This window comes from Mesotoga sp. Brook.08.105.5.1 (assembly GCF_002752635.1).
Lineage (GTDB): Bacteria > Thermotogota > Thermotogae > Petrotogales > Kosmotogaceae > Mesotoga.
In genome coordinates this window covers 1-57,671 of the sequence record NZ_AYTW01000035.1, presented here as the reverse complement: position 1 = coordinate 57,671, position 57,671 = coordinate 1, and the positions used below count along the sequence as shown (strand labels likewise).

The 57,671-nt window shown below is 47.4% G+C and carries 56 protein-coding genes (1 of these 56 running past the window's edge); 25 read left to right on the top strand and 31 right to left on the bottom strand.

Annotated features, from left to right (window positions below):
- Positions 1-36: the 5' end (the start) of a nucleoside phosphorylase gene (locus tag V512_RS11040; RefSeq protein ID WP_099830512.1), read on the bottom strand. The gene continues 732 nt to the left of window position 1, outside the view; only the first 36 of its 768 coding nucleotides appear in the window; its start codon is at positions 34-36; its stop codon lies beyond the left edge, outside the window.
- Between the two features lie 117 nt (positions 37-153).
- On the opposite strand from V512_RS11040, the gene V512_RS11035 reads away from it, so the two are divergent.
- The 8 genes from V512_RS11035 to V512_RS11000 all read left to right on the top strand — a co-directional run bounded on the left by V512_RS11035 (position 154) and on the right by V512_RS11000 (position 7,279).
- Entirely contained in the window at positions 154-975 is an 822-nt protein-coding gene (locus tag V512_RS11035; RefSeq protein ID WP_099830511.1) for a hypothetical protein, read from the top strand.
- A 215-nt stretch (positions 976-1,190) separates the two neighbouring features.
- Positions 1,191-1,997, top strand: a complete 807-nt coding sequence (locus V512_RS11030; protein ID WP_133117344.1) for an IclR family transcriptional regulator — start codon at positions 1,191-1,193, stop codon at positions 1,995-1,997.
- 275 nt (positions 1,998-2,272) lie between these two features.
- Entirely contained in the window at positions 2,273-3,058 is a 786-nt protein-coding gene (locus V512_RS11025; protein WP_099830509.1) for an ABC transporter substrate-binding protein, read from the top strand.
- Positions 3,059-3,134: 76 nt separating this feature from the next.
- Positions 3,135-3,866: an amino acid ABC transporter ATP-binding protein gene (locus V512_RS11020; RefSeq protein ID WP_146739751.1), complete on the top strand. Its 732-nt coding sequence runs from the start codon at positions 3,135-3,137 to the stop codon at positions 3,864-3,866.
- 8 nt (positions 3,867-3,874) lie between these two features.
- A complete protein-coding gene (locus tag V512_RS11015) occupies positions 3,875-4,567 on the top strand; it encodes an amino acid ABC transporter permease (RefSeq protein WP_099830508.1) in 693 nt (230 codons plus the stop codon).
- Positions 4,567-5,211 carry an amino acid ABC transporter permease gene (locus tag V512_RS11010; protein WP_099830507.1) on the top strand — a complete coding sequence of 215 codons (645 nt, stop codon included), beginning with the start codon at positions 4,567-4,569 and terminating at the stop codon, positions 5,209-5,211. Before V512_RS11015 ends, V512_RS11010 begins: the two co-directional genes overlap by 1 nt.
- Entirely contained in the window at positions 5,208-6,374 is a 1,167-nt protein-coding gene (locus V512_RS11005) for a pyridoxal phosphate-dependent aminotransferase (protein ID WP_099830506.1), read from the top strand. The genes V512_RS11010 and V512_RS11005 overlap by 4 nt, the downstream gene beginning before the upstream one ends.
- Entirely contained in the window at positions 6,371-7,279 is a 909-nt protein-coding gene (locus V512_RS11000) for a dihydrodipicolinate synthase family protein (RefSeq protein ID WP_165775394.1), read from the top strand. The genes V512_RS11005 and V512_RS11000 overlap by 4 nt, the downstream gene beginning before the upstream one ends.
- A 53-nt stretch (positions 7,280-7,332) precedes the next feature.
- Here V512_RS11000 and V512_RS10995 read toward each other — a convergent pair whose 3' ends face one another.
- The 11 genes from V512_RS10995 to V512_RS10945 all read right to left on the bottom strand — a co-directional run bounded on the left by V512_RS10995 (position 7,333) and on the right by V512_RS10945 (position 16,484).
- Complete coding sequence (locus V512_RS10995) at positions 7,333-7,989, bottom strand: class II glutamine amidotransferase (protein ID WP_243392392.1); 657 nt, start codon at positions 7,987-7,989, stop codon at positions 7,333-7,335.
- 11 nt (positions 7,990-8,000) lie between these two features.
- Complete coding sequence (gene pdxT, locus V512_RS10990) at positions 8,001-8,579, bottom strand: pyridoxal 5'-phosphate synthase glutaminase subunit PdxT (RefSeq protein WP_099830504.1); 579 nt, start codon at positions 8,577-8,579, stop codon at positions 8,001-8,003.
- A 3-nt stretch (positions 8,580-8,582) separates the two neighbouring features.
- Positions 8,583-9,461 (bottom strand): pyridoxal 5'-phosphate synthase lyase subunit PdxS, encoded by an 879-nt coding sequence (gene pdxS, locus V512_RS10985; protein WP_099830503.1) that lies wholly within the window; start codon positions 9,459-9,461, stop codon positions 8,583-8,585.
- A gap of 2 nt (positions 9,462-9,463) precedes the next feature.
- Positions 9,464-10,729, bottom strand: coding sequence for a nicotinate phosphoribosyltransferase (locus tag V512_RS10980; protein WP_165775396.1), 1,266 nt, complete (start codon positions 10,727-10,729; stop codon positions 9,464-9,466).
- Positions 10,730-10,956: 227 nt separating this feature from the next.
- Positions 10,957-11,922, bottom strand: coding sequence for a hypothetical protein (locus tag V512_RS10975; protein ID WP_099830501.1), 966 nt, complete (start codon positions 11,920-11,922; stop codon positions 10,957-10,959).
- A gap of 23 nt (positions 11,923-11,945) precedes the next feature.
- Positions 11,946-13,016 (bottom strand): DUF4097 family beta strand repeat-containing protein, encoded by a 1,071-nt coding sequence (locus V512_RS10970; RefSeq protein ID WP_099830500.1) that lies wholly within the window; start codon positions 13,014-13,016, stop codon positions 11,946-11,948.
- Between the two features lie 6 nt (positions 13,017-13,022).
- Entirely contained in the window at positions 13,023-13,385 is a 363-nt protein-coding gene (locus V512_RS10965) for a hypothetical protein (RefSeq protein WP_099830499.1), read from the bottom strand.
- A 9-nt stretch (positions 13,386-13,394) separates the two neighbouring features.
- Entirely contained in the window at positions 13,395-13,769 is a 375-nt protein-coding gene (locus V512_RS10960; protein WP_006489399.1) for a DUF2089 domain-containing protein, read from the bottom strand.
- Between the two features lie 323 nt (positions 13,770-14,092).
- Positions 14,093-14,785 (bottom strand): hemolysin III family protein, encoded by a 693-nt coding sequence (locus V512_RS10955; protein WP_099830517.1) that lies wholly within the window; start codon positions 14,783-14,785, stop codon positions 14,093-14,095.
- A 321-nt stretch (positions 14,786-15,106) separates the two neighbouring features.
- Positions 15,107-16,141 (bottom strand): 4-hydroxythreonine-4-phosphate dehydrogenase PdxA, encoded by a 1,035-nt coding sequence (gene pdxA / locus V512_RS10950; RefSeq protein ID WP_099830498.1) that lies wholly within the window; start codon positions 16,139-16,141, stop codon positions 15,107-15,109.
- A gap of 34 nt (positions 16,142-16,175) precedes the next feature.
- Positions 16,176-16,484, bottom strand: coding sequence for a cytoplasmic protein (locus V512_RS10945; protein ID WP_099830497.1), 309 nt, complete (start codon positions 16,482-16,484; stop codon positions 16,176-16,178).
- Between the two features lie 509 nt (positions 16,485-16,993).
- Here V512_RS10945 and V512_RS10940 point away from each other — a divergent pair.
- The 4 genes from V512_RS10940 (at position 16,994) to V512_RS10925 (ending at position 21,213) form a co-directional block, all read left to right on the top strand.
- Positions 16,994-18,232 (top strand): extracellular solute-binding protein, encoded by a 1,239-nt coding sequence (locus V512_RS10940; RefSeq protein ID WP_099830496.1) that lies wholly within the window; start codon positions 16,994-16,996, stop codon positions 18,230-18,232.
- A 61-nt stretch (positions 18,233-18,293) separates the two neighbouring features.
- On the top strand, positions 18,294-19,196 hold the full coding sequence (locus V512_RS10935) for a sugar ABC transporter permease (RefSeq protein ID WP_099830495.1): 903 nt from the start codon (positions 18,294-18,296) through the stop codon (positions 19,194-19,196).
- 3 nt (positions 19,197-19,199) lie between these two features.
- Complete coding sequence (locus V512_RS10930; RefSeq protein WP_099830494.1) at positions 19,200-20,027, top strand: carbohydrate ABC transporter permease; 828 nt, start codon at positions 19,200-19,202, stop codon at positions 20,025-20,027.
- A 10-nt stretch (positions 20,028-20,037) separates the two neighbouring features.
- The gene (locus V512_RS10925) at positions 20,038-21,213 is read left to right on the top strand and encodes a DUF1343 domain-containing protein (RefSeq protein WP_099830493.1); all 1,176 of its coding nucleotides are present in this window, start codon (positions 20,038-20,040) and stop codon (positions 21,211-21,213) included.
- Here the strand turns inward: V512_RS10925 and V512_RS10920 are convergent.
- From V512_RS10920 to nagZ, 4 genes are read right to left on the bottom strand one after another with little or no spacing between them, the layout of a single operon-like run.
- Positions 21,200-22,066, bottom strand: coding sequence for a BadF/BadG/BcrA/BcrD ATPase family protein (locus tag V512_RS10920; RefSeq protein ID WP_099830492.1), 867 nt, complete (start codon positions 22,064-22,066; stop codon positions 21,200-21,202). The genes V512_RS10925 and V512_RS10920 overlap by 14 nt on opposite strands.
- Positions 22,063-22,788: a GntR family transcriptional regulator gene (locus tag V512_RS10915; RefSeq protein WP_099830491.1), complete on the bottom strand. Its 726-nt coding sequence runs from the start codon at positions 22,786-22,788 to the stop codon at positions 22,063-22,065. Before V512_RS10915 ends, V512_RS10920 begins: the two co-directional genes overlap by 4 nt.
- The gene (gene murQ / locus V512_RS10910; protein ID WP_099830490.1) at positions 22,785-23,693 is read right to left on the bottom strand and encodes an N-acetylmuramic acid 6-phosphate etherase; all 909 of its coding nucleotides are present in this window, start codon (positions 23,691-23,693) and stop codon (positions 22,785-22,787) included. The genes V512_RS10915 and murQ overlap by 4 nt, the downstream gene beginning before the upstream one ends.
- Position 23,694: 1 nt before the next feature.
- Positions 23,695-25,233 carry a beta-N-acetylhexosaminidase gene (nagZ, locus tag V512_RS10905; protein WP_099830489.1) on the bottom strand — a complete coding sequence of 513 codons (1,539 nt, stop codon included), beginning with the start codon at positions 25,231-25,233 and terminating at the stop codon, positions 23,695-23,697.
- Between the two features lie 230 nt (positions 25,234-25,463).
- On the opposite strand from nagZ, the gene V512_RS10900 reads away from it, so the two are divergent.
- From V512_RS10900 to V512_RS10860, 8 genes are all read left to right on the top strand, one after another.
- Entirely contained in the window at positions 25,464-25,616 is a 153-nt protein-coding gene (locus tag V512_RS10900) for a hydrolase-like protein (protein ID WP_243392391.1), read from the top strand.
- A 771-nt stretch (positions 25,617-26,387) separates the two neighbouring features.
- Positions 26,388-27,407: a serine hydrolase domain-containing protein gene (locus tag V512_RS10890; protein ID WP_099830488.1), complete on the top strand. Its 1,020-nt coding sequence runs from the start codon at positions 26,388-26,390 to the stop codon at positions 27,405-27,407.
- Positions 27,404-28,519, top strand: coding sequence for an anhydro-N-acetylmuramic acid kinase (locus tag V512_RS10885; RefSeq protein ID WP_099830487.1), 1,116 nt, complete (start codon positions 27,404-27,406; stop codon positions 28,517-28,519). The genes V512_RS10890 and V512_RS10885 overlap by 4 nt, the downstream gene beginning before the upstream one ends.
- 40 nt (positions 28,520-28,559) lie before the next feature.
- Entirely contained in the window at positions 28,560-30,305 is a 1,746-nt protein-coding gene (locus V512_RS10880; protein WP_099830486.1) for an ABC transporter substrate-binding protein, read from the top strand.
- Positions 30,306-30,360: 55 nt separating this feature from the next.
- Entirely contained in the window at positions 30,361-31,329 is a 969-nt protein-coding gene (locus V512_RS10875) for an ABC transporter permease (protein ID WP_099830485.1), read from the top strand.
- Between the two features lies 1 nt (position 31,330).
- Positions 31,331-32,422, top strand: coding sequence for an ABC transporter permease (locus V512_RS10870; protein ID WP_099830484.1), 1,092 nt, complete (start codon positions 31,331-31,333; stop codon positions 32,420-32,422).
- On the top strand, positions 32,419-33,396 hold the full coding sequence (locus V512_RS10865; protein WP_099830483.1) for an ABC transporter ATP-binding protein: 978 nt from the start codon (positions 32,419-32,421) through the stop codon (positions 33,394-33,396). The genes V512_RS10870 and V512_RS10865 overlap by 4 nt, the downstream gene beginning before the upstream one ends.
- Positions 33,393-34,433 (top strand): oligopeptide/dipeptide ABC transporter ATP-binding protein, encoded by a 1,041-nt coding sequence (locus V512_RS10860; protein WP_099830482.1) that lies wholly within the window; start codon positions 33,393-33,395, stop codon positions 34,431-34,433. The genes V512_RS10865 and V512_RS10860 overlap by 4 nt, the downstream gene beginning before the upstream one ends.
- Before the next feature lie 806 nt (positions 34,434-35,239).
- On the opposite strand, the gene V512_RS10855 is transcribed toward V512_RS10860, so the two are convergent.
- The 14 genes from V512_RS10855 to V512_RS10790 form a co-directional block, all read right to left on the bottom strand.
- Positions 35,240-36,268 (bottom strand): alcohol dehydrogenase catalytic domain-containing protein, encoded by a 1,029-nt coding sequence (locus tag V512_RS10855; RefSeq protein WP_099830481.1) that lies wholly within the window; start codon positions 36,266-36,268, stop codon positions 35,240-35,242.
- Positions 36,269-36,279: 11 nt separating this feature from the next.
- Complete coding sequence (locus tag V512_RS10850; RefSeq protein WP_099830480.1) at positions 36,280-37,266, bottom strand: aldo/keto reductase; 987 nt, start codon at positions 37,264-37,266, stop codon at positions 36,280-36,282.
- Positions 37,267-37,280: 14 nt separating this feature from the next.
- On the bottom strand, positions 37,281-37,841 hold the full coding sequence (hxlB, locus tag V512_RS10845) for a 6-phospho-3-hexuloisomerase (RefSeq protein WP_099830479.1): 561 nt from the start codon (positions 37,839-37,841) through the stop codon (positions 37,281-37,283).
- Complete coding sequence (locus V512_RS10840; protein ID WP_243392394.1) at positions 37,838-38,491, bottom strand: orotidine 5'-phosphate decarboxylase / HUMPS family protein; 654 nt, start codon at positions 38,489-38,491, stop codon at positions 37,838-37,840. Before V512_RS10840 ends, hxlB begins: the two co-directional genes overlap by 4 nt.
- Positions 38,491-38,892, bottom strand: a complete 402-nt coding sequence (gene rbsD, locus V512_RS10835) for a D-ribose pyranase (RefSeq protein WP_099830515.1) — start codon at positions 38,890-38,892, stop codon at positions 38,491-38,493. The genes V512_RS10840 and rbsD overlap by 1 nt, the downstream gene beginning before the upstream one ends.
- 14 nt (positions 38,893-38,906) lie before the next feature.
- Positions 38,907-39,656, bottom strand: coding sequence for a GntR family transcriptional regulator (locus tag V512_RS10830; protein WP_099830477.1), 750 nt, complete (start codon positions 39,654-39,656; stop codon positions 38,907-38,909).
- A gap of 44 nt (positions 39,657-39,700) precedes the next feature.
- Complete coding sequence (xylB, locus tag V512_RS10825) at positions 39,701-41,230, bottom strand: xylulokinase (RefSeq protein ID WP_099830476.1); 1,530 nt, start codon at positions 41,228-41,230, stop codon at positions 39,701-39,703.
- The gene (locus V512_RS10820) at positions 41,227-42,159 is read right to left on the bottom strand and encodes a ribokinase (protein WP_099830475.1); all 933 of its coding nucleotides are present in this window, start codon (positions 42,157-42,159) and stop codon (positions 41,227-41,229) included. The genes xylB and V512_RS10820 overlap by 4 nt, the downstream gene beginning before the upstream one ends.
- Positions 42,160-42,186: 27 nt before the next feature.
- Positions 42,187-42,591: a VOC family protein gene (locus V512_RS10815; RefSeq protein ID WP_099830474.1), complete on the bottom strand. Its 405-nt coding sequence runs from the start codon at positions 42,589-42,591 to the stop codon at positions 42,187-42,189.
- A 6-nt stretch (positions 42,592-42,597) separates the two neighbouring features.
- Positions 42,598-43,590, bottom strand: a complete 993-nt coding sequence (locus tag V512_RS10810; protein WP_099830473.1) for an ABC transporter permease — start codon at positions 43,588-43,590, stop codon at positions 42,598-42,600.
- Between the two features lies 1 nt (position 43,591).
- Positions 43,592-45,115, bottom strand: coding sequence for a sugar ABC transporter ATP-binding protein (locus tag V512_RS10805; RefSeq protein ID WP_099830472.1), 1,524 nt, complete (start codon positions 45,113-45,115; stop codon positions 43,592-43,594).
- A 14-nt stretch (positions 45,116-45,129) separates the two neighbouring features.
- Positions 45,130-45,825 carry a deoxyribose-phosphate aldolase gene (deoC, locus tag V512_RS10800; RefSeq protein WP_099830471.1) on the bottom strand — a complete coding sequence of 232 codons (696 nt, stop codon included), beginning with the start codon at positions 45,823-45,825 and terminating at the stop codon, positions 45,130-45,132.
- Between the two features lie 83 nt (positions 45,826-45,908).
- Entirely contained in the window at positions 45,909-46,877 is a 969-nt protein-coding gene (locus V512_RS10795) for an ABC transporter substrate-binding protein (RefSeq protein WP_099830470.1), read from the bottom strand.
- Positions 46,878-47,042: 165 nt separating this feature from the next.
- A complete protein-coding gene (locus tag V512_RS10790) occupies positions 47,043-48,902 on the bottom strand; it encodes a transporter substrate-binding domain-containing protein (protein ID WP_099830469.1) in 1,860 nt (619 codons plus the stop codon).
- 393 nt (positions 48,903-49,295) lie between these two features.
- Between V512_RS10790 and V512_RS10785 the strand changes: the two genes are divergently transcribed.
- The 5 genes from V512_RS10785 (at position 49,296) to V512_RS10750 (ending at position 54,637) form a co-directional block, all read left to right on the top strand.
- The gene (locus V512_RS10785) at positions 49,296-50,093 is read left to right on the top strand and encodes an electron transfer flavoprotein subunit beta/FixA family protein (protein WP_099830468.1); all 798 of its coding nucleotides are present in this window, start codon (positions 49,296-49,298) and stop codon (positions 50,091-50,093) included.
- A complete protein-coding gene (locus V512_RS10780; RefSeq protein ID WP_099830467.1) occupies positions 50,086-51,084 on the top strand; it encodes an electron transfer flavoprotein subunit alpha/FixB family protein in 999 nt (332 codons plus the stop codon). Before V512_RS10785 ends, V512_RS10780 begins: the two co-directional genes overlap by 8 nt.
- On the top strand, positions 51,081-52,487 hold the full coding sequence (locus V512_RS10775; RefSeq protein ID WP_099830466.1) for an FAD-linked oxidase C-terminal domain-containing protein: 1,407 nt from the start codon (positions 51,081-51,083) through the stop codon (positions 52,485-52,487). The genes V512_RS10780 and V512_RS10775 overlap by 4 nt, the downstream gene beginning before the upstream one ends.
- A 161-nt stretch (positions 52,488-52,648) precedes the next feature.
- Positions 52,649-53,008, top strand: coding sequence for a hypothetical protein (locus tag V512_RS15145; protein ID WP_243392390.1), 360 nt, complete (start codon positions 52,649-52,651; stop codon positions 53,006-53,008).
- A 1,005-nt stretch (positions 53,009-54,013) separates the two neighbouring features.
- Positions 54,014-54,637: a class II aldolase/adducin family protein gene (locus V512_RS10750; RefSeq protein WP_099830463.1), complete on the top strand. Its 624-nt coding sequence runs from the start codon at positions 54,014-54,016 to the stop codon at positions 54,635-54,637.
- A gap of 433 nt (positions 54,638-55,070) precedes the next feature.
- Here the strand turns inward: V512_RS10750 and V512_RS10745 are convergent, their stop codons facing one another.
- Positions 55,071-57,572: an ABC transporter substrate-binding protein gene (locus V512_RS10745; RefSeq protein ID WP_243392389.1), complete on the bottom strand. Its 2,502-nt coding sequence runs from the start codon at positions 57,570-57,572 to the stop codon at positions 55,071-55,073.
- Positions 57,573-57,671: the final 99 nt, after the last annotated feature.

Sequence of the window (57,671 nt, the reverse complement as noted above, 5' to 3'; positions counted from 1 at the left end):
ATAATCATGTTCCAGAATAGGTAAACGCTTCTCCATATACGCCCCCTCTGCGACTATTCTAGCAGCGAAGAAGAGATCGACAGTCGCCGAATGACCTGACACTTTTGTAACCGGAAGCTTTATAATTGTAATCAGTATAAACGAGGTGAAATCGTGAAGACTAGGTCCGCACTGATAGTGGTTCTTCTTATCGCAGTTATTTCATCGGCAGGATTACTGAACAACCCCGAGAACAGGTTCAAACTCGAGCTTGATTACGAGATCGGCTTCACGGGAGTGATCTTCCACACCATTCAGTTCGGTCAGACTGGAACAGTTCTGAACTATGTGAAGGACTGCGGGCAGGACGTTCTATTTCCGTATCAAAGGTACACCGCCGGACTGAGTATCGGCAAACACACGGTTCACTTTCTGTACCAGCCGCTCACCGTTCAGTCCAAGGTTCAGCTTAAGAACAACCTCGTTGTTGACGGTGTCACCTTTCCTGCAGGAAGCGGTGTTCTTCTGAATTACGGTTTTCCCTCCTACAGAGTGAGTTACACCTATGACGTGTTGAGGAAGGGCAACAGCTATCTGGCTCTCGGTCTGTCTCTTCAGTTGAGAAATGCCGACATCTACTTCGAATCACTGAACGGACCTCAGTTAATCGCGAACAAGAACGTCGGTCCAGTACCGATTATCAAAATTAAAGGCGAACTTTGGCTAGGCGAAAAGGCTTACTTCGCAACAGATATCGACGGGTTCTACGCATCCAGCAGGTTCATTAACGGGGCGGATTTCGACTTCGAAGGATTGGTCCTTGACGCTTCATTGAGGGTAGGGCTGCTTCTCACAGATTATCTCGAGACCCATTTCAACATCCGTTTCATAGGAGGAACTGCGAAAGGCACCTCCGAAAACGCGAGCAGCCCCGACGGTTTCACAGACAACAAGCTGGCTACCATAAACTTCAGCATAGGCTTTCAGCTGAAATGACACTGTCTTCATGATTTCCTTGACGGCCACGCTGCGGCCGTCAAGTGATTCCTCGGCCGATTCTTGCTAAAGTGTGGCCCTCCAATAATGGATAGTCGAGTTTTGCCAGGATGCATATCACTTTCCGTTTCTGTCTATCGCTACCCTGCCGTGAAAGTCATCGCGGCCGCGAAGCCTATTAATTCCTTTGCTCCCCGGAGATCGAAGATTTGCTATTGAAAGCATTTTCTGATATTCTATTATCAACATCATTGATCGGAGTCAACACTATGGAACACTTCAAAGCATTCAGAAAAGTGGACGAGATATTCGAGCTGTTCTTTGAGCAAAGCAAATGGAGGCTTACCGACATAGTGGCCAAGCTAGGTTATCCCAAAGCAACTGTGCATCATATTTTGTCTGCAATGACTGAACTTGACTACCTTACAAAAGACAAGAGCTTCTACATGCTCGGAAACAGGATCCTTCAACTGAGTGGTCTCATGCGGAGGAACCTCGAATTCAGAGAAGTGGCTTTGCCGTACCTTGAGGAACTAAGGAACGAAATAAATGAGACGATTCATCTCACATCTCTGTTCAGAGATCAAGTAATTTATCTCGAATGTCTGCACCCAACGCACGCTCTGCGCCCCCATTCGACCGTAGGAGTTACTGCATCTATGTATTGTACAGGCGTGGGGAAGGCCCTGCTCGCATTTCAGCCGGATTCTTACATAGACGGATATCTCGAGAGAGTGACTCTTGCGAGAAGAACGAAGAACACCATAACAGATAAGGAACAGCTCAGAAAGGAAATACAATGGATAAGAGAGCACGGATATGCGTACGACAGAATAGAACAGGAAGAAAGCATAAAGTGCATTGCCGCACCCATACTGGACAATCACGGAGTCGCGAAGTATGCCGTCAGTATTGCCGGGCCTTCTAATAGAATGACCGACGAAGCAATTGAAAGATATAAGGAACCCTTTTTGAAGACAATAGAAAAGCTGAACAAGCTGTTTATCGATTTCGAGACGTGAAGACTCGAAGAAGTTTGATTCTGCATTACTTCTAGGAATAACTCCCTTCTTTCAAGATCACCCCGCAGGAGAGAGATTGCTTCTGTTTAACAGTCATAATCAACCCAGATACTTCCCAGACGTTCATAAATGGTTTTGGAGATAACTCAACCGATTTGGTAAATTTAGATGTAGTTACCACATTGTTGAATGTTGTTCCATATTATTGAACTATTCAAACCATTTCCAATGCGTACTTTTTTAAGACGCAATCCATTCGTGAAAGGGGAATTGAGATGAAAAAACTGTTTGTTTTGATCGTTGTAGCCTGTATGTTTGTTTCGTTTGGTCTTGCAGCTACAACACTGGAAAACGTAGTTAAGAGCGGAAAGTTAACCGTTGCAACTGATATGACTGCAGTACCGATGCAGTACAGGGACGCATCAGGGAAGCCGACTGGGTTTACCGTTGAGTTGATGGAACTTGCTGCAAGAGAAATGGGTGTTGAACTGGTCTGGCAAGACGTGGCATGGGAAAGTCTTATTCCGTCATTGCTCTCAGGAAAAGTAGATATGATAGCAGCAAACATGTCCATGACTCTAACAAGGATGAAGTCGATAAGATTCTCCGATCCTTTCTTCCTGACAGGAATTGTCGCGATTGCTAGAAAAGACTCTCCTCTGGAGAGCTGGAGAGATCTGGCCGATCCTTCAGTCAAAATGGGTGCGACAATGGGTTCTGTTCACGCAGACTTCATTGAAGATGAATGGGGCAAAAAGGCGTCTCTATACGACAATCTTGCCGAATGGATGACTGATATCAAGTTGGGTAGAATCGACTCGGTTATGGACGACGAAATGATCTGTATTGAGTTAGTTAACAAGAACCCAGATCTGAAGATCCTTGATGGGTATGTGAGACCCGACACTTATGGACTCGCTTTCAGGCAGGACAAGGATTCCGACTCACTGGTTGAATGGTTCAACTGGTTCCTCAAGTGGGAGAAGCTGACTGGCGAGTACGGAAAGATCTACGAGAAGTACGTAGGCAAAGCCTGGGAACCTTCTTTCATTATTGACTAAGCCTGGAGAGTAGTTAATTCAAGACGAGATGGGGGCTAGCCCCCATTTCATTTTAGGAGTCGAAAGGGGAATTCTAATGGAACCAATTGTTCGAATCCGGGGTCTCAACAAATCCTTCGGAAAACTGCACGTTCTAAAAGACATCGAGCTAGATGTATTCGAAAGCGATGTACTGGTTCTTTGTGGACCGAGCGGTGCTGGGAAGAGCACCCTTCTTCGCTGCATAAACATGCTTGAAAACTTTCATGAGGGATCGATCGAAGTTCTCGGAAAAGACATTAAGCAGGCGAGAGCCAATTTGAGTTTTGTTAGAAAGAACACTGGAATGGTTTTTCAGCATTTCAACCTATTCCCTCACATTTCAGTAGTAGACAATGTTGCCCTGGCACCCATACTCGTAAAGAAGGTGCCCAAGGATGAAGCTCTTGAAAAAGCCAGGAAACTACTTGATCAAGTCGGATTATCTGCTAAGTACGATGCCTTTCCTCCTCAGCTTTCAGGAGGGCAAAAGCAGAGAGTTGCGATAGCGCGAGCTTTGGCAATGGATCCTAAACTAATGCTTTTTGATGAACCAACGTCAGCACTGGATCCAGAGATGATCAAGGAAGTACTGGATGTCATGACTAACCTGGCACGCGGAGGAATGACGATGATCATTGTCAGCCATGAGATGGGTTTTGCGCGTCAGGTTGCCAACAAAATCGGTTTCCTGGATGACGGGAAGATAGTCGAGCTCACCCCTAAGGATGAGTTCTTCAACAATCCCAGGAGTGACAGAACCAAGGAATTCCTGAGTAAGATACTTTAGGTGATATCATGCTTGACATGAGAATGATCTCACAGTATCTCCCTGACTTTTTTGAGGCCTTATTGGAAACATTAAAGGTAGCGGCCCTGAGCGGTGTCTTTTCACTTCTAATAGGAACAGTGGTAGGAATACTATCAACAATGAAATCGAAGTTCGCCATTATTCCCGTAGGAATATACACTGGATTCATCAGGTCGACGCCTCTGCTTGTGCAGTTGTACTTCGTCCACTATGGCCTTCCAATTACCGGTCTGATGTTAACTTCCTTTCAGAGCGCCATAGTTGCGTTTTCTCTGAACAGCGGCGCCTATATATCTGAGATAGTACGTGGCGGTCTCAACTCAATTGACAGAGGACAGACAGAAGCCTCAAAGGCTCTCGGTTTGTCGTGGTTCCAGACGATGCGAAAGGTAATCTTGCCGCAAGTTTTTAGAAGTATTCTGCCACCACTGATCAGCCAATTCTCGTATTTGATAAAAGACACAAGTCTTGCGGCAGTTCTTGTTATCCCCGAGCTTACTTATACTGCTCGAAAGATTGCCGCGAGAACCTATATGCCATTCGAATCATTCGGTGTACCGATGCTTATGTACTTTGGAATATATCTGATTCTTGCTCTTTTAAGCGGTATTATAAGCAGAAATCAGAAGTCGGGACAATCGGATGCGAAGCGATGGTTCGGTTTTAAGAAGGTGGTATGATGCAAGACATATCTTTATTGCAGCAAATATTCAGACTCGGAGTTGCCTTCCTCAATAACCTGGCTTTCCTTCCATTCGTTCTGGGTATCGGTATAGTGCTGGGAATTGCGATCGCCCTGATTCGCTTCCATCGAATCCCCGTCGCATCGCAACTTCTAGCCATTGTTGTAGAGATAATCAGGGGATCGCCCTTCTTGATAATCGTCTATGCTATCTACTTTGCGCTGCCGTACGTTGGAATTGAATTGGGCGCGTTTCAGACGGGAATAGTCGTTCTTTCAGTTACGGCAACGGCATATCTTTCAGAGGTCTTCAGAAGCGGTCTTATGTCTCTAGATAAAGGGCAGTTTGAAGCGGCCGAAGCTCTTGGAATGAACTACTTTCAAAAACTGATGCATGTAGTTTTGCCTCAGATCATAAAGAGTACCATGCCGTCAATTGTCGGCCAGATAGTAATGACAATAAAGGACACTTCGATTGTCTCACTCGTCGGAATGGTTGAGATCGTAAGAACCTCCAGACAGATAATGCAGTTGACTCTAAGTCCTTTTACGGCATTCAGTATTGTGTCTATGTTCTTCATACTTGTGTGCTATCCGCTAATTGTCGTATCTAAAAAACTAGAGGGAGGGAGTAACAGATGAAGTTTCAGCTCGAGTCTTCAAAGCTTGAGTTTTTCAGGCCCGATGCCTTTGGATTCATAAATGGCCTGAAGAAAGAACCACCAAAGCAGAAAATGATCAACCTTTCAATAGGTGCCCCGAACAGGCCCACCCCGAAATGGATAGTGGAGGTAATGAAGGAGAACCTGTCAAACCCGGCCTACCACACTTACCCGCCGCAGCATGGTGCTCCTGAACTATTGGAAGGTGTTGCAAACTGGTACAAGAAACGCTTCGGAGTAACTGTCAAGCCCGAAGAGAACGTGCTCGTTACGGTGGGAATCAAAGAGGCGATTTTCAATGCGCTTCATGCTTTGGTAAACGCAGGCGATTCGATCCTTGTTCCCGATCCCGGTTATCCAACCTATTTCGAAGCTGTTCTTTTCACCGGCGGGAAGCTTATCACTTACGATGGAGATGTTGATCCTATTGCTACTCTCGGCGAGATCGAGAGTCTTGCCAGGTTGCACAAGCCGAAAATGGTAATCGTCAATTATCCATCCAATCCCACCGGTAGAGTGGCGAGCAAAGAGTATTATGAGAGGCTCTCCGAGCTTTCGTGTAAATACGGTTTTGTTGTGATGAGCGATCTCGCTTACTCGGAAATCGCCTTTGACGGTCTGGAAGTGAACAGTTACTTCGAAGCACAACAGAATCTGGAACTTGGGCTGGAGTACTTCGCCTTCTCAAAGACCTATAACATGGCCGGATGGAGAGTTGGGGCGATAGTGGCCGAGAAACGTCTTCTGGACGCAGTGAAACTTTACAAATCGAAGATCGACTCAAATGTCTTTTACCCTATACAGCTCGCCGCTGCGGCAGCTTTGAAGTCTACCCCCGATTCCTATTATCGTGAGCTCAGAGGAATATATCAGGGCAGGCGGGATGCGATTATTGAAGGTCTAAAGGCGTCGGGATTGACTTTCACCGCTCCACAGGGGGCGATGTATGTATGGGTTTCCACTCCGGAAGGCACTGATCCCTGGAGTTTCACCGAAAAACTATACAGAGAATACGGTATTCTCGTTGTTCCTGGAACCGCTTATGGTGCTAACGGTTCTAGGAAGGTTAGAATGGGCCTGGTACAGGAGCTTGAAGTAATGAAAGAGGCGGCCAGAAGATTGGCAGAAGGGAGATCATGGTGAGAAGATTACTTGAAGGGGTCGGTGTAGCTCCGCTGACTCCGATGAATGATGATGGTTCCTGTGTTGACTACAATGCAATAAAGTCTTATGTAGACTTCCTGGCTGAGAAAGGTGTCGACGGAATGTTTGTGCTCGGCACGACCGGTGAGGGGACGTCCCTCCCATTGGCGGAAAGAAAGAAGACTCTAGAGTCGTTCCTCGAGGCAAACAAAGGGAGAATGACGGTTGTTTCTCATTGTGGAGCTGCAGTGCTTGAAGATATTATCGAACTGCTAAAACACTCAAAGGAATGTGGAGCAGATGCGGCAGCAGTAGTTTCGCCTTTCTTTTTCAACCACAAGCAGGAGGAGCTCTTCAGTTTCTACGACAAGATAGCGGAAGCTGTTAGCGACTTTCCTCTGTACATTTACAACATTCCCTCTCTAACAAAAAACCCGGTGAGTGTCGATGTAATTGCCAGACTCCACGAAAAACATAAGAATATAGTCGGTTTGAAAGACAGCAGCGGCGATTTCGTGAATTCGTTGACCGTGATTCAGGCTCTGCCGTCGACGTTCAGTACGGTCGTTGGATGCGATGCGGCTTTCGTATCCGTTCTAATCGCCGGAGCCAGAGGCTGTGTTTCAGGCCCCGGAGCAGTCTTTCCGGAATTCTTCGTCAAGGTCCGCGATGCAGTGAAAGATGGTGACTTCGACAAGGCATTTGATTATCAGAAGGCTTTGACAAAGCTGACGATGGCAGTGGGAAACGGCGCGAATATTCCATACATGAAACATGTTCTAGAAAGAAGGGGTTTGAAAATGGGAGGAGTCAAGACACCTCTGAAAAACCTCACAGATGCGGAAATAGAATTACTTGACAATAATCTTGTTGCCGTTATGCATGAGATAGGCATTGATTTCTAGCTCTCTCAACAAAAGAAGCGCCTGGAGATCCTCCAGGCGCCTTAAATCATTTATCACAATATGACAGATTCGCCGTTCTTTATCTCTATGGAGCTCCCCTGCAAAGCTCCGAATTTTTCTATGGGTTCGCTTGCCACTATTCTTACTCCATCCCTCTCATAGAGGAACAGGGCGTGTTCCGTGTCATCTCTCTCGGAATTCTGTCTTATGGCCCATACGTTCTCATAGTCAGTAAGAAAAGCGTTAATGGATGTGTACTTATAGTTGGCAGCCACGAAGCCCGATGTGATTTCTAGAGCTGTCTTCGGCTCATACCGCTCAAGATTACCGACGAGTATTTCGAAGTATCTCTGGGTATCTGTAGTTCCTTCGTCACTTGCAAAATCATAAATCGTACCGTTGTGACAGAAGGCGTAATTCCTTCCCCTAACGGTTGAATAGAAGGGATGTACATGCTCTAGATTGACTGTGTATCCCTTCGATGCCTTTCTCGAGTGGATTATGCCCACTCTGCAAATCGGCAACTTCACATCACTCTCAAAGATCGCGCCCGAGCTATTGAATGTCTCTCTTCCTTCGCCGCGCACGGCATAACCCCAGCCGTCTCTGTGAGGACTTGAGATTCCCTTCTCGGAGATGCTGCTTAGAAGGGCGAATATCCAGCTTGTGTCGATATCTTCAACTGCTTTGAAGGCCAGCATTCTGCACATTTTTCATTCCTCTATTTGACTGACTCTGCTATCTCGAGAAAATACTTGTGAATTCTCAGATCATCTGTCAGTTCGGGATGAAAGGAAGCGGCTATCACTCTGTTCTGCCTAACAAGTACAGGCGAGCCATCGTAGCTTGCAAGAACTGCCACTTCTCTTCCTGTTGATTCAATCTTCGGAGCCCTTATGAATACAGCTCTAAACGGTTCCGCACCGATCTCATCTATCTGGATATCGGCCTCGAAACTGTTGATCTGTCTTCCGTATCCATTCCTTTTCACACTAATATCCAGAGCGCTTAAAGAGTCCTGATTAGAGACGTTTTCGATAGCCTTCGAGAGGAGAATCATGCCCGCGCAAGTAGCGAAGGCAGGCATTCCGCTCTTCAACCTCTCCTTAAGAAGCTCCCACATCTCAAATCTCTTCAGGAGTCTGATCATCGTGGTAGATTCGCCACCAGGCATAACCAGTGCTTTGACGGAAGATAGCTCCTTTGAATCCTTCACCCAAATAGCTTCCGCCCCCGCACTATTCAGAGCCAAAAGATGTTCCTGAATTGCACCCTGAATTCCGAGAACTCCTATTTTCAACTCTTACCAGCCTCTTTCTTCCATCCGGACTTCGAGAGTCCCGATCTCGAGACCGTCCATGGCATCCCCAACGTCTTCAGAGATTTCGGCTAGCTTTTCGGGGTTATCATAGTGCAGAACTGCTTCCACTATTGCCTTAGCCATTCTTGCAGGGTCTTTGGATTTGAAGACTCCCGAGCCGACAAAGACTCCATCACAGCCGAGCATCATCATGAGCGCAGCGTCAGCCGGCGTGGCTACTCCTCCTGCGGCGAAATTGACGACGGGAAGCCTTCCCAGTTCTCTTACCTGACTGAGGATTTCGACAGGCGCACCGATCTCCTTTCCGTAGTGGACGAGCTCGGCATCATTCATCATCTGAACCTTTCTGACTTCTTCATTGACCGTTCTCATGTGCTTGACGGCTTCGATGATATTACCGGTACCGGCCTCTCCTTTTGTACGAATCATCGCGGCTCCCTCTGCGATTCTCCTAACCGCCTCGCCGAGATTTCTGGCTCCACAGACGAAGGGAACGGTGAATATCCGCTTGTCTATGTGATATCTGTCATCAGCCGGTGTAAGGACTTCAGATTCATCTATGAAGTCAACTCCGATGGCTTCAAGGATCTTCGCTTCGGCGATATGGCCGATCCTTGCCTTAGCCATGACTGGAATCGTAACGGAATCCATTATCTCTTTGATAAGGCCAATTTTGGCCATCCGGGCTACTCCGCCTTCTTTTCTTATATCTGCCGGTACTCTCTCAAGAGCCATTACTGCCGTGGCGCCGGCATCCTGAGCTATCTTTGCCTGCTCGGGATTCGTGACGTCCATGATTACGCCGTTCTTGAACATTTCAGCGAACCCTTTTTTCACTGTCCAGGTTCCCTTTGCTTCCATTTTCAACACCTCTCCTCTTTATCGTTGTTCCAATAGTTGCTCTCTACTCTTTCCAATCCTGGAGCATCTTTCTTCCCTCTCCCGACTTTTGCGCAGGGTTTTCCTTCGACCTCCACGATATCTGCCGTGAAGTCCAGCTTGTTTTTCAGTAGAGACGAACCAACTCCGTAAACATCTGCTGGAACATTGAGCTTTTCGAAGAGATCTATCTTCTCCGCCGTGAAACCGCCCGAGACGACTATCTTCAAATCTTTCATTCCGCACCTGTCGAATTCCCTTCTAGCCCTCCAGACCAGTTCGGGACAGACTCCCAGGGAGGAAGCGTCTTTCGGGACGACCGAAACGTCTCTCAAACTGCCAGACGTATCGAATCTCACGCCCCATATCTTTCCCTTTCCCGGACCTATAACAACCGAAGGGTCGGTCTTGCCAGGTACGAAATCCTCACCGGTCTCGGCCTTGTAAGTGCGGGCAACGCAATCGACCGAAGTTCCGATTACGTCGTTGTCCCAATCGACCAAGATTATTCGATTGACTCCGCCCTCTATGTAACGATCGAAAGCCATTGCGGCCTCGGCCGTATCGCCTTTATATACTGCGATAAGCGCGTGAGGTATCGTCCCCATGCTCTCAACGCCCCAGTAATCTGCATTCGCATCGGTAGAGACTCCGAAGGCCCCGGCCTTGAGCGCCGCGTATCCGTCCGTTGCCTGAGTCCAGAAATGATCGAATCGCGCGCTGAAGAAGAGTATCTCCTTGCCTCTGGCTGCCTTCACGACGGACTTGACGGCAGTCGCAGTTGAGGAGGCTCTCGCAATAACACCCAGCAATATGGTTTCGAGATACGAGAAATATCTGGGGTCGCCTTCTATCGTCATAACAGGTTCCATATCCTTTGCTTCATCACCATCATACAAGGCGCGAACTTCGAGTTCTGGCCATTTGTCAACCCAGAGATCATTCAGCTTCATCTTCAGATCCCATTTTCGAGCGGTCAGCTCCACCAGTCCATGCCGATTCATCTCCCAGGCTGCGTGGTTGACTTCCTTCTCAATCTCTAATACCTCTTCGAAGAGCCTCTTCGCCTCTTCTTCATTCGAGTAATAACCGGTCCCAAAACGAAGAATGGCGAGCGCTTCGTCAATTCCCACTATTGTCGCGTCTCTTCTCGGGAAGAGCTGGTATAACACCCTTGATTTCTTATCTGCCTTTTTGAGGACTTCGACAAGTCTCGTGAAGTATTTGTCAGAATAGTATCCGGCTCTCATCTTGTCAATCGGTACTTTGAAGACCCTCGGGTCGATTCTGCACTTATCCACGGAACGCCCCCTGTCTCTACCCTCATTCGCGAGCGAAAATTCCGGAGAAATATATCCGGTAACCTGATTATATAATAATAAGTCACTTTCGGCTCGCGACCGCTGCTGATCCCCATGAATCAGACAAGTCCAAAAAGAAACCGGCCACAAGGCCGGTTCCCAAGACGTTATCTGCTCTATATCCAGTCTATCGATATCTTTGACATATCCGATTTCACATTGATCTGACAGGTCGTTACTGCCTTATCTATGTTGGTCGAGACATAGCCCTTTTCTCTCTCCATAAGATTGTTGAAATTGCTCCAGTTCAACTCTCCTTCGTGAAGAATGCTTAAAGCAACGTCTTTGGGAGCCCTTATATTCAGAGAAGTCACTTCACAATCTATATCCACGATCGAGTCTCTCAGTTGGGAGGGGATTATAGACAATCTGGAGAGCGATGTCTTGATTGTAGCCCTATCCAGATTGAGATTCGAAAAATCAAGAACTGTATCGGCTCCATCAAGCGTAGCCTCGACCCTTACAACCGGCTCCGAATTGACTTCGATGTTCATTCTCGACTTTGACAAGACACTTGAAACACCGGACTTTGCTTTGCACCTCGCCCTTACAATGCCCTTTCCCTTATCCATATCGTATTTCAGATCCCCGTTAAAGCTCATTCTATCGAAACTTACGTTTGCATCAACTCCGTTGGATGTGTTGTCCATAAGCAGCACCTTCGTAAGGTTAGCATCCAGTTCAATATCTAGTTCGTCGAATTCTTTGGGTCTTGACATATTGAGAATCTGTCTGGTCGAGCTCGGCGCCTTTCCAAGCTTGAAACTCTTCTTGAAAAGCGTCACTACACCCCATCCCACTATGTAAGATCCAATCATGGCTACAATGAGTTCCCAGAAACCCCATCCTCTGAACCCTTTGATAATATTCCAGCCTATCAGAAGGTCAATAACGAGAATTCCTCCGAATATCAAACTACCCATATGTTCCGACTTAAATCTTCTAAACACCTTAAGCCCATGATAGATGAAGATAATGGCAAAGAAGATTTCAATTGTGAAGGCAAAGCTCGGTATTATATGGGTTACCGAAAGAATGATCAGTATTCCCAGGAAAATCGCAAATAGTGCTCCAAATCTCATCTCTTATCACCCTCTTCCTTTAGTCAGGTCGATTTCGGTTTTTCAGGTGCCTCTGGCTCTTCGGAAGACTCTTCGCTTTCAGCATCTTCCTCTGTCATTACTACATCTACTGAGTCTTTAAGCTTCTTAAGCTCCTCGTCGACTTCTAGCATCTCTTCAATCTCCTTTTCGGAGTATCCAAGTATTCCCAGCATCTCGACAGCATACTCTTTCGTAAGTTTCCCTTCTTTGAAAAGCAGAAGTATCTTCTTGGTCTCCTGATCCTGGAGATTCTCTTCCACGGTCGCTCGATCGGATCTTCGCTCTTCCGAAACCTTTGGTGCCGTCTCAACCTTGACTTCTTTGGCAGGCGTTCCCCTGTACTTGGCATTTATAATGAGATCTCCCGACACGCTGCTCATTTTCAGATATTCCTGTGGCTCTCCGTTTCCCGACCTGTAATGCTTCTTGTCTACTTTAACAAGTCCTACGTCAGAGGAGACATCACCGCTTACCGATGAGATAGTGGCATCAAATCTTGGCTCATCGGAATAAGAGATAATTGCATCCCCGCTTACCGTAGAAACACTTGTGTCTCTTTCCATCGGAGGAAGCCCCTTTATGTTCAGATCGCCAGAAACTGAGCCGAATTTACCCCTTCGGTAGTTCGAAGCGACGAATGTCAAGTCTCCGCTTACTGTGCTGAAATTGAACTCGTTCATCGAACAGTTCTCTATCTTGACATCACCGCTGACGTTGTTTATCTTAAGGCCTCTAAGATCAAAATCAGTAATACTTATGTCGCCGGAAGCGTTGTTTACATCAAGTTCCTGGATGCTTCTTGGCACCAGAAGCCTTATATTCTTGACATCCGCTCCGCCGTCAAAGAGATTCTTTATAAAAGGAATATTGATGTTAGTACCCTTCTGGAATCTTATCGTAAGCTTCTTTCCTGACCTTTCGGCTTCGGGAACATAATCGTTCGAATCCACTTCGACGTACGCAATCACATTTCCCTCTTCAACAAGGTCGATCTGAAGATCCGCGCTAGCCGAGGTTGTCTTCAAAATCTCAATACCCGAGCTGTCGAATTCAAACTTTTTCTCCACGACCATACCTCCTCAATCCTCTACCTTTATCGTTACTCTCTTGTCCTCGGTTTCAATTTCAACCGACTCTCTAGTCTTGATTACCTCTTCAAGCACTTCCTTGAGATTGTAGTCTACCACTCTTCCACCGATTCTAAAATTCGCGTCTTTTTCTTTAACGAAGTTTCCTACAAACCTTGCCAACCTAACGGGTAACTTAATATTTGCTTCCACTTTTCCGGTGAAGTTATCCACAACCTCTATGGTGAATTTCCCTCCTGACTTTGCTTCTTCATATGATTCAAAGAACTCCTCTAGCAAGTCCCTGCCCTGCTCGGGAGAAACCTTTCCATCGGCAACGAGCTTCAGGATCTTTAAGACTTCTTCTCTATCCACTTTGATCACCTACTTCTTTTTTCTGACTTTTCTTAACATCTCAAGGGCTTCATCTGGCTGTAGTTCTCCGGATTCAAGTCTTTCAAGGATTCTTGAAGCCTCCTCCCTATCTTTGTCGACAACCTGGTAGCCCATTGCCCTAACAATATCTTCGAGTCTGTTTCTAGCCGTCGGATAGGAAATATCCAGTTCCTTCTGAACCTCGGATAGATTGCCTCTATTCTTGATGAAAGTCTTCAGGTAGTCGAGCTGCTCGGCTGATAGCTTCATGATATCGTCAAGCTCAAATCTTCCCCTAATCGTTGTGCCACAACTATCACACTTGTACTCTGTGATCGTCATCTTCCCTCCACAGACGGGACAGTTGCTAATTGAGTATTTCATCGGTCCACCTCCAAAACATAAGTTGAACAAATATCACCTTCAACTGAGTTCATTATACAACTTCCGACTCAAAAAGTCAAACTATAACTTAAATATATTTAGATCCACTTCAATTTATTGTATTAGACTTCAATTAATTCAAGATAAGAGTTGAGTCCGTTTCGTTTATTAACTTTCGTAAGCGTTATCTGAAGGGATGGCGAAAGACATATGAGCCTCAATTTCCAATAAAAAGCCTCATTCCCGATGGAACTAAGACTTTGAGATTGATCGACACTCATATTTTCGATTACTTACGAAGAACTATTGCTGTTCCAAATGAATTAGTATGGAAGTACATAGAAAAACATCATCATGAGAAAGGTGAGATTACCGAGTATGACCAGAATATGCCAGAGTTCATGGTTTCCGAATTTCCCTGGAAATGGGTTCGGTTTCTCCCTTATGAAAATCACTGCGCCAACCGTATAGAAGGCGCCGCCGAGAAGCAGCAACAGGATGGCAGAAAGCCCCAACCTTATATACACACTGTAAACCAGCGCAAGCGAGAGCCAGCCCATTGAGAGGTATCCCGCCATTGATAACCAAAGGGGCATCGTGGAAAAGAATACCGACTTCAGCACGACGTTAAGGATGGCAAGACTCCATATTATCACGAAGACCGTCCAGCCAACCCAACCGCCGACGACAACGAGACAGAAAGGCGTATAGGTGCCGGCGATAAGAAAGTATATCGCAGTGTGGTCGAGGATAGCGAAGACCTTGAAATACTTTCTAAACCACAAGAAAAAGTGAAGGAGTCCGCTAAAGGTCATTGAGACGACTACGGTTGTCCCGTATATCGCGAAGCTTACAAGATGTAACCATTTACCCTGAATAGCAGAGAAGACTATCAAGAACACCAGCCCGGCAAGTCCGAGAACCGCTGCCACTATATGACTAATCGCATTGAATCCTTCATTTGAGTTCTCGCTCGTAACCATGGGGTCGAGTTTTCGGCCTTCTATTGTGCTCACGAAGCTTCCTTTCTGGAAAAGTATTTGATCATCTATTATAGCCCAGCCCGCGCTTCGCGACAAAGAGTAAGTATTCAGCATGAGTACTCTGTAACGGTGCATCGAAATGGAAACTACTCGATAAAGAGAACAGTAAGGGGAGACTCTCTGCCATTTAATGGATGAGAGAGAAAGGCGTGAAATTGAGATAATAGAAACAATGAGATCAATCCAGGGATATTTCAGGAAGGTGAGGGGAGCGTGCCTTCCGGAGCTGTGCCCTATTAATCCTCCGGGAGCCGCATCATAGTTGAAGAAGTCTTTTGAGGTTATCGGCGGCTCTTATGAATAGCGGGCAGCGGCCTTAACGGCTTCGATCAAATTCGTGGGATCGGCAATTCCCCTTCCCGCAATGTCGAAGGCCGTTCCGTGATCTACGGAAGTCCTCAGAATTGGCATTCCAAGGGTAATCGATACGGTCCTATCGAAATCCAGTGTCTTCGTTGCTATGTGGCCCTGGTCATGGTACATAGAGAGAACTGCAGAAAATGCGCCTCTTCTTGCCATAGAGAAGATCGAGTCTGCCCCTATCGGTCCGAGGACATCAATCCCTTTCTGCCTTGCTAGCTCAACGGCGGGAATAATTTCATCGAGTTCCTCGCGCCCGAAGAGTCCACCTTCTCCGCCATGTGGGTTCAAGGCTGCAACACCAATTGGCCTTCGCTGCTCGATGTCCAGCTGCTTAAGGGCTGCGTCACATCTAACTATATAATCGAATATTCTGTCTCTCTTCACCATGCGACAGGCCTCCATAAGTGAAACGTGTCTGGAAAGAAAGAAGACTCGTAGCTCACCGGCTATTTCAAACATCGTCAGCGGGTCTCTCGCCCCCAATAGCGAGCCCAGAATCTCGGTATGTCCTGCAAAGGGAACTCCTGCAGCCTTGATGGACATTTTGTTAATCGGTGCAGTCGTAATTGCAGAAATCTTTCCCTTTTGCGCCAGTTCCGCAGCCTTCTCGAGGTATTCATAGGCGGCCCTTCCGCATCCACCGCAGATCTTTCCGTAATCGGGTAGCACATCAGCATTCCCCATGTCAATCAACGAGATATTGCCTGAAGTTGATTCCATCTCTTCATTTAGGCCCTCAACCAGAGTTATGTCAAGCGACAGCTTATTTCTGTAGATCTCTCGCTGAATGATCTTGCGGTCCCCAATAACAACCGGCCTGCAGATCTCGAGGATTTCCCCGTGTGCTATAGCTTTACAGACGATCTCGGGGCCGATGCCTGCGGGGTCGCCAATAGTTATCGCTATCAAAGGTTTTCCAGAAAGCCTTTCCGGTAGAACCGGCTTTTCCATAGGTTTCAGAAGCAATACTAACCCCCGTGCATTGTAGACGCGTTCGTTTCTATCCCTCTCCGAATATCTCTGTCCTTATTCTTGTCATGTACCAGTTGAGAATGTCAACACAGATCTCGGCTGCCAGTCTATTCTTCTCTGAAGCGGCAAAAGAGAGCTTTGCACCCAATGAGGAGATGAGATCGAAACCGCAACAGCTGCCCTCATTCTTCATGAATTCGGCGATTTTCCCCATTCTTTCGAAATCATCGGCAACAATTGCTTCTTTGAGGGATTCAACGTCACCATGCCTTCTTATCAAGAAGCTGTCAACAGCACCCTCCATACTTGCTTCAATCGTAACCGTCACTCTCTCCATCAGTCGCCTCCGGCAGAAAATAATCTAGTGACTCTTTCCAATATCCGCGGTCCTGTCAGAACTATATAACGATTCTATATGATTATCCTGATATTATGAAGTCTTGTTTTCACCTGAACTATGTGCTTACCGATAGAGCAGTCGAAAAACGCCAAACTTGCTCTTCAAACTTCCTCCAAACGCTCTCGATCTGTTCGTCCTTTCGTAGTCAATGTTTAGGTAATAGAGAACAACGAAAGTAATTACACCCATCTTCTTTCGTTGAGGAATGCCTAACGCCAATTTTTAGCATTGAGCTCCAATGATCGTGCCTGTTCAATGCTAATTACTGTTTTTTTCGCTTAGACATATATTGTATAATCATACTAACAATATCATTCGCCGATCCGGGATGTCCCTCTTGCTGACAAGACAGAATGGTTTATCTATGCGTTGTATGTGTCACTCAATAGATTCACGATAGCATAACAAGTAATGTGTTCTCACTTTAATTTGTTAGGAAGCGAAAGATGAAGAAATTCTTGCTAGTCGCTTTAATTGCGATTCTCGTAGTTAGTGCGTTTGCCGGTAAGGTAACGATCTGGAGCTGGCGGACACAAGATGCTCAGGTCTGGAGAGATGTTGAGGCCGCACTCAGGAGTCAGGGACTCAACATAACGATCGAATTCACAGCCTTTGCTCCGACGGAATACGATTCAAAGGTAGCTCTCGCTCTGCAGACCGGTGAAGGTCCAGATATTGTCTACTCCAGAAGACTTCCTGGAGGAAGAACTCAGGTTCTAATTGAAAACGGGCTCTATCTTCCGATCGGTGATTTCACGGACATGTCAAACTTCCCTCAGGCTTCGCTGAACTCTGTTACATGGGAAGACGAAGTTTATGGAGTTCCTTTCGCAGTTCAGGTGGTCGGAATATTCTACAACAAGGACTACTACGACCAGTTCGGACTTGAAGAACCTGAAACCTGGGACGAACTAATCGCTAATGCTGAAGTGTTCAAGAAGAACGGTATCACCCCATTCTTCCTTTACGGAAAGGAAGCCTGGGCGCTGGCAATGCAGCATGCGATGTGTGGCGTCAGCATTCTGGGACCAGACTGGATAAAGGCGCTCACTGATGGCGAAACGAACTTCCTAGATCCAAAGTTCACCGACCTCAACAAGAAACTTAACGACCTCAAAGTTTACTATCAGGATGGATTCATGGGTAATTCGACCGTAGATCAGGATGCTGCTTTCGCATTTGGACAGGCTGCAATGGTGTTCTACGGAGCATGGGGCTACCAGACATGGAAGGATCTCAATCCCGATCTAAATGTCGGCTACTTCATGGTTCCTCCGGAAACAAAAGACCAGACACCTTACGCCTACACATATCTCGATGGAGCGATCGCTTTGACATCAAACGTCAAGAATCTCGAGGACTCAAAAGAGATCATCAAATTCTGTGCCACTCCTGAATTCGGTACGATATTCGCCGGAATCACTTACAATATTCCTGCCGTTGTTGGCGCAGAAATCCCGCCCGATCCTCTTCTAGAAGAGGTTCTTGATGTTTACAACAACAACGCCTCTCCATGGGTTTACTGGGTAGGCTCTGTATTCACAACACAGAAACCTTCTCTCTATGACGACGTTCTTAGCCCAGGAATGCAAGCTCTTTACGCAGGGCAGCTTACTCCCGAAGGACTCTCTCAGATGGCTCAGGACGCTATTTCTCAGTGGTACCCGCCTTTGATGAACAAGTAATCAGTTAATTCTTCTCTTCCCCGCCAGCCAGCGGGGAAGAGTTCATTGAGGAGAAACGAAGATGCAGATTAAACTTAGATACCTTCTTGTTTTCATCTTACCTGCCCTGATTCTGTACTCTATGTTCATAATATACCCACTGATCGACAGCCTCATACTGAGCTTTTTCAGCTGGTCTGGTGTAGGGCCGAGGACCTTCGTCGGTTTAAAGAACTTCCGTACGCTTTTTACCGGAAGCTTTTCCAAAGAACTGTTCAATGCATTCTCACATAACGTTTATTTCTTCATCATGCTTGTAATCTTTGAGCTGGGACTCGGATTCCTTATTGCACTTATGCTGGCAAGCAAGATAAAGGGAGCCGGAGTGTTCAGAGTGGTCACATACATTCCGAATATGATACCTCTGGTTCTTGTGGGATTCATGTGGGTGCTCTTCCTGAATCCTCAAGCAGGCCTTGTTAACCAGCTTCTAAAACTTGTAGGGCTTGGAAGATTCGCACAGCCGTGGCTGGGTCAGGCAAGTACTGCTCTCACGACGATTATTCTGGTGAATGTTTGGCGAAATCTTGGGTTCTATGTACTCGTTATTCTCGCTGCGATACTTGATATATCGCCTGAATTGATAGAGGCCGCTTACATTGATGGTGCCAACAACTGGAAGATTACGTGGAGAATAATATTCCCTCTGACGTTTTCAACTTTCAGAACGCTAGCAATTCTCATTTTCATATGGAGTTTCAATATATTCGACATGGTATACGCTCTTGTGGGCGTACAGGCTGGTCCTTACAGAACTACTGACGTTCTCGGGACTCTCTTCTACAGGACGGCTTTCGGAGGACTTGGCAGCGGGGCAGTCGACATGGGACTGGGAGCTTCGGTAACAGTCTTCATCTTCACCATAGTTATGCCCGTCTCGATTCTGTATGTATACATTGTCGAGAAGAGACAAAGGAGTGCTTGAAACATGCTGAAGCTAAGTCTTTTCGGAAAGATAATCGTCTACTTCCTTCTGGCCGTCTACTGCCTGGTCATACTTGTTCCTTTTTTCATGATGATTTTGAACTCTCTCAAGTCGATGAGGGAGATCTATCTTCAACCCTTCTCCTTTCCGTCAAAGGTTATGTTCGAGAACTATTCAAAGGCCTGGCAACAGGCCGGTATAGGGACGGGGTACAAAAACAGTCTGATTGTTGCCGGAACCTCGGTAATTGGAATTGTTATAGTATCCTCTATGTTCGCCTATGCAATTTCTAAGTATACCTTCAAGGGAAGAAGATTTCTCTTCATTTACTCGATGCTAGGTCTGGCCTTTCCGGCGAGGCTCGCAATAATCCCCATATTCATACTACTGAGAAACTTTCATCTCACGAACTCTCTGCTTGGACTGATTCTAATCTACACCTCCGTAAATATCCCTTTCTCTGTCTTTCTTCTCAAGAATTTCATTGACGGGGTTCCGAATGAGCTTTCTGAAGCAGCCAGAATCGATGGAGCTTCTCCGATGCAGATATACTGGAAGATTGTACTTCCACTGGTCAAACCGGCTCTCTCCATAGTATCGATTGTCAGTTTCGTCAATGTGTGGAACGATTTCTTCTTCCCACTGATCTTCATAACCGACAGATCCAAGGCAACTATAACTCTCGCAGTCTCGATCTTCTTCGGAGAATACGTCAATCAGTGGCACCTCCTCTTCTCGGGCCTTACTCTCGCAGTGGCCCCGACGATAATACTCTTCTTGTTGTTCTCAAGGCAATTCATAACAGGTATGACGCAGGGAGCTATAAAGTGAGGTGTCTGGCGTGAAAGTGAAGCTTGGAATCGACTGTCTTCTGGCTGGAAACCAGCTGAAGAGTAAACGGATCGGTTTGTTAACCAATTCCAGCGGTGTAAATGGAGATTTACGAATCAACGTTGACCTGTTGCTCAGTAACAGATTCAACGTCGTGAAGTTGTTCGGTCCCGAACATGGAATCTCGGGAGCCGCGGCAGATGGAGTAAGTGTAGCCAATGCGGTCGACCCTAAGTACGGCATCCCAATCTATTCGCTCTTCGGAGATGTCATACGTCCTACAGAAGAAATGCTTTCGGGAATTGACTCCTTTGTTTATGATATCCAGGATGTCGGACTTCGCTTCTATACATACCTCTACTCTCTTGTATATTCGATGGAAGAGTGTGCAAAGCGGGGAATAGAGGTAGTTGTTCTCGATCGACCCAATCCTCTGTCCTGCAAAGTCGTCGGCCCAACAATTAAGAAGAGATTGGACAGCATCGTTGGTGGCTACGGTTTGGCTCTGAGGTACGGTATGACAGTGGGAGAAGTTGCGAAGTACTTCAACAAGGTTTTTGACATCGGCGCAGATCTGATCGTAATCCCCATGGAGAACTACGACAAAGACATGTATTATGATGAGACCGGCCATCTATGGAGTACTCCCTCTCCAAATATACCTTCTCTTGAACATGCGATACTATACTCGGGCTTCTGTCTCTTCGAGGGCACGAACCTATCCATGGGGCGCGGCACTGTTCATCCATTCAAATACATAGGAGCGCCATGGATTGACTCCTCATCGCTTTATAAGGAACTGAAAAAGCATGATCATCCCGGTGTTGCCTTCAGAGAGAGGAGTTTCATTCCTGGGGCATTCAAGTTGCACGACCAGTCTTGTAATGGTCTTGAGTTCTATGTTGCCGATAGAAACACCATTAAACCCTTGGAACTTGCTTTAGACATAATCGCCACTCTAATAAGATTGTGGCCAGAGAAATTTGACTGGGATGTGCATTATCACGGGACCAGCATCCCTCTAAACAAGATGTGGGACGGCAGATACCATTTCGACCTGATAATGGGAGAAGAAAGGTATAGAGAAGAGTTGCTGAAGGGAGCAACTTCAGCAGAGCTTTCCCGCTTATGGGAAGGTGAACAGAGAGAGTTTGAGAGTCTGATCGAAGAATTCAGGATCTATTGAGTTTCTCAAATGCCTGTTCTGCAAGGATCTCATCCACGTTCCCCGTGAAGAGTGAGGTCCTGTGGTTGTTTATCATCTCCGAGAATCTCTCGTTATAATAGGCGGAGGCAAATGAGCCGCCAAATGTGTGGATTGTATCGACCTCACCTGTTCTCTCAAGAACGTTGAGAGTCCTTTTTGCCAGTATCTCTATTCCCTCATCTGCAACTCTTTTAGTCAGTTCCGAAGGGTCTTCTAGAGCAACTCTGCTGAATGAGGCGATCTTCGTTTTCATATCAGGCAGAAGCGTAAGATTGACAAGTTCCTCTATGCTCTCCATCTCAAAGAATTCTACAAGCCGATCGAAAACGGGATCGTGAGGAATCAATCCATCTCTATACTTGAGCGCTGCGGTGATCAGCTTCATGGAAATCCAATAGGCGCTTCCCTCGTCATCGAATATGTGTCCCCAGCCGCCAGACTTCACGGCTTCTCCCGCATAGTCATGACCGTAAACAGTAGAACCGGTTCCAGAAACGACAACAACACCTCTTCCTTCGCCGACTGCCGCTCTGTAAAGTCCCTCGATGTCCATAATCACTTCGATGCTAGCTCCTCTGAAAACCGATTCCAGCGCCTGAACGAGCTTTCCTTCGCGAGTTCTGTCTCCCGCACCGGAGAAGGCAGCGACTATCACATCCGGGACCCATATGTCGTCGCGAACTAACGAGAAAATCGATATGAGATTGCTACTGCTGACCGCAGTTATATTAACCCCGGTGCCGTAGTTCTTTCTTATCTTACCTTCACTTGAGATTGCAGTGACTCTAAGATTAGTTCCGCCTCCGTCCATCGCGATGATTTTCTTACTCATTCTACTCTCCTCACAACTTTTAGTCTGTAGCGATCCCCTCTGTAAACAGATCTGACCACTTCCACACATAGATTCTTATTGGTAAATGTCTGTCTCTCTCTAGATATTGCGTAGCTGTCCTCTTTGACTTTTAGATGCTTCGCCTCTTCTCTCGACAACCTGCAGACCTCGATGTTCTCCTGGGCATGATCGAGGACAATGGAAAACTCGTTTTTCAGAATTGCGTAGAGCGATTCTTCACTCATATCTCTATTCACTATGTTGAGAATCCTTATATCTGCCAGCGGATTGAGGTAGGCTCTCTCAATTCCATACGGTTCATCATCGAGATACCTAACTCTTTGGAGCAACACTACCATACCGTCCACGGGAATACCGAATAGCTCTGCGATCTCTACAGGAGGAACGATGAGACCGTCTTTCAATACTATCGACTTCGCTTTACGATTGTCTCTGGCAGCTTCTTCGGTGAATCCTGTGAGGGTACTGATACTTTCCTCGTGTTTTTCTTCGACGACGAAGGTCCCCCGACCTTTAGAAGACTCGATAACGGATTCTCTCTTCAGTTCGTCGAGCGCTCTCCGCAGCGTCAACCTGCTTACCTTGAACTCGCCGCAAAGCTCCTTCTCAGTAGGAAGTTTCTTTGAGTAAACGCCTTTGCCTATTCGCCGTTTAAGCTCTTTGTAGATTCGGTAGTAAACCGGAGCTCCAGCCTCTCTCACTTCACTTCTCCAAGTTCTTTTAGAGCCGAACGCACATGGCCTCTGTTACGCTTCAAAGATTCCTCGCACTGACCCTTTCCGAGCCCCGTCAGTGCCATGAGAATCGCAAGAGGGACCTCCCTGCCGGAGGCATCGAGTATCTTCGCGGACTCTTCATAAGAAAGGTCACTGATTTCCGAGATTATTCTTGTTGCACGATCGACCAGTTTTCGGTTAAGAATCTTCACGCCTATCATGTAGTTTCCGAAAACCCTTCCTACCCTGACCATCGTTATAGTGCTTATCATATTCAGGACCATCTTCTGAGCCGTCCCAGCCTTCAATCTCGTGCTGCCCGTAACTACCTCCGGACCGGTTCGCACGGCAATAGTGACATCTGCTAGCTCCGCAAGGCGAGGATTCCCTACGTTACATATGATTATCGTTCTTGCTCCCTGCTTTCTTGCGTGTCTCAGTATTCCTTCAACGTAAGGTGTCCGGCCCGAAGCCGAAATCCCGATTACAGCATCTCTTTCAGATATAGCAACTTTCTCAGCCTCTTGCTCTCCGAGTTCAACACTGTCTTCGGCGTGCTCCACGGGGTTGGCAAGAGCTTCCTGTCCTCCAGCCATAAGTGTCACGAATAGCTCCTTTGAAACACCGAAAGTCGGAACGACCTCCGCAGCATCCAAGACTCCTAGACGGCCACTGGTACCTGCCCCTGCATAGACTATTCTTCCTCCCGACTGAAGAGATTCAACGCACAGTTCAACCGCAGAAGCGATTTCTTCGAGGACCTCTCTCACAGAAAGAGGTACCGTTGCATCCTCTTCGTTCATGATCCTCAACATTTCATAAGTCGATAGTTCATCCAAATTCATTGATTTGGGATTCGACCTCTCCGTATCAAGCTTATCAAACTTCATCCTAGACCTCCCGCGGTATCTTGACCGGAAGTTTTCCTTCGGCCACTATCGTACCCTTCAAGACCTTCATGATGCTCTTTTGCGAAACGGCTTCGTAGCCGTAACTTATAATGCAGTTCTTCACACCGTTCACAAACGCATCGTATGGGTTTCTCAAAGCGATCACAAGCATCCTTCCCGTTCTCTGCGAAAGCCTAAAGAGTAGCTCCCTTTGACCATCGTGCAGGTGAGCGTTCTCGGTGAAAACCAATTTTATGCCTTTTCCGGGGGCACTAGCTGCTATTCTGGCCGCTTCATCAACGGTGAGATTAGGTGCAAAATCAACTACTGGACTGTCCGTTATTTGTGCGATCTCTCTGGCCACAGCAGGAACCCCTTTCTGGGGACCATCCTCTACCTGGACCAATCTGGAAAGTCTGACCGCGAATATCGTGATGACATCGCTTACTGGTAGAGGAAGCAGAGACCTGTCATTCAGAATGGCCGTAATTGAATTGTCTGAGATCTCTTGCATCGTCTCAAGGCTTTCCGGTGAACCTATCCCTTCGAGCGATACTCTCGCCGATGAGACAGCCTTCATCCTGAATCTCTCTACTCTGCTCAACGACTGCTGAAGACGACCTTCAAGCTCGGAAGATCTCTCAATTTCCTTTATCAGAATCTTCTTGACTCTTCTTTGAATTTCCGGTTCATGGCAGTAAGTAAGATAATCCATACCGTTTTTCAGACCCTCTATCGCGGCCTCCTCGGGTTTGAAGTAATTGCTCACTCCGCCCATGCCAAGATCGTCAGCGACCAACACTCCCTGATACTTCAAGTAATCCCTCGCGAGATCGGTTAGGATCTCTCTAGACATTGAGGCCGGAACGCGCCTAACTTGAAGCTGCGGCATGAATATGTGAGAGGGCATTATAGAATCGGCAGGAACTTCTTTGAACGGCCTCAGTTCTTCAGAATCAAGGGTGCTGAGTGGAACGTCCAGTACCGGCAGATCCAGATGAGCGTCTACGTCCACCCTTCCCTTGCCAGGGAAGTGCTTAAGGCAGCTCATAACACCATTTTCACTCATAGCATCAACAAATGCCCTTGCGTAAGAGATTACCTGCTCCGGAGAATCTCCAAAGCTTCGAACTCCAATTCCAGGGTTTTTTGGATTGCAGTTTACATCAACTACAGGAGCAAGATTCCAGTTGACACCGATAGCTCTCATCTCTCTGGCCATGATACTACCCGCAAGAAAGCAATTCTCAACTCTATTGGTTGCCGCTATTGCCATCGCGCCAGGAGAAACAGAGAAGCCTTCCCTGAGTCTGCTCACAATTCCGCCTTCCTGATCTATAGCTATTGCGGGCTTGTATCCCAGTACTCTCTCAATCTCGTCTACCAGAGCCCTAACCTGAGCTGCATCGACAATGTTTTTCGAAAAGAGAATCACCGCTCCGGGCTTGACTTGTACAAGCGTCTTCTCCGTGTCGCTATCGATTTCCGGTCCGGGAATTCCAATAAGAAACAGCCGTCCAACGGCTTCATCTAGATTCAAATGAAAACTCTCCTTCATTCACTTTCGACAGCTCAATTCTAATTTCTAATTGGTTGTATTGTCAATTGTATATTTGTCTAGTATGAATATACATAATCAATAATACACTTGCTCATCGACCTTAGTTGACTATAGTTCCAGCTAACCAGCCTAGGAAAAACTTGGAGGAAAAACGAAAATGAGATAGCATTGCTGTTGGGAGAACCGTGGTCGGGGGTAGCCGTAGGGGGTTGGTAAGAGCAAGAACAGAAGTGATGCTGCCTCCGGCAGGAAGTGAGGCTCGCTGGCGCGAGGAAGTGATGCCCGGAAGGGAATCCGGGGAAGTGATGCTGGCGCTTACGCACCAGGAGGCAAAAACCAAAGAAAAAGAGCAAGCAAATTAAAGTAATCTGATCAGAACGAATCTATTTTGTCATCCTGAAGTGCTCCTGTTCAGGATCTGGGCTTTGGAGGAACCGGGGTTGGGGGTTCGAAAGAGCGGAATGAGATGCAAGGCTGGCTACGCCAGGAAGTGAGGCTCGCTGGCGCGAGGAAGTGATACCCGGAAGAGCATCCGGGGAAGTGATGCTGGCGCTTACGCACCAGGAGGCAAAAACCAAAGAAAAATAGCAAGCAAATTAAAGTAATCTGATCAGGACGAACCTATTCTGTCATCCTGAAGCGCTCCTGTTCAGGATCTGGGCTTTCGAGAAACCGTGGTTAGGGGTTCGAAAGAGCAAGAGAAACCGGTTCACCGTTGAGCGGTTCTCCGTTCACCAGGAGAATCTGTTATTCGTTCCAGAGCGAGGATCTGTTCTTCGTTCTTGGTTAGGGCCATTGAAGCAAGAGCATCAAGATTCCGACCAGGAGCTTTGTCGGAATGACGGAATCTAGCCTTTTCGGAATAACCATTTGCTGTATCCCATACTTGATAAGGGATCCGGTTCCAAGAACGAACAACCTGGACGCGTAGCGTCGGAACGAAGAACCGGTCTTCTTGGCGGTGGACCGTTGACGGACAACGTGGTTTTCATCAGCGACCAGCGGGTTTTTGCTCTTAAGCGCACAGCGGTTCTTTGACAACTTGCAACTGCTCTTTCGAAGGACGGGTTCATGATCTTGGACGAAGGACCAAGGACGGCTTACATTGAACGTAATACAAAAGGAGGTCTATTTTGATCTGGAATAAAGTTGATGAGATAGTATCCTGTGGTATTGAAAAGGCAGTGTACCCTGGAGCCGTCGTCGTTGTCGGGAAGGATACCGAGATTCTCTACGAGAAACCATACGGCTTCCTTGCTGTCGATGACAATACTCCCGTCACGCTTGAGACCGTATATGACATCGCGAGTATGAGCAAGGTCGTAGCAACCACTAGCGCCATCATGCTTCTGGTTTCTCGGGGCGATCTTTCGCTTTGGGATACTCTGGGCGATCTTCTCGATGTCCCTGAGTCAAAGAAAGGTATTTCGGTCTTTCACTTGCTGACTCACACTTCTGGCATGCAGCCCTACTCGGAAGCATGGCGCGATCTCAAGGGAAGAGAACTTCTTGAGTCGATCATTTCTCTCGAACCGGAAAACGGTCTGATGGAGAAGATAAACTACTCATGTCTCAACTTCATAACTCTGATGGCAGTTGTAGAGAAGACAACTTCGATGTCATTCGCCGAGTTCTGTTCAGAGGAGGTTTTCAGACCTCTTGGAATGAATTCCTCTGGCTTTCTTCCAAAAGAACTGTCGAATGTAGCACCGACATGCAAACGCGATGGAAAAGTATTGAAGGGGCTTCCGGACGATGAGCTGGCATATTATCTTGGAGGGGTCAGCGGAAATGCGGGCGTCTTTTCAACGGGAAGAGATCTTTTCAGGTTTGTCTCCAGTCTAATGTGTGCAGGACTTGTACCATCCAGGGTCTTTGAAACGTTCGTATCCGAGACGGTATGCATTGGAGGAGATAGAAGACATCTGGGATGGCTGGCTCCCTCCAGAGGATCCAGTGCGGGCGATATTCTTGGAGAAGATGCATTTGGGCACACTGGTTTCACCGGAACCTCGCTTTGGGTCGATCCAGTTACCGGGCTGTATGTGATACTGTTGTCTAATCGGACTAATATAAGCAGAAGAGACACTATACCTCAGATGCAGAGAATTAGAAGACGGCTTCATAATTTGGTCTTTGGGAGTCTTGGATGATCTGGAATCGAATGAGAGGACTGCTCGCCAGCAGGAGAAGGAATATCCTCGGCGTAATGTCGGGGACTTCGGCCGATGGGCTGGAGCTGGCTCTGGTAAGCTGTTCTGGCAGCGGAAAGTCAATGAAGATCGAACTTCTTGACCATTTTTCCGTTCGGTTCGATTCTTTTTTTCACGATGAGATAGTGAAGACGTACGATCCTGACCTTTCCGGCGTTGACAGGGTCAATTTGATGAACTTCGTAATTGGCAGAAGGCACGCAGCGGCAATAAAGTCTTATCTTGAGAAGACGAGAGTAGTAGTGGAAGCTATTGCTTATCATGGGCAGACCGTCTACCATGACCCTGAAAATCGGGCGACTCTTCAGATAGGAGAGGCCGACGTTATCTCATCAGAAACTGGTCTTCCCGTTGTGTTCGATTTCAGGAAGAAGGATATGGTTTACGGAGGGGAAGGGGCACCAATCATCCCGTATTTCGACTGGATCTATTTTGAAAGCGGCTCTTACGCAGTAAACCTCGGGGGCATTGCAAACGTGACTTATGTAGACGATGATCTTGAGAATGTGAAGGCCTTTGACACGGGGCCGGCCAACTGCCTTTTAGATCTGGTCACGAAGAAGCATTACAACCTTGAGTTTGATGAAAACGGTAAGATAGCGGCCAGCGGTGCGGTCGATGATGAGATCCTCAATGCCCTTCTAGAGAGAGACAGAAGCTATTTCGAAAGAAGACCTCCAAAGTCAACGGGAAGGGAGCTCTACAACGAGGTTTTCCTGGAAGGGATCTCTGCAACAAAACCCGAAGACCTAGTTAGAACACTTGTAAGGTTCAGTGTAAGACGATTAGTTGAGAGTATTACTTCTTATTTGCCTATGGGGAAGAGAATGATTGTTACCGGAGGAGGCGCCCTGAATCCTGTCATGCTTGAAGATCTACAACGCTTGAGCGGATTGGAGGTAGTCGTACCCGATAGAACCTTTCTGCAGGCCAAGGAAGCCATGGGGATGGCCGTCCTTGCCCAGGAGTTCTTCAATGGCGTCGGGGCAAACGTTCCCTCAGTAACAGGGGCGAGACAAAGAGTTGTCCTTGGAAAACTGGCATTACCTTAATCTCCCCGACGGGAGAGAAATCATAAAGGAGGTTTTTACAGTGAGGCGAATCTTTCTGTTGATTCTCGCGGTTCTTTTCACCGCCATGTTGATGGCAGCTCCATTTGTGGAAGATACTCTGCTTACTCCGGATCCAAACCCGAAGATGGGAGGTACCCTATATCTAGCTCTTACCGGATCTCCGCAATCATTCAACTTCTACGGTACCCTTGACAACAACGCATACACGGTGGTAGGTCAGATGCTAACAGGACTTGTCGAGGCTCATCCCGTCACATCGGCAATCAGACCGGCCCTGGCAGAGTCTTGGGTAGTTTCGGAGAATAACAAAGAGGTCACCTTCCATCTGAGAGATGTGAAATGGTCAGATGGGGTACCCCTTACAGCAGACGACGTAATCTTCACCTTCAAGTACTTCATCATGAACCCGGTCGCAAGGGGAAATTCTGTTGATCGATTCACGATCGAAGCACAGCCCATAGAGTGGGTGAAGGTAGATGACAGCACCGTCAAAGCAATTCTTCCCGCACCTTACGCAGCCTTTTTCACCGTTCTCTCGCACGCTTATATCTACCCTTCACACGCACTTGAGGACAAGATAGACAAAGACAGACCCGACTCCGTTAACGATCTATGGCTCACAAACACTCCTCCAAGCGAGATTCCGGCAAACGGCCCGTTCGTTCTTTCGGAATACATAATCGATCAGAAAGTAGTTATGACGAAGAACCCCAATTACTGGAAAGTCGATTCTCACGGAAACAAACTGCCGTATGTCGACAAGGTTGAATACATTATCGTGAGCGACGCTCAGGTAAGGCTGGCGAAGTTCATGGCCGGTGAACTCGATTACATGGCCGTCTCGGGAAATGACTTCCCGATACTGAAGGAGAGAGAACTTGCCGGCGGTCCATTTAGAGTCTTCCTCGCCGAGCCGACCCAGCCGACCCCAAGCCCTATTCACATCGCCTTCAATTTCGATGCTGAGAATCCAAAACTGAGAGAAGTCTTCAAGACAACCGAGTTCCGCCAGGCAATGGAGTATGCTCTGGACAGAGAAAGAATAATCGATGAGGTCTACAACGGTTTGGCCGTTCTCGGAGGAGTGCCCGTTCTTCCTTCGAATAAGGCCTTCTACAACCCAAAGATTGAAGAGATCCGAAGACCGTTCAACCTTGCCGAAGCAGCAAGGCTCCTTGACGAATTAGGCTTCAAGGACGTCAACGGTGATGGCCTGAGAGAGTACCCAGACGGAAGCAAGTTCGAATTCGTCCTGACTCTTCAGAGCTCTCCTCAAGAATATCAGGATATCGCCTACATATACTCCCAGGATCTACTTAGCATCGGAATTAAGGTGAACCTGCAGATACTCGATAGTTCTCTTACCGGTCAGATGTTCGGCGCAGGTAGCTTCGAAGCCGGGCTCAGGGCATTCGGAAACCAACCCGATCCTCAGTTGAGAAAGGCTATATGGCAGCCGGGCACACAACTGTATTACTGGCACAGAACGACAAGGGATCCCGAGACAAATCTTCCGATATTCGAGAACATGCTTGACTGGGAGAAGAGAGTATATGAGCTCTTTGAACTCGGTCAAGTCGCAATGGACCACGCAGTCAGAAAGACCTTCTACGACGAATGGCAGGAGATTTACGCAGAGTACTTACCCGTGATATTTGTGTGTAAAGGTATGAATCTTTATGCTGCCAACAAGTCTCTTGGAAATGTCGAACAGAACGAAGAGGGTCTTCTCTCTTACGCTTCCTGGACTGTCTTTAAGAAGTAGTTGGTAATTTGCGGGAGGAGAAGCTCCTCCCGCTTCATTTCTCTGGAGGAAGGTTATGTGGTCTTTTATCGTAAGAAGATTGCTTATCATGATTCCAATGATGTTCTTCATATCGGTGATCTGTTTCGTCATTACCGAGCTTCAGCCGGGCGATTTCGTAAGCCAGTACCTCGATAATCCGAGAATCTCGCCGGCTCAGATCGAATTGCTTAGAAAGAACCTCGGCCTAGACGAACCCGCACATGTCAGATACTGGAACTGGATAAAGGGAATAGTCACCCGCGGGGATTTCGGATATTCTTTCGCCTTCCAGAGACCAGTTGGAGAACTGATATGGGAGCGAATGGGCTGGACCATATTCATTGCGCTTGGGGCGATTGTGTTTCAGTGGATTCTTGCAGTTCCTATGGGTATCTATTCGGCGCTGCATCCATATTCATTTGGGGATTACACCTTAACAGTGATCGGTTTCATAGGAGTCTCCATACCCGACTTTTTCATGGCACTGATCTTGATGTATCTAATGTTGCAGATGGGGGCGGCATCGGTTGGGGGTCTCTTCTCGCCCCAGTTTGTCGGGGCGCCCTTCAGTCTGGCAAAATTTGTCGACCTTCTGAAACACATTTGGGTTCCTCTCATAGTCGTTGGAATGAGCGGTCTCGCCGGGCTAATGAGGGTAATGCGAGGAAACATGCTAGACGTGATCTCTTCTCCTTTCGTGACTTCCCTTAGAGCGCATGGCCTCGATGAGAAAACCGTCAAGAAACACGCGATCAAGAACGCTCTGAATCCTATGGTCAGCATAGCCGGAACGGAGCTACCGAATGTGTTCAGCGGAACTATAATCGCCGCTATCGTATTGAACCTTCCGACAATGGGGCCCTTCTTCTATAATGCGCTTCTTAACCACGATCAATATTTAGTTATGACATTTTTGATGTTCATAGCCATCATAACCCAGATCGGAAATCTACTTGCAGACATAGCTCTGGCTATTCTCGATCCAAGGATAAGGATGAGCTGACATGCAGAGTACGAAAGAACGAATTGCAAAAAACTTCCTTAAGCATAAACTTGGAGTCGTTGGGCTTATCGCCCTCTCGATCATGTATTTGCTGGTCGTCTTCGCCGATTTCATAGCTCCTTACAACTACATAACGGCACACAGAAACTTCGTCTATGCCCCTCCTTCAAAGATACGTTTCTTCGATGAAGAAGGCAACTGGCGGGGTCCTTTCGTGTACGGAATGACCAAGGTCAGAAACCCCGTTACGTATAGACTGGAATTCACGGAAGACAAGAACAACGTAGTACCGATAAAACTCTTCGTAAGGGGTGAAGAATACACTTTCTGGGGACTTTTCAAGACCGATCTTCATCTCTTTGGTGTCGAGGAGTCTTCAGATGTAGCAATGGTACTTCTATTTGGAGGGGACAGGTTTGGAAGAGACCTCTTCTCTAGAGTTCTTGTTGGCGGCAAGGTGTCAATGACCGTGGGTCTTGTGGGCACCCTGATAAGCGTTTTCATAGGCGCCATAGTGGGGGCCCTCTCAGGTTACTATGGCGGGACTATCGACGTATTGATACAACGTTTCATAGAACTCTTAAGATCCTTCCCTAGGATACCGCTGTGGCTGGCACTAGCCACGATACTACCTCCTCAGTGGCCTAGCACGTGGGTCTATTTCGGAATCGTAATTGTCCTGTCGCTGATCGGCTGGATGGGGGTTGCACGTGTTGTTAGGGGAATGGTCTTGAGCCTGAGAGAGAAGGAATTCATTCTTGCCGCCAAAGTATCCGGTGTTTCGAACATGAAGATAATAACGCGTCACCTTATCCCAAACACAATCAGTTATCTGATAGTCGTTTCGACTCTTTCAATACCGGGAATGATTTTGGGTGAGAGCGCTATTAGCTTTCTCGGCCTTGGCATAAAGGAGCCTATGACCAGCTGGGGGTTGCTGCTGAAGCAGGCGCAGTCTCTATCTGAACTGGAGGCTCATCCCTGGCTGATGATTCCAGGGCTATTCATAATAGTGGCTGTTCTCTCCTTCAACTTCGTAGGAGACGCCTTGAGAGATGCAGTTGATCCTTACAGGGCGGTGGAAAAAGTATGAGCACAATTCTTGAAGTCAAGAACCTTAAGACATATTTCAGAACCCCAGATGGTCTGGTTAAGGCAGTAGATGACATCAGCTTCAAAGTCGAGAAGGGAGAGATCTTGGCTCTGGTTGGAGAATCAGGATGCGGAAAGAGCGTAACCGTCCAGACTATACTGGGGCTTATCAAGGTACCTCCCGCAAAGGTCGAAGGAGAGATCTATTACAAGGGAAAGAACCTGGCAGGACTGTCGAACAAGGCGTACAGAGACATAAGGGGCAAGGAAATCAGCATGATATTCCAGGAACCCATGTCGACGTTCGATCCTCTATTCACCATAGGCTACCAGCTGAAGGAAGTTGCAAGGGCACACATGCCCTGGGATGAAGGCAAAACCTATGAAGAGATTATTTCGATTCTTCGTAGAATCAACATTCCTGAACCCGAGAAGAGATGCAAGGAGTATCCCCACGAAATGAGCGGCGGAATGCTCCAGAGAATCATGATTGCAATGGCTCTAATAACCAATCCAGAGATAGTCATAGCGGACGAACCAACCACCGCACTGGATGTTACAATACAGGCTCAAGTCCTCAACATTATGCGGGAGCTCCAAGGCGAATTCGGCAGTTCTATAATCTTCATCACCCATGATCTCGGGGTAGTTGCGGAGCTGGCTGACAGAGTTCACGTAATGTACGCCGGAAAGATAGTCGAGAAGGCAGGCGTGAATGAACTTTATTCATCTCCTTCTCATCCTTACACAAAGGGCTTGCTGAACTCCAGAGTGATGAGATCCTACAAGGGAAAGAAGCTGCCGTATATTGAGGGTTATGTTCCAAGAGCTTACGAGTTCCCTGACGGCTGCCGATTCAACCCCAGATGTCCTCATGTAATGGAGATCTGCCGAGAGAAAGATCCTCCCGAGTTTTCTTTGAATGCCGGCCATTCGGTCGCCTGCTGGCTGTTCGATGGGAGGTCGGAAACATGAAGATACTTTCGACCGAAGGGCTTAGGAAGTTCTTCCCGATTAAGGCCGGGGTCTTTCTCCAGGTTGTTGGCTACGTAAGAGCTATGCAATCTGTAACCATGGAGATAAGTAAGGGCGAAACTATCGGCATTGTCGGCGAGTCGGGTTGCGGGAAGAGCACTCTAGGTAGAACAATAGTGAAGATCTATGAACCGACCGGAGGAAGGATAATCTATCATGACGATAAGGGAAATGAATACGACATCACCAAAGGGCTTGCAAAGAACGTCCGCTCGAAATTCCGACGCGACGTTCAGATGATTTTCCAGAATCCGTTTGACTCGCTGGATCCCAGAATGACGGTAAGAGACATTATCAAGGAACCTATAGAAGCACACAATCTACTTTCAAAAGATGAGATAGACGATTATGTCGGAGAGCTTCTGATGAAGGTGGGCATGTATCCAGAATACGCTCAGCGCTACCCTCACGAGTTTTCAGGAGGGCAGAGGCAGAGAATCGCGATAGCTCGTTCTATCTCGGTCAGCCCGAGGTTGATAATCTGCGACGAGCCGACTTCAGCTCTTGACGTCTCTGTTCAGAGCCAGATCATCAACTTGCTGCAGGAGCTAAGAGACGAGATCAAGATGTCGTATATATTCATCTCACATAACCTTGATGTCGTACATCATATGAGCGATAGGATAATGGTAATGTATCTTGGAAATGTTGTTGAAACTGCCGGAGCGAAGGAGCTGTTCGATTACCCTGCTCACCCCTACACAAAGGCTCTGATGGCGTCAATTCCAAACTGGGATCCTCAGGAAAGGAAGCTCCAGAACATCAAGCTTGAAGGGGAACCTCCCAGCCCGATCAATCCGCCTCCCGGCTGCCCGTTTCACCCGAGATGCCCATATAAGATCGACATCTGCAGCAAAGAGATGCCCGACAGCTTCGAAGTGGCTGATGGCCATACAGCCGCATGCTGGCTTCATGAGAGGAGTTGTAAGACCGGGGTTGGGGGTTCGAAAGAGCAAGAGAAACCGGTTCACCGTTGAGCGGTTATCCGTTCACCAGGAGAATCTGTTATTCGTTCCAGAGCGAGGATCTGTTCTTCGTTCTTGGTTAGGACCATTGAAGCAATAGCATCAAGATTCCGACCAGGAGCTTTGTCGGAATGACGGAATCTAGCCTTTTCGGAATAACCATTTGCTGTATCCCAGACTTGATAAGGGATCCGGTTCCAAGAACGAACAACCTGGACGCGTAGCGTCGGAACGAAGAACCGGTCTTCTTGGCGGTGGCCCGTTGACGGGCAACGTGGTTTTCATCAGCGACCAGCGGGTTTTTGCTCTTAAGCGTACAGCGGTTCTTTGACAACTTGCAACTGCTCTTTCGAAGGACGGGTCCATGATCTGGGACGAAGGACTAAGGACGACTCTTCACAGCGTTCAGCAGCTCTTTTTTTTTGCTTCCTGCGAAGCGGCATCACTTCCCCGGACGTTTCTCCGGGCATCACTTCCTCGCGCTAGCGAGCCTCACTTCCGGCGACGCTCTTCGCCGCATCACTTCCCCGGATGTTCTTTCGGGCCTCACTTCCTGCCGAAGGCAGCCTTGCGTCCTGGCGTGGTCTTCGCCAGCCTTGCGTCCACTGATGCTCCTCAGTGCATTGCGTCCGCAGATGTTCTTCACCGCCTTGCGTCTCTCTCTTATCGAAAGACACCTCCTACTTTAGCATGAAGAAATGTGGGAGTTCTCAGAAGGATATTGGTTTTCTGACCTCTTTCCTCATACCTCTGACATCTAAGGTTTTTTGATCTCAAAGAAAAAGACCCGCCGTCTTGGCGGGCCGTTCAGACTATACTCAATCAATCATGACTGCCTTTATTACTTTGTCTCTTTCATTTTCCGCCTTGACCATCATCTCACCGATTTCTTCCAGCTTGAAGGTGTCTGTTATCAAAGGCTTCACATTTACAGCTCCGCTCTTTATCATATCGATGCATCTGGGGAAGTACAGAGCTGGAACTGCGTGGGAGGCTCTCAACTGAAGTTTGTTGAAATGGAACTTGTTGGCATCGAACTTTATGAAGCGGCCTTCGCCGTAATCGATTCCTATGAAGCCGACGACTCCTCCAAAATTCATGACATCGAGCACTTCGGGGATTACGTAAGGAGGTGCGGTGACAAGAGCTCTATCAACGCCGCCCTTGGGAAATCTGTAGGAGCCAATCGGGGTTTTGTCGACGAGTATGACATCCTCCACTCCGAAGCTCTTTGCAACATCTATCCTTATCTTAGATCTGGAATGATTGGCAACGAAGACCTTTCTCGCTCCCATGGCCTTGACTATCTGAACGGCCATGAGACCTATGGGACCAAGACCAACGACAAGGACATCATCGTTGAACTTTGGATCGACAGTGTATGTCAGATCGAGCGCTACTCCCATTGGCTCGACGAGAGAAGCTTCTTCGAACGGAACTCCTTCGAATGGCACCGCATTCTGTTTATCGATTATTACCTGCTCGGCAAAGCCCATGGTCAGATTTTCTCTCTCGGCTCTTATAAAGACGTTAGGTGCTCTGTCATGGCAGAGATCGACTCGCCCGTTTCTACAGTCCTCGCATGTCCCGCAAAAGGAGCCGCTCTCTACCAGTACGCTCTGGCCGACTTCCACATTTTCGACATTTGAACCGATCTGTTCCACAATGCCGACTATCTCGTGGCCGAAAGTCTGCCAGTCTTTGGCTTCCGTTCTAGCTGTGTGAAGATCTGTCCCGCAGATTCCTGAGGCCTTTATCTTAAGCAACACGTCATTCGGTTTCAGAGAGGGAAGATCTACGTCACGGATCTCGAATTTGAATGGTGATTTTACAAACGCGGCTTTCACATAGACACCCCCTAGAGCTCCAAATTGGAATTAGAGATTATCTCTTCTATCCTTTCGTATAATCCGTCATCCATATCCCATTCGACAGCGCCGAGGTTTTCTTCGAGCTGCTCGACTTTCTGGGCACCGGCTATAACCGATGTCACCGCTTCATTTCGGATAAGCCAATTGATGGCTATATGACTCAGAGGCTTCCCTATCTCATTCGCCAGCCTGTTCAGTTCTACGACGACTTCGAAGTACTTGTTGAACTCAGGTGTATTCAGCTTCGGATTCGCTGCCCGTACATCGTGTTCGCTGAACTTTTTCTTGTCGCTTATCGCTCCAGCCAAGAGGCCCTGGAAGAGCGGACTGTATGGCAGAAAGGCCATTCCATTCTCCAGAACAAAGGGAAGGACTTCCTTTTCGACTCTGTAATCGAGCGGAATATTGTGGTAGCTCTTTGGATTCCTTTCGAGCATGTTGTAGAGACCCTGCATGCTGCATACCTCTCCAACCTTCATCGCCCTTTTTGCCTCGGGAATTGAAAAGTTTGACAGCCCTATGTATCTGATCTTCCCCTCTTTCTTCAGCTCGACCATAGTCTCCATTGTCTCTTCGATTTCGACCTCTGGATCGGGCCAGTGTAGCTGATAGAGATCTACATGATCCGTTCCGAGTCTTCGGAGACTATCTTCGATCTCTCTTCTTATGCTCTCCGGTTTGAGACAGTTTCTCGTTCTTCCCTGATCGTCCCAGAGAAGACCGCACTTGGTTGCAATGAAGATCTTATCCCTAGAGCCTTTCATTGCCTTTCCGAGGACCTCCTCTGCATGTCCGAGACCGTATACTGGCGCTACATCAAAGAAGTTTATTCCTCCGCTTATCGCCCTCTGGATCGTCTTGATCGAGTCTTCGTCGGTCGTTCCATCCCAGAAAGAAGGACCGGAAATTCCCCAACAGCCGTAACCGAGTGCCGACAGTTTCTCTTCTATCTTTTCCACTTTTTTATACTTCAATTTTCTAACCTCCCTTATTCGAGATTTGCGTGGTTCTTGAACATCATTTCCGAATCTATGCTCAAGCTCTCCATTAAGTCCATTACGATGATATCCGTCAATATCAACAGTGATTGTTCGAATAGATTCCCCATCGGTTGAACCGAAGAGACACCAGCCCTGTCGGGCACTTTGGGTGTCTTCGTGGGGATTGTAATGACTATGTCGCTATGTCCCGCCACTGTAGATTCCTTGCTGGCAGTTATAGAAGCTATTGCGGCTCCTAATTTTCGAGCCTTTTTGCAGTTTAGAACCACTGAAGGAGTCTCCCCCGAAGCGGATCCGATGATTAAGAGGTCTCCCTCTCCCAAAGAAGGAGTAGTTACTTCCCCCACAACATGGACCTTCAATCCCAAATGCATTAGTCTCATCGCAAATGCCTTGATTACCAGACCAGACCTGCCCATTGCAAAGAGAAAGACTCTTCTTGCCCTTAGAATACTTTCGGAGAGCTCTTCGATCGATGAATCCTTAACTCCCGAAAGGACGGATCTTATCTCGTCAATAACAATGTCAAGCGTGCTTTCGAATTTCATGAGCCCTTCTCCAGTCTCTTCTTTATCTCCGATGCTACTCTTGCAGGGTCCTCAGCTTCCCAGATCGATCGTCCCGCGATCACTACATTGGGCTTCAACGGGAAGACATGGGAGAGATTGTCGGAAGAAATCCCACCCGCAACGGCGATCTTTGCCTCTGGAAGGACTCTCCTTATAATTTCTATCTTTTTCGCATATTCGAGCAGATGCATGCTCTCCCCCACACCGCTCAGATCGGCAGAAGTGTGAACGCAGACATACTCAGGCGACAGTGGAGATACCTTCTCCGCAAATGATTCGAGATCGGAGATCTCGATCGTATCAAGCATCATTTCTCCACCAAATTCGTCTGCCGCTCTTCTCACCTCTGAAATCGTCTTGAAAGAGGCAAATCCCAAAACCGTTACTATATCGGCCCCATTCTCAAAAGCCATGACCGCCTCGACATATCCTCCGTCAACGATCTTCATATCTGCAAGAATAGTATGATCGGGGAGTCTATCGCTAATCTCTCGAACCAGCGACGTGCCGTGGGCAAGAATAGCAGGGGTCCCGACTTCTATGATATCTATGTAATCTGCAACTTCTTCGGCAGTGCGAATGAAATCGGACTTGACATGGGTATCGTTTGCGAGCTGTAGAAGTATCATCAATAGGTTACCCCGCCGACGAGAATGATACTGGAATAAGGTATCTGCTCCCCGGTTCTGATTACTCCCTTTGATTTTGTATTTGTCAGTTCCTTGAATTCAACATGAGGAACGAATTCCACTTCTATACCTTCGGGTAGATGCTTCATAGTCTCTTCGAGACACTTGGGACTCACGGTTTTCATCTCTTCCGAAAAGATGACCTTCTCGACTTCGAGCTCTTCGAGCACAGGATCAAGAACATCGAAGACCCCTGGCTTTCCGCCTACAATACTTACATCTATCCTGTATCTGTCTGAAGCAATAGGCAGTCCCGAGTCCGAGACAACAAGAAGATCGGTATGACCCATCGAACCAATTAGATTGCATATCTCCTTATTCAGAATTCCACTTTTCTTCATGATCATCTCTCCCTTCAAATCTTAGTAGTCAAATGTATTCGAAACTTGTAGTGTGTAGCCTCATACCAGCATTGCACCAGTTCCATGTGTTCGCCATTGGCTGCACAACCGACTCTCTCGTAGTATAGTATCGGTGCCCCTTCTTCGATCTTCAGGAGTTTCGCAATTCTTCCTTCTGCGAGCCTCCCCTCGATTATCGCGTCTCCTTCAACAACGGCCGTTCCCCTTTCTCTCATAAGTTCATATAGTGAACCCTCGAAGTTCTCTTCTCCAGTGAGGTTCGAGCGAGAAGTGAGAAAGGATATGAATAGAGCAAGGGGAAAATAAGACTCATTTCCCCTCAGTCTGGTAACATGAAGCAACTCTTCGTCTTCCGAGACATGGAGGATTTTTGCCATTTCCGGACCGGCCTTGACTTTTTTTACCTCAACAACCTTCGTTATCGGCACATGGTTCTCGAGCCTCATCTGTTCGGTAAAACTCCTGATGGTCGTAAGCTGCTCCTGCGAAGCACTGTTCGTGACTATCGTCCCTTTTCCGCGGGATCTGGAGATCTGACCGCTGCTTTCCAGAGCCTGCAAGGCTCTCCTCACGGTCGCCCTACTGACATCAAAGACTTTCATCATTGCTTCTTCCGTTGGAAGTTTCCTTCCAACGGCGCCTGGTTCCTTCATATAATCCGAAATTATTCTATAAATCTGGTAGTATAGTGGAACCGGACTTGCTCTATCAAGGGCTATTCTTCTATCTGCATTGAAAAGCATGATGAAATCACATCCTTCTTTACGGTACTCGAGAAACGAATAGGCTAATTCGAATACTGTCTCAGTTTGGCAAGGTCTTCATAGGTCTCTATGAGAGAACCGTAGGCCTTATCAAAAACTTCGAAAAGCCTTTCGTAGTACCTGTGATTCTCTGGGTTGTACTCGATGAACTGAACATCCCTCACAAAAGTAGACGCTTCCTTGAACGTCATCTCTCCGGCTCCAACAGCCCCAATAATGGCCGCTCCCATTGACGTTGCCTCTTCAAGATACTCAGGTACCGTAACCGTCTTACCGAAGATATCGGCCACAATCTGTTTCCAGTTCCTTCCTTTTGCTCCTCCGCCGATAAGACGAATCTTGTCGAATTTCCCCTTAGTCTCGAGAATATCGAGGACTATTTTCAGGTTGAAGGCAACTCCTTCAAGTACCGCTCTCAACATGTCGGCCTTTCTATGTGTCGAGGACAGTCCTATAAAGGCGCCTCTAGCATTTATGTTCCACCTCGGGCTTCTCTCCCCAAGCAAATAAGGCAGGAAGACTAGGTTTCCCGCTCCGGGTCTGGTCTGGTCAACAAGATCGTCCATAATAGTGAAGGCGCTCAGCCCAAGTGCCTTTGCCTTCTCTTCTTCGTGCTGACAGAGAGCGTCCTTAGCCCAGTGATACGAAGCTCCCCCGGCCTGCATTGTTCCAGTCGGGCAATAGAAACCCTCAATGGGATATGCGAAGTTAAATGTCCTCGACTTCTCGTCGAAGAGCGGTTCCGTGGAGCATGTGCTGACCCAGCTCGACGAACCGAGATAGAGATAAGCCTCGTCTGGACTGACAATCCCTGCTCCCAGGCAGGCGCAGGCGCCGTCTCCGCCGCCGCGGACTATTAGAGTCTTCTTCGACAGTCCAAGTTCCTCAGCCACTTTCGGAAGAATCTTTGAGACGACATTCGTTGAGGAGGTCACGGCAGGAAGTTTCTCCATATCAAGTCCGAGAACCTCAACGAGTTTTTCCGACCACTTCAGATTCTCGATATCGAATAGAAGCGTCATCGACGCATCTGAATGGTCAGTCCCGAACTCTCCGGTGAATCTGGAGACGATGTAATCCTTCGCATTCAGGAATTTATGTGCCTTGTTGTATATTTCAGGTTCGTTGTCTTTTATCCAGGCAATCTTCGGACCGGAGTACGTTGGTGTTATCCTCGATCCTGTAAGCCTGTAGACGAAATCGTTGCCGACGTCTTCAAGCCTTTCCGACTGTTCGACGCTTCTCTGATCGGCCCATATGATGGCTCTTCTAAGAAGCTTTCCGTCCCTGTCCACAGGGATGGCTCCCATCATCTGTCCGCTGAAGCTTATAGAGACTATCTCTTCAGGATTGACAGCAGCCCTGGCGATGAGCTCCGAGGTGGTTTTTTTTACGGACTCCCACCATTCCAGAGGATCTTGCTCTACCTGATTCGGACCGGGATGATAGGTCTTGTAACCTGAGAAGGAACTCGCCAGGAGTTTTCCGTCCACTCCATAGAGTGTCGCCTTGTTCCCGGTAGTTCCCAGATCGTATGCAATGACGTATTTCATTTCTTATCGCCCCCGATCATCTCATTAACGAGAGCTTCGATTTCTTCCCTTTCAGGCATTGAAGGAGACGTACCGAATCTTGTCGTGGAAATAGCGGCTCCGGCACGGGCGTAGTCTATAGCTCTCTCCAATCCCTCTCCCCTCGAGAGATATGCCGCAAAAACGCCGGCAAATGCATCTCCAGCTCCGGTTGTATCGATAGTCTTCACCTTGCAGGCGGGGACAAGCCCTCCATTGACCGATGGACAGTAGACCCCCTTGCCTCCGAGAGTTATGAGCACAGTGTCCACCGACTTCTTCAATTCAGATGCTATTTCCTCTATCGAATCCATGCCGTCGAGGGGAATCCCTGTCATGAGGCTGGCCTCTATCTCGTTTGGCATAATAACGTCGACATATTTGAGGATCGAATGATCAAATTCCTTTACGGGTGCGGGATTTAACAAGACTCTTGCCCCGGAGTCCCTGGCGAGTTTTATCGCCTCATAAGTTGCGTCGAGATTTGCTTCAAACTGTGTAAGAAAAACATCGGAAGAAGTGAAGATATCTCTATTCCTTTTTACATCATCAATAGTCAACTCATTGCATGCCTCCGGTGCAACTGCAATAGCGTTGTTTCCGTTGTTCTCATCTACTATTATCAGAGCGACACCGGTTCCGGCAGTATCCGACTCGAGAAGATACTCCTTAGTAATTCCAAATCTGTCAAATGCATTCTTGACAAATGGAGCAAACAAGTCTTTGCCGATCTTCGTCATGAACTTGACATCAGATCCAGCCTTTCTGGCAGCCACAGCCTGGTTGAATCCCTTGCCTCCGGGGCCCATCTTGAATGGACCGGAAAAGACAGTCTCTCCTACAACGGGAATGTGGGGAGAAAGGGTAGTGAGATCCATGACATAGCTACCGAATACCGTCACTTTATTCATTTGATACCTCCAAGCAATCTAATGATTCTATCTGGGTCTCTTCTCTTCAGCGATCTCCAGCAATTCACCGCCCGGACCCTTGAACGTGTTGTAGAAGATTTTTCCGTCAAAAACCGGGATGGGATCGGGCGATTCGAGTTCAATGCCGTTGCTCTTCAGGTAATCCATTGCCTTTTCAATGTCATCCACAACAAAAGAGAGGTGCTGAAAGTGAGACTGTGATTCGGGAGCGAACTCCCTCTCTTTGCTGTCTTCATAACACATAAGCTCGATTTCACAACCCTCGCCGGCAACAAATGCGACTTCGAGTTTCTTTTCAGGAAGCTTCTCTCTGTTAACAAGTCTCAGTCCGAGAAGACCTATATAGAACTCTAACGCATCATCGAGATTTGGAACTTCTACTGCCACATGAAAGAACTTGTTTATCTTCATTATCTATCACGCCTTTTTTAAGAGTTTCTTCAGACCTTCGCCCTTCTTTCTACTCTTCACAAACTGGTCGAAGAATACTGCTAGTATGATAATCGCTCCGATGACAATCTGCATTATGAAGGGATCTACTCCTAGCAGATTACCGCCATTTCTGATCGTCTGGATTATCAGGGCACCCATGGCCGTACCAAGAACAGTACCGACTCCACCACTAAGACTGGCTCCGCCGATGACGACCGAGGCTATAGCGTCCAGCTCGTAGCCGTTTCCTCCAGTCGGTACTCCTGCAGCCATTCTCGTTCCGAGCATCAAACCGGCTATAGCACTGAAAATCGCAGCAACGATGTAGAAGGAATACATATTAAGTCGGATATTGATACCGGATAGTCTGGCTGCCTCCTCGTTACTTCCTATGGCATACAGATTCCTTCCGAATTTCGTATACTTCAACACAAACATCATAAAAGCTGCAAGAACGATCCACGTCCATGCCAGGGCCGGTATCCCGAGAAATTCGGCAACTGCAAACTGCCTGTACTCAGTAGGAACACCGGTAACCATTCTCCCGCTTGAGATGTACATAACAACGCCTCTTACAAGCGTCATCATACCAAGCGTTGCTATGAAGGCAGGCACTTTTCCGTCATGAACCGCCACGGCATTTATCAGCCCTACCAACGCACTTATTCCAAGAGCGATAAGTATTCCTACAAAGGTCGGAAACTGGAACTCTCCTCTTGTGGAAGTGAATATCGCGAATACCATTCCGCTGAGACCTACTATAGAACCAACAGATAGATCTATACCTCCAGTGATGATAATCAAAGTCATTCCTATCGCAACAACACCGTTTATCGAGGACTGCCTGATCAAATTAGTAATGTTAGCCCATGACGAGAAGTTTCCTTTTGTTGCGATGGCCAGAAAGACCCACATCACAACTAAGATTATCAGAAGGTTTCTTTCGGTAAAAGCCTTTCTATCCCTCTTTCTAGCCATTTCAGACTGCCTCCTTTATCTTTTCTTTCGAAACAAGGTTCTTCATTGCCAGTGTCAAGAGATACTCCTCTGAGAAGTCTTTCTTTTCTACCTCGGCTGCCATCTTTCCGTTCGAAATTACGTAGATTCTGTCAGACATTCCCATTAGTTCGGGAAGATAGGAAGAGATTAGAATAATTCCCTTTCCGGATGCCAGAATCTCTCCGAACAACTTGTAGATTTCAGACTTAGTTCCAACGTCGATTCCGACAGTCGGTTCATCGAATATCAGTACATCAGTGTTCTTGCAGAGCCATCTCGCGATAATAACCTTTTGTTGGTTTCCACCGCTCAGCTCAGAGACTTTCTGGAATATGCTCCCGATCTTTATGGAGAGTTTGTCGACATAATCTCTTGCTTGCATGTGTGCTTTCCGATAGTTGATTAGAGGACCCGTCATAGTGTTGTCAAAATTGATTATGTTTATATTGAAATCAACATCCTGCTGCAAGAATATCCCCTGTTTTCTTCTGTCTTCCGGCAGATAACCGATTCCGTGTACCAATGCATCTTTAGGATTCTTGATTGGAACATCTGAACCCCTTACATGGATACGTCCTTCACTTCGGTTGTCGACTCCGAAAATAGCTCTCGCTATTTCCGTTCTTCCTGCACCGACAAGACCGAAAAGTCCGACCACTTCGCCGGCCCTTACTTTGAAAGAGATATTCTCAAATCTGTCGCCGGAGAGATTCTCTACTCTCAAAAGCTCTTCGCCGGGTTCCGTATCTTTCTTATAGTACATTTCTTCTATCGATCTTCCAACCATTAGGGGGATTAGTTTCTCAACATCTTCAAGTTCCTCTGTGGTATATGTTCCAACTGTAGCTCCGTCCTTCAAAACCGTCACCGTATCGCAGATGTCGAAGACCTCTTCAAGGTTATGGGAAATGTAGATAATCGCAGTCCCCTTCTTTTTTAGATCTCTAATGATCCTGAACAGAATTTTCGTTTCGTTCCTTGTCAAAACGGCCGTGGGTTCGTCGAAAATGACCAGTTTCGATTTCTGCCATAGCGCCTTGGCAATAGTTATCATTTCGCTCTCGGCTATACTTAGCTCTCTGATGTTTCTGTGAACGTTTATATCCAACCCTATTTCATCAAGAAAGTCCTTGGATTCTTTGTACATCTTTCTCCAGTTGACAAATGGACCGATCATGGGCTGCTGTCCAAGAAAGAAATTCTCCGCAACGGTAAGATCGGGCGTTACCATAACGTCCTGGTAGACAGCATATATCCCGAGTGCCTTGGAAATCAGAGGAGAGTTCCTGGTCACTTCGCTTCCCTCGAAGATCATGGTCCCCGAATCTTTCGTGTAAGCTCCTGTAATTATCTTTATCAGAGTTGATTTACCTGCTCCGTTCTCTCCTACAAGACCCCTTACTTCACCACTCTTGACGGAGAGGGAGACGTCGTCAAGAGCCTTAACAGCAGGGAAACTCTTATTTATCCCTTCAAGCTCGATTACAGTCTTTTCATCAGGCATGCCATCGCACTCCTTTAGCTCCCGTATTTCTTCTCATACTCTTTGAGAATTGAAACACTGGCACTTGAGCCGAAAACGGTCGCTCCCAGCTCCATGAACTTCTCAACATGCTCAAGGGTTCTAACACCACCGGAAACCTTGATCTTCTTCTTGCCGGCAACGACAGAGTTTATTAGTTCAACATCGCGATAAGACGTTGCTCTTGGGCCAAAACCAGTCCCGGTCTTAACGAAATCTATTGTTGGCACATCAACTATAAGTTCACAGACTTTCACAATTTCATCTTCTGTGAGTCTGCTGGTCTCTATTATAAACTTGCAGATTCTGTTTCCTTTCTTCACTCTCTCAGAAAGAACTACAAACTCTCTCTCAACGAGATCCCATTTATTCGACTTCACAGCGGAAACATTGATCACAATATCGAAATCAGTAACTGTTTCTCCCAGGGAAAGGTAGTACTCTACTTCCCTCATCTTCATATCTGTGGGAACCATCCCGAGCGGGAAGCCCCCCGGCCCTACGTTAATCCCAACTTCCGTTCCCTGCACTTTGTCTATTACATACGTGGGGATAGCATACCAAGGTACAACGACATTTCTGAAGTTGTACTTCAGCGTTTCATCAACGAACTTCTCGATATCTTCCCACCTAGCCTCGGGATTAAGCAAGGTATTATCAAATCTTCTATTGAAAGCCAGCTCGTTTTTCATCTAGTAATTACCTCCATGTGGCCAAAAATTCTGAAAATGGGCAGCTTTCGCTGCCCATCGTGTTCATTTAAACAACTTAAGAATCAATACCTCTTTCTAGAAAATGGATCAAGTATCTCCATAGACTCTTCAAGAATGTCCTTGGTGATGATATAGACACCAGTGTCATAGTATTCGGGAAGAGGCTCGCCGTGAATTGCCATGAAGGCGTACATAACACCCTTATATCCCATACCATGGGGGTCCTGAACGATAAGGGCTTTAAGTGCTCCGCTGTCAAGTGCCTCGATTTCCAGAGGATCCGAGTCGTAAGCAACGGCCATTATCTGGTTCTCTAGACCTCTCTGTTCGATAACTCTCGCAACACCGATACCAGTGTGGTTGTTGTCAGCGAAGAAACCAACCAGGTCGGAATGGGCTATCAAAAGGTCTTCTGCTGCGTTGGCTGCTCTAGAAATGTCATTGTCAACATAGATCGTCGGAAGAACTGTCAGATTGGGTGCGATCTCCTTCAGTCTGTTGATGAAACCAGTGTCTCTGTCGGTAAGAACCTGGACACCAGCCATGGCGCTAATCAAACCAACTTTTCCGTCGAGAGGCTTGTTGTTAGCCTTTAGAGCCTCAACGAGCTTGTCGGCTGCCGCCGCTCCACCAACAGCGTTGTTCGTTGCGAGGAATGAATTGAAACCAGTATCATAGACGAAGTTGTCGATGAGAATTATCTTAATTCCCTGTTTGTATGCTTCGTCCAGAATCAGAGAAGGAGCTTCTGAACTTGTAGAAGAGATGACTATTGCATCAGGCTTCTTGTTAACAACATCTTCGAGTATGGATATCTGAAGATCGATATCGGCTTCGGACGGAGGTCCGTAGACCGTGACGTTAACTAGTCCCTGGAGATCGTGTTCGGCATTCTTGCCACCCACAATTGTGTACTGCCAGAAGTCAGAATCCGTTGCCTTGACTATAAAGGCAATTTCGTAAACTGCAAAACCTAGAGTGGCTCCGAAAAGGATAGAAGCCATAACGAGTAACATAAGTACTTTACGCATAAGCAAAACCCTCCTTATATGGTTGTTCTGTACATACGCACGTACACATGTACGTACAAACAAAATAATTATAGCAAGCGAACGAACTCGCAACAAATTTGAAAAACAGAGAAAATTTTCGTAATTAGAAGTTTGGAGTCAGAAAGAAGACATAATCGTCTTTAATCACTCTTGATCATCGCGGATTGCTTCTGGAAAGTTTGGCCCTCTGGAATCAGTCTTACTGTTCACTTCTCTTTTCTTCGAATACATTGCAAGTTCTGCATTCCTAAGTACGTCATAAAAATCAGTTACAAGATCTTTCTTAGTGGCAACTCCAAAGGAGGCGCTAGCTTCCACAGAGAAACATCCCACCTTGCTCAGGTTTTCCTCTATCCTTGAGACGATTTCCTCTGCCTTTTCGGTGTCTGTTCTCAGAAGAAGGACAACAAACTCATCTCCACCCCATCGAACGACGAGATCCTCGTGCCTGCAGGATTCCTTAATTGTGCGAGATATCGTCTTCAGATAGTCGTCGCCGTAGAAATGGCCGAAGGAATCGTTTAGTGCCTTCAGCCCGTTGACATCCGCAAAAATGACTGAAATCGGAAGATTTCTCGAAGTGTCAACCCTGGACACTTCTTCATCGAAGAAGGTCCTGTTGTAGAGGCCAGTCAGCGAATCGTGGAAAGCAAGGAAACGTATTTCTTTACTTTTCTTGATCTTTTCAAAGGCTCCAAGAGCGTGAAGCATCAACAACTCGGCAAGCTCGGCATCTTCTTGTTTGAAGCTTCCCGATTCAATGGTGACCGTTTGAAAAACACCGTAATCTCCAATAGGAACACTAAGTACTGCCTTGATCTTACTGCTTGAAGGTCTTGCATCGATTTCCTTCGAAACGTCATCGATTATTATTGTTTTCCCCGTCTTCAAAGTCTTTCCAGCAATCCCCTCATACTTCGGAACGCGAGAGTTGACCTCAATGTTACCAGAATGTCTCTTGGCAACTAGATAGTCTCCTTCAACAACATCCAGACTGTAATAGTCGAAACTCAGAATATCGGTGGCTGCTTCAACAATGAGATCATAGACTTCCTCTTCTTCTGTGCAGCTCTCCATCTTGAAGGCAATATCATGGAGACTTCTTATCTTGGCCCTCAGGCGCTCGTTTTCAGTTGCCTTCTTCTCAAGCTCCTCGGTTCTTGCCTTGACACGTCTTTTAAGAGTGTGATTCCAGATCCAGAGGAAAAACAGACCGATGGCAAAGAAAACGAGAATTCCTGCGGCCACCAACAGATGCCTCTTGTTCTCTTCGAACCAGTTTGCAGAGCCAAACCACTTCTCGAAAATCATGCCGTATTCCCCGCTCTCTCTTACAAGCAGGAGGCCCTTATTCAGTTTATTGAGAAGAACGAAGTCGTCTTTTGCCGTTGCGAAAGCGTAGTCTCTGTCGAAGACCGCGGTACTCGAAACTTCAAGATTATCGATCTTGTTCTCCTTGACAAAGTAGAGACATTGGTACTTCTCGAAAAGACCAAAGTCGCCACTTCCTGAGGATAGAAGCTTCAGTCCCTCTATCGGAGATTCAACGGCAATGATTTTGTCTGTAATTGAATTCTCGAGCAGATAATCATGCATAACTCCGTTGCGCTGAACTACTATTTCTTTACCGAACAAGTCTTCAACTGTCGTTTCCTTTTGACCCTTTCTATAGAATATCCCCATATGGAGGGTATTGTGGGGAATCGAGAAGCTATATATCTTCTGTCTCTCGGGAGTAACAGCCATCCCTAATAGACCGTTAAGTTCTCCCGACTGAAGCTTTTCGACAACACTGTTCCACTCACCAAGCTCAATCTCAATATCCAGTTCGGCTGAGTCTGCAACCGCACGCATCAAATCAACATTGAAACCGATGGGCTCGCCGTTTTTATCAACAAACTCATACGGAGGATAAGCATTATCCCCGCCAAAAGTGAGCTTATCTGCAATTACTGATGTAAACAACAGAATCGATACAAGCAATGTAAGAACGATTTTATTCATTTTTCGATTCACCCCGGTCCCAAATATCATATCACGATCATTACAAAAAAAGAAAGTCTTCATGAAAAGCAGTCTGTTGAGTATCGTCTGTAATAGCTATATTCATGACAAGTAGCAAATCTCGAAAGTTCTCACCTAACTTAAGAGTAATATAATCAAAATTGTGCTCTATCGATTTGTTCACTTCCGACAAAATGCTGGTATTTCATTCTTTTTATTCAGTCATTAGTTTGGTTTTCTTGAACCGTAACGGTTTCACGGATTCTCTTCTTCCCGAATCAGACAGAACCAATCTCTCAAGCCGAGTTTGTTTACCTGCTGCTCTCCTGCGAGAAAGTGATCGACCTGTGTATTAATATTGAATAGAGATGACAGTTCGAGGGGGAGTTCATTTTGAAGATTCTTGTTCTTCTAAAACAAGTTCCGGATACCGATGAAGTTAAGCTCAATCCCGAAACGGGGACGATGATAAGAGAAGGAGTTGGGACAGTTATTAATCCGCTTGACCTTCATGCGCTGGAGACCGCTTTGAGGTTGAAGGAAGCAGGTGATCATTCGATCACCGTGGTCTCTATGGGACCTCCTGTGGCAGAAGAGGCCGTAAGAGAGGCGATTGCCATGGGAGCCGACAGGGCGGTTCTCCTTACAGACAGAAGATTTGCGGGAGCCGATACATGGGCCACAGCCATGGCTCTAGCGAGATTCGCGGAAAGAGAAGGTCCGTTTGACCTGATCCTTGCTGGAGAAAAGGCAACAGACGGCGAGACAGGGCAGGTCGGACCCGAGACGGGAGCCATGCTGGGCATACCGGTAGCGACCTATGTTTCCAGCATAGTCGATCTCGAGGATAACGAGATTACCGTTGAACGCGAAGTAGAGGACGGCAAAGAGATATGGAATCTCCCTCTGCCTTCACTAATATCGGTGACAAAAGACGTTAACGAGCCGAGACTTCCGACACTGAGTGGCAAGAAACTGGCGAAAGATGCGCCCATTGAGAGAATCGGAAACGATTCTCTTGCAATGGATCCATCGGAGACCGGTCTGACTGGTTCACCTACGAGAGTAGTAAGGATAGGAACCCCAAAACTCTCAAGAAAGGTAGAGATGTACGAAGGAAGCGATCTAAAACATGGGATAGATGAGATAAAAAAGAGACTGCTTCCATATCTGGTGGTGAATCATGAGTGATCTTCTGGTAATCGCAGAAAGAAGAGGAAGCGAAATCCATTCGAGTACATATGAACTACTGGGGAAGGCTCGCGAGCTTTCACTCAAGCGTCCCTTCAACGTTTCGGTAGCGGTCCTCTCTGACAATCGACTTGATGAAGATGCAACGGCATCGCTCTTCTCCGGTGGGGCCGACAAAATTATCATGGCTATAGATAAGAGTCTTGGAAGATTCAACTTTGAGCCCTACACAAAGACTCTTGCCGCGATCGTCAAGAAACTCTCGCCGGAAATCGTGCTTGCCCCGGCGACGACTTCGGGGAGAACCTACATGCCCGGACTGGCGGCGCTGTTGAAGACCGGCCTTACTGCGGACTGCACCGGACTGGATATTGAGGAGGACACAGGAAATCTGCTGCAAACCAGACCGGCAATCGGGGGCAATATAATGGCTACGATCAAGACCCCTAACCACAGGCCCCAGATGGCAACGGTCAGGCCAAAGACATTCTCGGCCTTGAAGGAACCCTACATGGGAAACGGCGAAGTGGAATCCTTCGAGGTTACTCCAGAGATGATCGAGACAAACGCAACGCTTCTCCAGTTCAAACCAATAGGCGAAGGAAAGAAAGGCGTTCAAGACGCAGAGGTAATAATCGCGGGAGGGATGGGTCTCAGAAAAGTTGAGAACATGGAACCGATCTACAGACTTACAAAGCTGATTAATGGGACCGTAGGTGCTTCCAGAAAGATAGTAGATTCGAAGTGGGTCGGACATGAAGCCCAGGTAGGACTAAGCGGTCACACGGTCAAGCCGAAGATCTACATCGCTGCAGGAATTTCCGGAGCCGTTCAGCACATTGCAGGAATGCAGACTGCTGAATTCATAGTTGCAATAAACAGAGACAGAAACGCAGCGATATTCAACTTCGCAGACATCGGGCTTGTAGGAGATGCCGTAGAGATCTTGAACGATCTCGTAGAAGCCCTTGAGTCGGAGGTGAAAAAGTGAAATACGGACAGCTTAATGCCAACCTAATAGAAGAGCTCCAAAGGCTTTTACAAATCCCTGTGAAGTACGACGAAGAGTCTCTGGATCGATACTCGAGAGATGAGACGGCAGAAGTGAAAGCCGTGAGACCCGAGGTAATTACTTTCCCGGTGAGCACTGCCGAGGTTTCGAAGATTATGAGATTTGCAAACGAGCATCTGATTCCAGTAACTCCGCGTGGAGCAGGAACCGGACTATCCGGAGGTGCAGTTCCGTCTTTCCGGGGAATTGTCATGAGTTTTGAAAAGATGAACAAGATCCTTGAATTCGACGAAGCCAACATGATGATTACTTTGGAGCCGGGGGTTATCACCGGAGAGATCCAGAAACTGGCAGACAGACATAACCTCGTTTACGGGGGGGATCCCTGCAGCAGCGAGAGCTCCTCGATCGGGGGCAACGTTGCGGAAAACGCCGGAGGAAACAAAGTCATGAAATATGGACCGACGGGATACCATGTTTACGGCCTTGAGGTAGTCCTGCCCTCAGGAGAGGTGACAACTTTCGGCGGGAAGAGGCTCAAAGATGTCAGCGGATTTGACTTCGTCCACCTCTTGGTCGGTTCGGAAGGAACTCTTGGAATAGTGACCAAAATTATCCTAAGGCTCCTTCCGAAGCCAAAGTACTCAGTCGCACTGCTCGTGCCCTATCCAGATATTGATACTGCAATATCAGCAGTGCCGAAACTAATGAGCGGCTCCGGAGTTGTTCCGACTTCTCTTGAATTCATGGACGCCTCATCTATCAAAGCAGCCTGCAGATTCCTGAATGTGGAGTTCCCATACGCAGATGCCGGAGCCCATCTGATAATTGAAGTAGAAGGCAACAGCAAGGATTCAATCTTTGATGACTATGTGAAGCTAGGCGAGGCAGCTATGGCCGCCGGTGGTCTTGAGGCCTTCGTGGCGGACAACAGAAATACAAGAGACAAACTATGGAAGGCAAGAAAATCGATTGCTGAAGCCCTCGCTGCAATAAGCCCAATACACAGCATGGAAGACGTCTCCGTTCCGATGGCAAGTATACCAAAACTGATAAAAGCATCCGAAGAGATAGCCGAGAAGTATGGTCTTGAGATGATCTCCTTTGGTCATGCAGGAGATGGAAATGTGCACGTAACCTTCATAAAGGGGAACCTTCCTCAAGACCAATGGGACAGAAATCTCCCGCTGGCCGAGAAAGAGCTCTTTGACGAAACCACAGAGTTGGGGGGCTGTATCAGCGGAGAACATGGTATAGGAATCAAGAGAAAGAAATATCTCGCATCGATAATCGATGAATCCCAGCTTGAACTAATACGCGGCATAAAGAAGGCCTTTGACCCGAACAATGTGCTCAATCCAGGGAAGATTGTCGATCTTTGAAATAGACCGAGGTTAGAGGTCAGTGGTCAGAGGTTGGAAGAGCAAAAGAGACTGGTTCGCCGAAAAGAGCCGCTCGCTGCTTGCTAGGATACGCTGAACGCTGTGAAGGGAGAGCCGAGGTCAGGGATTGCAGGTTGGGGTGTGGAAAGAGTGAATATCAGTTGCAAGATTCAGAAGTGATGCTGCCTCCGGCAGGAAGTGAGGCTCGCTGGCGCGAGGAAGTGATGCCCGGAGGAACATCCGGGGAGGTGATGCTGACGCTTTCGCGCCAGGAGGGAGAAAAAACTACCGAGGTCAGGGATTGCAGGTTGGGGGTTGGTAAGAGCGAAAATCAGTTGCAAGATTCAGAAGCGATGCTGCCTCCGGCAGGAAGTGAGGCTCGCTGGCGCGAGGAAGTGATGCCCGGAGGAACATCCGGGGAGGTGATGCTGACGCTTCGCGCCAGGAGGGAGAAGAAATTACCGAGGTTGCGGATAGCGGGTTGGGGATTGGACAGAGCAAAAGGATTGCTTCGCCGTTGAGCGATTCTCCGTTCTCCGAAAAGAGCCGCTCGCTGCTTGCTAGGATACGCTGAACGCTGTGAAGGGAGAGCCGAGGTCAGGGATTGCAGGTTGGGGGTTGGAAAGAGCGAAAAATCAGTTGCAAGTTGCAAGTTGTTAGTTGTAAGAGCGAAGGCCGAGGTCGGAGGTTTGTGATTGGGGGTTCGAAAGAGCAAGAGAAACATGTTCTCCGTTCGTTACAAAGAACCCGTTATTCGTTCCAAAGCGAGGATCCGTTCTTCGTTTTTGGTCAAACCATCCATTTAAATAAAGAGAAGAGAAAAGCAAAGAGGGCAGGCAAGGGTCCGGGATCTCCAAAAGCCTTGAAAAGCTCTTGGTCCCCTCTCGAGAGTTCATCATTACCCATAAGCTAGGGAGCTAAAAAGAAATCATATTATGCTTCTTGTCTCTTGGCAGTGCATGCTGTATTTGGCTCCTGATGATCCTGATCTTAAGTCATTCCTTGGGAAGAGCGGGAAGAGGAGAGAGGAAGAGAGAGAAAGAGAGGGCGAGAGGACGCGAAAAACGGTACAGACGTCAGGAGCCCGTCAGTCCCTATTTTCGCTTCTCGTCTTCTCGTGGTTTTTAACTACGATTTCGGTCTGCGGTGGCTCTCTCTCGCTCTTCTCGGAGGACGGTGGACCCGTTGACGGACACCGCTGTTTTGAGCAGCGTACAGCGGGTTCTCCGCTTTTAAGCGTGCAGCGGAACTTCCAGCGATCAGCGGGTTCTCGTTCTTAAGTGCACAGCGGATCTTCAGGGCGAGATCCCGTGCAAAATCATCACGGGATGACTAAACAAGTGGATTCCAGCGCAGGCTCAGAAGTTTAAACTCTCGAATGACAGTCCTTGACGTCATCTTGGCACACTGCAACTGACAACTTGCAACTGTTCTCGGCAACGAAAAGTAACTCGCTATAATAAAATCTACTTATAATTATTTCATTCTATATATAGAGCAGAATATCGAACAGAATGGAGGTCATTATGGATTTGAGAGAAGAACTGGTCCTATTTTCAAAGCTTGCGTGGGACAGAAGACTAACGGAAAGCACCGGTGGAAACATGAGCGTTCGAATCGGAGATCATATTGTGATAACTCCTACAACAATGGTGAAGCATTTTTTGACGGAAGAGGATCTGGTCGAGGTCGATCTTGCGGGAAACAAAGTGAGAGGAAGAAGAGAAGCATCGTCTGAATACAGGATGCACTTGAAGATTTACAGAGAATGTAACGAAGTTGTATCCGTTTTTCACGCTCATCCTGTTCATGCAACGACTATGGCCGTTCAACAGAAGGAGTTCCCGGTAAACGTCCTGCCCGAAACGGCGCTCATGCTGGCTCCAATAACTTATCTGCCCTACAAAATGCCAGGCACAGACGATTTCGCAGAGGTATTCGGTGAAGGCCTGAAGCAGGGTTCGAGAACCTTTGTTCTCAGGAATCACGGTGTCACTGTTACCGGTAAAAGCATAGAAGAGGCTTACGCCAAGCTCGAAACACTGGAATTTCTGGCGCAGATAACCCATCTCTCAGGCGCAAGGCCCGGCCATCTGGAGATCCCTTCTGAAGAAGTTGAAAGGTTCTTGAGAAAAGTTAGGGGATACTAGAAGCACCGTAGGTTCTAAACTAATCTCACTGGAGCGATTTCTGATTCTTTTATGTTGAGACGACTTTCGATACCCTATTTGCGGGTCTGTTCAAAAGAGAGTTCTTGAGACTTAAGAAGAGTTCTTCTCCTTGTAGCCATGCTTCATGAAGTAACAAGACCCCAGATTTTCTGGGGTATCTCTTGAGTTATCTTCACTCGGTCATGAACTGGTCCCATTCTCATTCATCGATAGACGTTGAGTTTGTCCAACAGTGACTGCCGTCTTGCAGACAGCAGAAGATTCTCGAGATCTACCTTACAGAGCAAAATCTCTTTCATCGCACCTCATTTCTCGAACCCGCGTTTCCTTGAGAAACTGAAGGAGAGGCAGTGCAAAAAACACTACCTCTCCAAATTGCGAACTACTCTTCAAATAGCTCTTCAGAAAGCTATCAGAAGAGGACCACCGAAGTGGAAGCCGAAGCTGGGATAGCTCCTTCAAGCTCCGCAATAGCCATGATAACGTATGATCCAGACTCGAGTTTCTCAAACACACTTGCCGGTATCGTGCACTCGAAGACGCCATGCTGGACCATAACAGCCTTGAACTCGACACTTTCCTGACCGATAATCAAAGAAACCGTTACTTCTCCGACTGTCGCAGGAATCGCCTCGTCAATCGGGTACGTGACTTCCGCGACGTGAACCGTTACTGGAAGATCGCTACCCTTCCCTATGAAGGCGGGGGTTTCGATACTCTCAATCTCCAGTCTTAGCGTCTTCAGTTCCTCTATCCAGTAGGTGTCTTCAAATGGATAGCTTGGATCTCTGAAAGCTCTTAGTTCCATGAAGTTAGATGTTGAATCGAACTTTGAGAGATAGAACGGACCGTTGCTGATGTAAGCATGACCGTAGTTGTCTATGAATTTGATCGCCGCATCGTATCTCTCGAGAACATACTGCTCATCCACAAACTCCTTGATGTAGTTTGGAATGTGTTTCCTTTCCTTCATCTCGACAAGTTTAGCTCTGATGTCTTTCACACACGCAGGAGCAATAGCATCGACTTCGGTGAAGGCAGGATCCATAGTTATTGAGTAAGAAGTGCCGGACTTGCTGCCTTCAGTTACAAGCAACGACATTGCTTCTGCGATCTCCCATGCACAACCGACCGCATGGCCCGATGCAGAGACACTTATACCCGGCGCTCCCCAACTAGCAACTCTTTCCTTGCTCGCGGGGAAGTTGTAGTCGAAATACACCGTTATGGTATCATCCTCGTTCAATACCCAGCCTATTATAGTATCCAACGAATTCTTAAGCGACGAGGAATACGCCCGCTCGTACTGGAGGTCATCATCGCCCTCTTTGTTGGCCCATTCCATCTGGAAGCCCTGAGCGTACAGAAAATCAACTACCGAAATTGGTTGTCCATGATGTAAGTTGCCGAATCTGAACTCATACGTAGCCATAGACATCGATTTTTTCCCTTCTCCAACCTTCAGCCAGGCTTCGTTGAACGGGCAGTAATTTATCGCATTTGCGGGAACATCAAAGTCGCCTACTACATCTCCCTCTTCGTTACGCCTTGCCCTGGTTTCAACTTCAACCGGTACCGCTCTTAAAGGTGTGGGGATAGCTGATGCCGGACTTTCGAACATCGCGGAATCATAAAGGTTTCCGGCTATGTAATTCGAGTATACGCTGTCAAAACCGTCCGTCCCTATCGGGTCCCAGGCATCCATGAAGAGCGACCCCATAGCCGAGAACTGCGTTATGAATAGCGTTCGGTCATCTGTAACGGCAGTTCTTATCGACCAGGTGTTGAGACCGTCCCCAAGCCCATAAGCGAATCTCTGCTTCAGTCTCGCCGAGTTGGCAACGAAGAAATCCAACTGATTTACAACATATATCCTGACTGCTTCCTCAAGACCCAGCTCAAGACCTCTCAGCGCCAGTTCCCAGTACTCCTCCTCGGTCAGGAAGTTTCCGGTATAGGCATTCAGTGTAACCTCATCAATCTCATCCTGTTGATAGTTCCAGAAGCCTTCCGTCATTCCACCTGGCATGTACCCGTACCACGGGGCGTACATCTGGGCGACGATATGCTCCCAGAAGGCTCTTGTTGCTCCTGCTCCCCAACCTTCTGTGTACATCTGCCAGGTGAATTCCGCCGGATCTCCACCGTAAACAACGCTGCTGCATTTGATCCTGTCCCAGTAAAGCCTTTCAGCCTTCAGTCCTGCCTTTTCCAGCTGATCGGCGATGTAATCTCCTTCCTTTAGGCGGCCTTGAGGGTCGTCCACTCTAATGGCGATTTTGATCGTAACGGGCTCATTGTCAAAGTACCAGAAGCCATCGGCTCTCTTCACAAGCCTTCCGACATTTTCCGGAAGATTAGCCGCAGCCTGCATAGAGCTTTCTATTACTTCCAAAGCTCTTGCCTCGTTACCCTCTGCTGTAAAGCCAAACTTCGTTGCGAGAAGGTTATAACGGTACGTTCCAGGCTGTCCCGTTGTAGCCATAGTGAACGCCGGAGTGCCTGCACCTCCAAGAATCTCATCGACTAGGTACTGTCTGTTAATCAAGTCGTTAATCGCAAACCTGATATCCCTGATAGCAAAGGCATTGAAGTACTCCTTGCCCCCAACTTCTACTACATAGGGCGCTTCGTTGGGAATCGGGTTCATCAGTAGCGACCACGAACCGGATGGAACGGCATACAAATCAAGCTTGTCTCTGGTGGCCTGATCGAGTCCGAAGATCTGAGGACCAGATAGACCCCACATGAAGATATCGGTCATCCCTTCCGCAGTATCTTTCAGAGCGATATCTTCGGACATCCTAACGTTGAAATAGACAAGATCAGGATAGGGCCCCTTCTGCACTGCAAGCGCAAGCCCGCCGAGCAGCAACAACATCACTAACACAGAAGTTGTTAGTCTTCTCTTCACTTTTTTCGCCTCCTTTTGTAGTTGCCAGTTCGTAAGAGACACAGTTTTGACTGGGATAAAGCTGTTTCAACTAGGTAGGGCTTCCTGAAAAAGCACACA

Excerpts from the sequence above, each read along its gene's own strand:
- rbsD (WP_099830515.1), bottom strand. The coding sequence starts at position 38,892 with ATGAAGAAAAGTGGAATTCTGAATAAGGAGATATGCAATCTAATTGGT.
- V512_RS10945 (WP_099830497.1), bottom strand. The coding sequence starts at position 16,484 with ATGGAGAGAGTGACGGTTACGATTGAAGCAAGTATGGAGGGTGCTGTT.
- V512_RS10870 (WP_099830484.1), top strand. The coding sequence starts at position 31,331 with ATGCAGAGTACGAAAGAACGAATTGCAAAAAACTTCCTTAAGCATAAA.
- V512_RS10930 (WP_099830494.1), top strand. The coding sequence starts at position 19,200 with ATGCTGAAGCTAAGTCTTTTCGGAAAGATAATCGTCTACTTCCTTCTG.
- V512_RS10860 (WP_099830482.1), top strand. The coding sequence starts at position 33,393 with ATGAAGATACTTTCGACCGAAGGGCTTAGGAAGTTCTTCCCGATTAAG.
- V512_RS10960 (WP_006489399.1), bottom strand. The coding sequence starts at position 13,769 with ATGAAATACTCAATTAGCAACTGTCCCGTCTGTGGAGGGAAGATGACG.
- V512_RS10865 (WP_099830483.1), top strand. The coding sequence starts at position 32,419 with ATGAGCACAATTCTTGAAGTCAAGAACCTTAAGACATATTTCAGAACC.
- V512_RS11010 (WP_099830507.1), top strand. The coding sequence starts at position 4,567 with ATGCAAGACATATCTTTATTGCAGCAAATATTCAGACTCGGAGTTGCC.
- V512_RS11015 (WP_099830508.1), top strand. The coding sequence starts at position 3,875 with ATGCTTGACATGAGAATGATCTCACAGTATCTCCCTGACTTTTTTGAG.
- V512_RS10995 (WP_243392392.1), bottom strand. The coding sequence starts at position 7,989 with ATGTGCAGAATGCTGGCCTTCAAAGCAGTTGAAGATATCGACACAAGC.
- V512_RS10970 (WP_099830500.1), bottom strand. The coding sequence starts at position 13,016 with ATGGTCGTGGAGAAAAAGTTTGAATTCGACAGCTCGGGTATTGAGATT.
- V512_RS10820 (WP_099830475.1), bottom strand. The coding sequence starts at position 42,159 with ATGAATAAAGTGACGGTATTCGGTAGCTATGTCATGGATCTCACTACC.
- V512_RS11020 (WP_146739751.1), top strand. The coding sequence starts at position 3,135 with ATGGAACCAATTGTTCGAATCCGGGGTCTCAACAAATCCTTCGGAAAA.
- V512_RS10885 (WP_099830487.1), top strand. The coding sequence starts at position 27,404 with ATGATCTGGAATCGAATGAGAGGACTGCTCGCCAGCAGGAGAAGGAAT.
- V512_RS10975 (WP_099830501.1), bottom strand. The coding sequence starts at position 11,922 with ATGAGATTTGGAGCACTATTTGCGATTTTCCTGGGAATACTGATCATT.
- deoC (WP_099830471.1), bottom strand. The coding sequence starts at position 45,825 with ATGAAAAACGAGCTGGCTTTCAATAGAAGATTTGATAATACCTTGCTT.
- V512_RS10790 (WP_099830469.1), bottom strand. The coding sequence starts at position 48,902 with ATGAATAAAATCGTTCTTACATTGCTTGTATCGATTCTGTTGTTTACA.
- pdxS (WP_099830503.1), bottom strand. The coding sequence starts at position 9,461 with ATGGAAGCAAAGGGAACCTGGACAGTGAAAAAAGGGTTCGCTGAAATG.
- murQ (WP_099830490.1), bottom strand. The coding sequence starts at position 23,693 with ATGAAGTTTGATAAGCTTGATACGGAGAGGTCGAATCCCAAATCAATG.
- V512_RS10875 (WP_099830485.1), top strand. The coding sequence starts at position 30,361 with ATGTGGTCTTTTATCGTAAGAAGATTGCTTATCATGATTCCAATGATG.
- V512_RS10920 (WP_099830492.1), bottom strand. The coding sequence starts at position 22,066 with ATGAGTAAGAAAATCATCGCGATGGACGGAGGCGGAACTAATCTTAGA.
- xylB (WP_099830476.1), bottom strand. The coding sequence starts at position 41,230 with ATGAAATACGTCATTGCATACGATCTGGGAACTACCGGGAACAAGGCG.
- V512_RS11025 (WP_099830509.1), top strand. The coding sequence starts at position 2,273 with ATGAAAAAACTGTTTGTTTTGATCGTTGTAGCCTGTATGTTTGTTTCG.
- V512_RS10940 (WP_099830496.1), top strand. The coding sequence starts at position 16,994 with ATGAAGAAATTCTTGCTAGTCGCTTTAATTGCGATTCTCGTAGTTAGT.
- V512_RS10935 (WP_099830495.1), top strand. The coding sequence starts at position 18,294 with ATGCAGATTAAACTTAGATACCTTCTTGTTTTCATCTTACCTGCCCTG.
- V512_RS10750 (WP_099830463.1), top strand. The coding sequence starts at position 54,014 with ATGGATTTGAGAGAAGAACTGGTCCTATTTTCAAAGCTTGCGTGGGAC.
- V512_RS10780 (WP_099830467.1), top strand. The coding sequence starts at position 50,086 with ATGAGTGATCTTCTGGTAATCGCAGAAAGAAGAGGAAGCGAAATCCAT.
- V512_RS10805 (WP_099830472.1), bottom strand. The coding sequence starts at position 45,115 with ATGCCTGATGAAAAGACTGTAATCGAGCTTGAAGGGATAAATAAGAGT.
- V512_RS10810 (WP_099830473.1), bottom strand. The coding sequence starts at position 43,590 with ATGGCTAGAAAGAGGGATAGAAAGGCTTTTACCGAAAGAAACCTTCTG.
- V512_RS10840 (WP_243392394.1), bottom strand. The coding sequence starts at position 38,491 with ATGATACTTCTACAGCTCGCAAACGATACCCATGTCAAGTCCGATTTC.
- V512_RS10830 (WP_099830477.1), bottom strand. The coding sequence starts at position 39,656 with ATGCTTTTCAATGCAGATAGAAGAATAGCCCTTGATAGAGCAAGTCCG.
- V512_RS10815 (WP_099830474.1), bottom strand. The coding sequence starts at position 42,591 with ATGAAGATAAACAAGTTCTTTCATGTGGCAGTAGAAGTTCCAAATCTC.
- hxlB (WP_099830479.1), bottom strand. The coding sequence starts at position 37,841 with ATGAAATTCGAAAGCACGCTTGACATTGTTATTGACGAGATAAGATCC.
- V512_RS10980 (WP_165775396.1), bottom strand. The coding sequence starts at position 10,729 with ATGAGAGCCGGATACTATTCTGACAAATACTTCACGAGACTTGTCGAA.
- V512_RS10795 (WP_099830470.1), bottom strand. The coding sequence starts at position 46,877 with ATGCGTAAAGTACTTATGTTACTCGTTATGGCTTCTATCCTTTTCGGA.
- V512_RS11005 (WP_099830506.1), top strand. The coding sequence starts at position 5,208 with ATGAAGTTTCAGCTCGAGTCTTCAAAGCTTGAGTTTTTCAGGCCCGAT.